The sequence below is a fragment of the Streptomyces sp. NPDC001515 genome (genome assembly GCF_053597115.1).
Genome location: NZ_JBSFHN010000002.1, coordinates 210703 through 268373, shown reverse-complemented (window position 1 = coordinate 268373; position 57671 = coordinate 210703). Strand labels below are relative to the sequence as shown.

Sequence of the window (57671 nt, the reverse complement as noted above, 5' to 3'; positions counted from 1 at the left end):
CGTCTTCGAGGAGCGCTATCGCGCCATGATGCGCGAGCTGCTGAAGACCGACGAGGACGCACCGCGCCGTTTCGCCGTGGTCGCCGTCCGCGACGGCCGTGAGACCGCGCCGACGGGGGCCGGCATGCCGGACGCCGTGACGCTCCCGGCCGAACGCGGCCCGGCCGACGGCTTCGGCCCCGATCCGGTCCAGAGCTTCCACCGGGTCGGCTGCGTCGCCGACGCGGCGAAGATCCGGGAGCGCCCGGACGGCAGCTTCGAGGTGCTCGCGACCGGCACGAGCCGGGTGCGGCTGCTCTCCGTGGACGCGAGCGGCCCGTACCTCACGGCGGAGCTCGAAGAGCTGGAGGAGGACCCGGGCGAAGGCGCGGACACCCTCGCCGACGGCGTCCTGCGGGCCTTCCGCAGCTACCAGAAGCGGCTGGCGGGCGCGAGCGAGCGGTCCCTGACCACGGGGGCGGACCTCCCCGACGAACCGTCCGTCGTCTCGTACCTGGTCGCCGCCGCCGCGGTCCTGGACATCCCCGCGAAGCAGCGGCTCCTCCAGGCCCCGGACACCGCGACCCGGCTCCGCGAGGAGCTGTCCCTGCTGCGCTCCGAGACCGCCGTCATCCGTCATCTTCCGTCGCTGCCCGCGGTGGACCTGACCCGCGCCCCGACCCACCCCAACTGAGCGACCCGGAGCCCCCGTCCCGTGGCGAAGAAGCCGAAGAAGCAGAACCAGTCCGCCGGCACCCCCGCCACGGTCGCGCTGACCGCGGCGGGCACCGCGTTCACCGTGCACGCGTACGACCACGACCCGGCGTCCGCCTCCTACGGCGAGGAGGCCGCCGAGGCCCTCGGCGTCTCCCCCGACCGCGTCTTCAAGACCCTCGTCGCCGACGTCGACGGCCGGCTGACCGTGGCCGTCGTCCCCGTGGCCGGCTCCCTCGACCTCAAGGCCCTCGCCTCAGCCGTCGGAGGCAAGCGCGCCGCCATGGCCGACCCGGCCGCCGCCGAACGCACCACCGGCTACGTCCGCGGCGGCATCTCCCCCCTCGGCCAGCGCAAACGCCTCCCCACCGTCCTCGACGCCTCCGCCCGCACCCACCCCACCATCTGCGTCTCCGCCGGCCGCCGCGGCCTGGAGGTGGAACTCTCCCCCGACGACCTGGCCACCCTGACCGCGGCAACGTTCGCCCCGATCGGCCGCGCCTAGCCCGCTCGCAGCACGGCCCCGGAACCCACCCCGGTCACCACCCAGCCCCACCCGGCAAGCCCGACCCCGTCCGGCACAACCCAGCCCGTCCGGCACAACCCAGCCCGTCCGGCGCTTGAGGACACCCCCACCCGGCACACCCCAGCCCACCCGGTACACCTCCAGCCCGTCCGGCGTTTGAGGACCGGGGGCCCGGGGGCAGCGCCCCCGGTAACGGGAAGGGGCGGGGAGGGGAAAGGCCCCGCGCAGCGGCACCCCCCACACCCCGCCCCCGGCTCACCCCGCGGCGGCCGGCCCAGCGCCCCCGGACGCCCCGTCGCCCCCGGACGCCCCGGGCGCCCCGGACGCCCCGGGCGGCACAGGCGCCCCAGGCGCACCGGGCCCAACAGGCGCACCCGGCCCCCCAACCGGCGCCTCCGGTGCCCCCGGCACCCCGTACACCCCCCACGGCTCCGGATCCCGGGGCCCGAACACCGCCGTCAACCCCAGGTGCACCGCCATCGCCGCCAGCGACCACGCCAGCAGCGCCCCCTTCGCATGCAGCTCCAGCGGCGCGTCGAAGATCACGCCCTTGCCGACCTCCCGCGCGTGCGCGACCACGTCGTCGGTCGGCCCCAGCCGCGTACCGAGCTGCCAGGCGAGCAGCGAGCCGAGCACCCCGCCCACCGCGAGCCCGACGACGAGCGGAATCCCGCCGCGCCGGTGGAACCAGAAGACGAGCCCCGCGGAGACCGCCCCGAACGCCAGGCCCAGCAGCGCGAACGTGCCGTCGGCCCCGATCGCCTCCTCGCCCTCGCTGTCGCTGAGGAAGACCGCGCTGTCGTCGGAGACCAGCGGAACGCGCGGTGCCAGCCAGAGCCAGAGCAGTCCGAGGAGGACACCGGCGACGGTCACGAGGCCCGCGACGACGGCCGCGCGCCGCAGATCCGTACGGAGTGCCCCGTCGTCCTCCGTGGGCGGGGTCCAGGGATGGGACCCCGTACGGCCGTCCCCTTCCGGCGGCTTCTGCCACGGGTCGTGGGGCGAGGGCTGGTGCGGCGGCGTCAGAGGTGCGGTCACCGTGCCATCGTGCCAGGCGCCCCCGCCCGCCGCCTCACCGGACCGACGCCCTGCGGTACGCCCAGGCCGCCACGGCCAGCGAGAGGACGCCGACGGCCGCGCAGACGCCGAGGTCGAGGGCGACGACGGCCCAGTCCGGCCGGGCGTCGAAGGAGTGGGAGAGCGCCTCGACCCCGTACGTGGAGGGCAGCAGGTCCCGCGCCCAGTCCACCGGCCCGGGCAGCCGGTCGGCCGGCAGGACGCCCAGCAGCAGCGCCGCGGACATGCCGAGCTGACCGAGGAGCGTGGCGAGTTCCTGGCGCGGGGCGAGCAGTCCGAGCGCGGCGCCGAGCCCGGAGAGGGCCGCCCCGGAGAGCGGGACGACGGCGACGAGCACCCAGAGATGGGCCATCGGCAGCCCGAACAGCAGACTGCCGGCCACGGCCGTGACCACCGTGCCGGGCACGGTGAAGGAGGCGTACGCGCCGGCCGCGCCGAGCACTACCGCCGCGGGCGGCACCGGCAGCGTCGCGTAGTGGTCGAGCCCGCCCGCCGCCCGCAGCTGCCCGAAGTACTGGGCGAGCAGGTTCAGCGCGACGAAGGCGACGACCAGGACGCTGGATCCGGCCACCACCGCACGGGCCTCGGCACCCCCGTCCACGACCCCGCGCATCAGGACCATGATCCCGACGGACTGGAAGGTCGCCACGAAGAGCAGCGGGATCCGGGCCACCCGGGCCCGGCTCAGCTGCGCCCGGTAGACCGCGGCGAGGGAGGGGAAGAGCCGGGCCCGGGGCGCCAGCGGCGCGGGCCCGGCCCCCGGGGCGCTGCCGCCCCCGTGTGTCCCGGCCGTTTTGTCCGTGCCGGCCGCCCCGGCCACCGCACTGATCGCGTTCACGCCTTCACCAGTCCCTGGGTCGCTCCCCCGCCGAGCGCGAGATAGACATCCTCCAGGCTGGGGGTCGCCAGGGTGAAGTCGTCGAGTGCGGCGAAGGCCGCGCCACCGGTCACCGCGGCGACCGCGGCCCGCGCCTCGTCGGGCCCGAGCCGCAGCACCCAGCGGCGCCCGGACTCCTGGGCCGAGGCCCGCAGAGCGGCCACCTCGGGCACGTCCAGCGGCGCCCGCTCGCGCCACACCAGCTCCACCCGTACCTCCCCGGCGACGCGTTCCTTGAGCCCGGAGGGGGTGTCGCAGGCGATGACCCGGCCGTGTTCGACGACGGCGACCCGGTCGAGCACGGTCTCCGCCTCGATGACGTTGTGGGTGACCAGCACCACCGTCGCTCCGCGTTCCGCGCGCCGCCGGTCGACGGCCGCCCAGACGGCGCGCCGGGCGACGGGATCCATGCCGGTGGTCGGCTCGTCGAGGATCAGCACCGGCCGCTCCCCGACCAGCGCGGCGGCCACGCACGCGAGCCTGCGCTGCCCGCCGGAGAGCTTCTTCAGCGGGCGCGCGGCGAGTTCGGTGAGGCCGAGTTCGGCGAGGACGGCGTCGCGTTCGGCGCGGGCCTCGCGCACTGGCAGGCCCCGGAGCCGGCCGGTGGTCTCGGCGGCGAGCCCGACCGTCAGTTCGTCGAGCGCGGTCGACTCCTGGCCGAGGTAGCCGATGAGCCGGGCCGCCCGGTCGGGGTGGCGCACCAGATCGTGGCCGAGGACGTGGACGGAGCCCGCGTCGGGCCGCATGAGTCCGGTGAGCTGGCGGACGAGGGTGGACTTCCCGGCGCCGTTGGGGCCGAGCAGCCCGAAGATCTCGCCGCGCCGGACGTCCAGGCTGATGCCGTCGGTCGCCCGCACCTCGGGCGTGGCGGGCGCCCCGCGCCGGCCCCGGGCCGCGGGGTAGGTCTTCACCAGATCCCGCACCGCGCACACGGTGCCGTCCGCCGTCTGCGCCTGTGCTGTGCCCGTACTCACGAGGTACGAGGGTACGGGGTCGGGAGAGCCGCACGACGCCCGGGGCCGCACCGAACGGGCACCGACGCGGGGGACGCGGATGGGGTTGAGCGCCCGGGATACCGATGCGGTCTCAGTCGCCGGCGGAGACCGCGCGCTCCGGCTGTCCGGCGCCGGGGTGCCGTTCCGCGGCCAGGGCGTGCTTCTCGCCCGCGGGGGCGTGCTCCGGTTCCGTGGTGACGTCGATCTCGCGCCAGAAGCCCGCCCGGATCGCGTAGCGGTCGTGCTCGTCGATCTGGTCGTCCTTGTGGGCGAGGAGTCCGAAGCGGGCGGCGTAGCGGAGCAGTTCGCCGTCGATGCGGTGCGGGATGCGCGGGTAGAGGGCCGACAGCTTCGTGACGTGGACCGGTTCGGGCAGCCGTGCCATCCAGCGGCGGGCGAAGACCTGGCCCACCTCGAAGGGGTCGCCGCCGACCGTGGTGATGTCCTCCTCGCGGTCCGCCCAGCGCTGCTCGGCGCTGGTGAGCTGCGCGAGCGTGGGCAGGGACGCGGTCTCGGGCGGTTCGCCGACCGGACCGCCGCGCTCCACCCAGCCCCGGTCGGAGGACCACCGCAGGGTGGCCCCGGCCGGAGCGGCGACGGGGTGCGGGGCGGCGGGCTGGTGGCCGGGGCCGCGCAGGGTGCCGGCGAGGTCCTTGGGGGTGGGGACGCCCCGGCCCCCGTGGCCCTGCGGGGCGGGGCCGGGGGCCGTGCCGGACGGGGTGGCGGTCCCGTCCGGGGCGGCGGCCTCGCCCCGCGTCTCGGAGGCCCGTTCGGCGGAGGCCCGTTCGGCGGAGGCGGCGAGGGCGGACTCGGGCAGCGGGGCGGAGAGGATCGCGGCGATCTCGGGGCGCGGCACGGGCGGGGGCGCGCAGCCACCGGTCTCCTTGGCGCGGACGGCCTGGGTGATCCAGGCGCGGTCCAGGACGCGGCGTTCGTCGGCCTCGGCGACCAGGTCCTCGGACTGGTTGTAGTCGCCGTCGGCGGCCTGGACGGCCCAGAGGTGGACGGCCACGCCGTGTTCCTTGGCGGACATCAGTCCGGGCAGAAGGTCGCCGTCGCCGGTGACCAGGACGACGTCGGAGCAGGCACGGTTCCGGGCGAGTTCGGTCAGCTCGGCGTGCATGGCCGCGTCGACGCCCTTCTGCGCCCACCGGCCGTCGCTGCGGGTGAGGGCGCCCAGCCGTACGGTCACGCGGGGCATGACCCGCAGTCTGCGGTGTTCGGGCTGGGGTACGCGGTCGGGGGCGCCGTCGAACCAGTAGATCCGCAGGAGCGGCTGGGCGGTGTCGGCCTCGGCCCGCTCGCGCAGCCCCTGGATCAGGGCGGCGTGGTCGACCGTGATGCGGGACCGGGCGGGCTCCCCGGCCAGCAGGCTCGCGGCCGCGCCCAGCAGATAGCCGGCGTCCACCAGGACGACGCAACGGTCCACGCGTTCCACCCTCTTCCAGGAATTCGGGAACGGCTCCGGCGGATCCGCCTCCTCGGGGGAAGGGGCGGGCCGCTCACTCAGGGTTTCCTTCGAGTCTGCCCGACCACGCGGAGGTTAACGGCCGGAACTGGATCATCGGCGTGGCGGATCGCGAAAAGGGCGCATCATACCCCCTCACTACGCACGGTAATGATCCAACATGCGATGTATATCCGATTATGTGAATCTGACAGCGGTCCTGGCCCCGAGAGTCCCCACAGGAGGAACACCATGGCCAAGAACAAGAACCGCAAGCAGGGCGGACAGCAGGTTCGCGCGTCCGAGTCGGAGCGGGGCGCGCAGGACGCGCGTTCCACCTCCTTCGAGTCGCAGAACCAGTCCCAGGCGCAGGCCCAGGGCAGCCCTGCCGATGTTGCGCGTAAGCATCAGCGGCGCTTCGGCCACAACTGACCGGACTTCTCCGGTACGGCCACAGGCCGGTAGCCGGGAGGGGCGCACCCGCTGTCGCGGGGCGCCCCTCCCGTGCGTACGGACGCGGGCGGCGGCTCAGCCGGCCAGGCAGGACGGGCCGAGGAGCACCTTCAGGTCGCCGAAGAGCGCCGGGTCGGGCTGCACCCGGTGCCGGTCGAGCCGGAGCACGGTGGTCTTGCGGGGGCCCTGGAGCTTGATCCGGACCTCGGTGTTGCCCCGGTGGTTGCTGAGCACCTCGCCGAGCCGGCTGACCATGGGCGGGGTGATCTTGACCGTGGGGATGGTCAGGACGACGGGCGCGTTGGTCCCCGCCGAGGAGAGGTCCGGGACCTGCATCTCCATGGCGACGAGCCGGGGGACGTCCTCGCGCTTGTCGAGCCGCCCCTTGACGAAGACGACGGTGTCCTCGACGAGCTGGGTGGAGACCAGCTGATAGGTGGCGGGGAAGAACATGCACTCGATCGAGCCGGCCAGGTCCTCGACGGTGGCGATGGCCCAGGCGTTGCCCTGCTTGGTCATCTTGCGCTGGAGGCCGGAGATGATGCCGCCGATGGTGACGATCGCGCCGTCGCTGTGCTCCCCGCCGGTGAGCTGGGAGATCGCGGCGTCCGACTTGTCGCTCAGGACGTGCTCGATGCCGAAGAGCGGGTGGTCGGAGACGTAGAGCCCGAGCATCTCGCGCTCCTGGGCCAGCAGATAGGACTTCTCCCACTCGATGTCGGAGAACTCCACGTCGAGCCCGAAGGCCGGCTCGTCGCTGCCCTCGTCGCCGCCGCCGAAGAGGTCGAACTGCCCCTCGGCCTCCTTGCGCTTGACCTGCACCACGTTGTCGATCATGGACTCGTGGTGGGCGACGAGGCCCTTGCGGGTGTGGCCCATCTCGTCGAAGGCGCCGGCCTTGATGAGCGATTCCACCGTGCGCTTGTTGCAGACGACCGCCTCGACCTTGTCCAGGAAGTCCGGGAAGCTACTGTACTTCCCCTTCGCCTTGCGGCACCGGATGATCGAGTCCACGACGTTCTGGCCGACGTTCCGGACGGCCGTCAGACCGAAGAGGATGACGTCGTCGCCCTGGGCGGCGAAGTTGGACTCGGACTCGTTGACGTTCGGCGGGAGCACCTTGATGCCCATGCGGCGGCACTCGTTGAGGTAGACCGCGGACTTGTCCTTGTCGTCCTTGACCGAGGTGAGCAGCGCCGCCATGTACTCGGCGGGGTAGTTCGCCTTGAGGTAGGCGGTCCAGTAGGTGACCAGTCCGTACGCGGAGGAGTGCGCCTTGTTGAAGGCGTAGCCGGCGAACGGCACCAGCACGTCCCAGAGCGCCTTGATCGCCTCGTCCGAGAAGCCGTTCTTCTTGGCGCCCGCCTCGAAGAGGACGAAGTTCTTCGCCAGCTCCTCGGGCTTCTTCTTGCCCATCACGCGGCGCAGGATGTCGGCCTCGCCGAGCGAGTAGCCGGCGACGATCTGGGCGGCCTTCTGCACCTGCTCCTGGTACACGATCAGGCCGTAGGTGAGGCCGAGGACCTCCTTTAGGGGCTCCTCCAGCTCCGGGTGGATCGGGGTGATCTCCTGGCGGCCGTTCTTGCGCTCGGCGTAGTTCGTGTGCGAGTTCATGCCCATCGGGCCCGGCCGGTAGAGGGCCGAGACGGCGGAGATGTCCTCGAAGTTGTCGGGCTGCATCTGGCGGAGCAGGGAGCGCATCGGTCCGCCGTCGAACTGGAACACCCCGAGCGTGTCGCCCCGGCAGAGCAGCTCGTAGGTCTTGGGGTCGTCCAGCGGCAGGGCGAGCATCTCCAGGTCGATGCCCTTGTTGGCCTTCACCATCTTGATGGCGTCGTCCATGATCGTCAGGTTGCGCAGGCCGAGGAAGTCCATCTTCAGCAGGCCGAGCGACTCGCACTGCGGGTAGTCCCACTGCGTGATGGTGACGCCGTCGGTGTGCCGCACCCAGACCGGGGCGTGGTCGACGATCGGTTCGCTGGACATGATCACGCCGGCGGCGTGCACGCCCATCTGCCGGACCAGTCCCTCGACGCCCTTCGCGGTGTCGATGACCTTCTTGACGTCCGGCTCGCTCTCGTACATCCCCCGGATCTCGCCCGCCTCGCTGTAGCGCGGGTGCTTGGGGTCGGTGATGCCGCTGAGGTCGATGCCCTTGCCGAGGACGTCGGCGGGCATGGCCTTGGTGAGCCGGTCACCCATCGCGTACGGGTAGCCGAGGACGCGGGCGGAGTCCTTGATCGCGTTCTTGGCCTTGATCTTGCCGTAGGTGCCGATCATGGCGACCTTGTCGGCGCCGTACTTCTCGGTGACGTACCGGATGACCTCCACGCGCCGGCGTTCGTCGAAGTCGATGTCGACGTCGGGCATGGAGACGCGCTCCGGGTTGAGGAAGCGCTCGAAGATCAGCCCGTGCTGGATCGGGTCGAGGTCGGTGATGCCCATGGCGTACGCCACGATCGAACCGGCCGCGGAGCCTCGGCCGGGGCCCACCGCGATGCCGTTGTTCTTGGCCCACATGATGAAGTCGGCGACGACGAGGAAGTACCCCGGGAACCCCATCTGGATGATGATGTCCATCTCGTACTCGGCCTGCTTCTGCCGGTCCTCGGGGATCCCGCCCGGGTAGCGGCGGGCCATGCCCGCCCGGACCTCCTCCTGGAACCAGGTGACCTCGGTGAAGCCCTCCGGGATCTCGAACTTCGGCATCAGGTCGCGCTTCTCGAACATCCCGGTGGTGTCGATCTGCTCCGCGACCAGCAGGGTGTTGGCGCACCCCTGCTGCCAGGCGTCCGAGGAGTCGACGGCGTACATCTCGTCCGTCGTCTTGAGGTAGTAGCCGGTGCCGTCGAAGCGGAAGCGGTCGGGGTCGGAGAGGTTCTTGCCGGTCTGGATGCAGAGCAGCGCGTCGTGCGCGGTCGCCTCGCTGGCGTAGGTGTAGTGCGAGTCGTTCGTCACCAGGGGCGGGATGTTCAGCTTCTTGCCGATCTCCAGCAGCCCGTCGCGGACCCGGCGCTCGATCTCGATGCCGTGGTCCATCAGCTCCAGGAAGTAGCGGCCCTCGCCGAAGATGTCCTTGTAGTCGGACGCGGCCTGGACGGCCTCGTCGAACTGGCCGAGCCGCAGCCGGGTCTGCACCTCGCCCGAGGGGCAGCCGGTGGAGGCGATCAGGCCCTCGGACCACTGGGCGATGGTCTCCTTGTCCATACGCGGCCACTTCTGGAGCCAGCCCTCGGCGTAGGCGTCGGAGGAGAGCTTGAAGAGGTTGTGCAGTCCGGTGTTGTTCGCCGCCCAGATGGTCTTGTGGGTGTAACCGCCGGAGCCGGAGATGTCGTCGCGCTTCTGGTGCGGCTGGCCCCAGAGGACCTTGCGCTTGTGCTTGCGCGACTCGGGCGCGACGTACGCCTCGATGCCGATGATCGGCGTCACGCCGGCCTTCTTCGCGGAGTGGAAGAAGTCGTACGCCCCGTGCAGGTTGCCGTGGTCCGTCATCGCGATGTGCGACATGCCCATCTCGTTGCACGCCTCGAACATGTCCTTGAGCCGCGCGGCACCGTCCAGGAGCGAGTACTGGGTGTGGACGTGAAGGTGCGTGAAGGGCGGCTTGGTCACGGCGCTGTGCCTCCGGGGAACACGGGATGACGGCTGGGGGGACAGCGTGGAAGTCTACGTCTCCCGGGTCACGAGTGACGGGCACTCCGCGATACGGTCGCGCGTTGGAAGGGCGGGGACACCCGTCCCTTTTGTCATGTACGTCGTCATGCAGGCCCGGTACCAGGAGGCACCCAGAGATGTCGGACACGCAGACCGGCGCGGAGCGGCGCGGGGAGCAGATCCTTGAGGTCTTCGACACGGCGTTCGGCGAGCTGCTGGCGGCCGACCCGGCCGCCTTCCGGGTGAAGTTCCGCAAGATGGCGGGCTCGGCCTTCGCCTTCTACCGGGGCACCGCCTGCCTCTTCTACCACGACCTGGCGCGCGAGCGGCACGGCGGTCCGTACCTCGACGAGCGCACCGGCCGGGTGTGGATCCACGGCGATCTGCACGCGGAGAACTTCGGCACCTACATGGACGCCAACGGCCGGCTGATCTTCAATGTGAACGACTTCGACGAGGCGTACGTCGGCCCCTTCACCTGGGACCTCAAGCGCTTCGCCGCCTCCGTCGCCCTGATCGGGTACGCGAAGGCGCTGGGCGACGACCAGATCAGCGATCTGGTCCGGGTGTACGCGGCGGCCTACCGGGAGCGGATCCACGCGCTGGCGACCGGCGCGAAGAGCACCGAGGTGCCGCCGTTCACGCTGGACACCGCCGAGGGCCCGCTGCTGGGCGCGCTGCGCGCCGCCCGCTCCCTGACCCGGTTCTCCCTGCTGGACTCGATGACCGAGATCCGGGAGTACGAGCGCCGGTTCACGGAGGGCGGCGGCGCGATCGACCTGGACGCGGCCACGCGCTACAAGGTGCTCGCCGCCTTCGACGGCTATCTGGAGACGCTGCCCGAGTCCAGCCTGACCCGCCCGGACTCCTACCGGGTCAAGGACGTCGTGGGGCGGCGCGGGATCGGCATCGGCTCGGCGGGCCTGCCCTCGTACAACATCCTGCTGGAGGGCAACAGCGACGCCCTGGAGAACGATGTGGTGATCTATCTCAAGCAGGCGCAGACCCCTGCCGTCTCGCGCCACATCACGGATCCGGCGGTGCGGGGCTACTTCCAGCACGAGGGGCACCGCACGGTGATCTCGCAGCGCGCCCTCCAGGCGCACGCCGACCCGTGGCTGGGCTGGACCGAGCTGGACGGCGCCGGCCAGCTGGTCGCCGAGGTCTCGCCGTACGCGGTGGACCTCGACTGGTCCGACATCGACGAGCCCGACGAGATCGCGGCGGTCGTCGCCGACCTCGGCCGGGCCACGGCCACGATGCACGCGGCGGCCGACGACGAGAGCGGCCACTCGCTCGTGCCGTATTCGACGGAGCGGGCGATCGACGCGGCCGTCGCCGCCGACGAGGAGGGCTTCGGCGAGCTGCTGGTGGACTTCGCCCACTCCTACGGGGCGCGGGCGCGGGCCGACCACCAGATCTTCGTGGACCTCTTCCGCAACGGGCGCATCCCCGGGCTGTGAGCCCCGGGACGCCCGGCGGCCCCCGCTCCGTGAGCCTTCCCACAGGCCGGGGCCCCCTTTAGCGTTCGCTTACAGGTTCGCATGCGACACTCCTCGACGATGGACATATCCGGGACGCAGCTCAGGGTCGTGCGCGCGGCGCTTTTCACGGCGCTCGTCGTGACGCTCTCGGCTGCCTCCCATGTGCTGCTCTCCCGGGTCCCGCTGCCGCTGACCCTGGTCGCGGTGGCGGCCGGCGCGGTCTTCGTGACCGCGTTCGCGCTGGCCGGCCGGGAGCGCGGCTTCGGGGCGATCGCCGGGCTGCTGGTCCCGCTGGAGCTGGCCGCCGACACCGTGTTCACCACCGGACAGCACGTCTGCTACGGCGCGGCCGGCGGCCCGATAGCGGGACCGCTGCGCTCGGTCGGGGTCGATGTGCTCTGCGGCGGCGGTGATGTCGGCCCGGCCGCGCCGGGTCTCGGCGGCGTCGGTGACATGAGCACCCCGCTGAGCTCGGTGACCGCGGGCGGCCACGGCGCCGCCGCGCTGCTGGCCTCGCCGGGGCCTCTGGTGCCGTGGCTGCTGCTGGCCGCGCATGTGACGGTCGGGCTGCTGGCGGCCGCCTGGCTGCACCGTGGCGAGAAGGCCCTGGCCGGTCTGCTGGGGGCCGCCGCCCTGCTGGCGTTCCGCCCGCTGCTGATCGCGGTGGCCGTCGCCGGGGCGGCCGGCCGTTCCGTAGGCGGCGTGGCCTCGGCCCTCGGCCGGGGCCCGCACCCGCTGCTCCGCGCCCGGCTCCTCGTGCACTCCGTGGGACGGAGGGGACCGCCGCGCTCGGCCTGCGTCACCGCCTGAGCCAGGACCCCTTTCCCGCACCACCCGCACCCACGGAGACCTCACCATGAGCAAGCGCAACAGCCAGGCCAACAAGTCCGCCGCCCGCGAGCGGATGCGCATCGAGCGCGAGCGCCAGGCCAAGAAGGACAAGGCCCGCCGCCAGGTGGTCGTCGGCGTCTCGGTCGTCGCCGCCCTCGCCGTCGCCGGCGGCGTGGCGTACGGCGTCATGGAGATGAACAAGCCGGGCCACTGGGAGGACGCGGCCAAGTCCAGCAGCGTCACCGCCCCGAAGAACACCACGGGCACGAACGGCACCACCGTCGTGATCGGCAAGGACTCCGCGAAGAAGACCCTGGAGCTGTACGAGGACTCCCGCTGCCCGATCTGCGCCTCCTTCGAGCAGACGGTCGGCGAGACCGTGCACAAGGACGTGGACGCCGGCAAGTACAAGGTCAAGTACGTCGGCGCCACGTTCATCGACAACAGCGACAACGGCGAGGGCTCGAAGAACGCGCTGAGCGCCCTGGGCGCGGCGCTCGACGTGAGCCCGCAGGCCTTCCTCGACTACAAGGCCGCGCTCTACTCGGCGAAGTACCACCCGCAGGAGACCGACGACAAGTTCAAGGACGACTCGTACCTGATCGAGGTCGCCGACACGGTGGACGCGCTGAAGGGCAACGCCGCCTTCCGGAAGAACGTCAAGGACGGCACGTACGACGCCTGGGCGATGAAGATGTCCGCCACCTTCGACAAGAGCGGCGTCCAGGGCACCCCGACCCTGAAGATGGACGGCAAGACGCTGACCGGTTCGGACGGGAAGAACGCCCCGATGACCGTGGCGGACTACACCACGGCGATCACCGCCGCGCTGAAGGGCTGACCTCCGCGGAGGCGTACGAAGGGCGGCGCGGACCCCGTGGGGTCCGCGCCGCCCTTTCGCATCCCCGCCCCGAACGGAGCGTCGAATTCCGGCCAGCGCGGCGCGTGTTGACGGGGTATGACGGTCCCGCGTCGGGCGTTTTTCGGTACGGATCCAATGCGGACACACCACCCTCAAGATCGACCCATGAGATGACGTCCGTCTCTCAAACTCCGGGAAGGGCAGAAGATTTTCTTCCTGATGCACCGATTCGCCCCATGAATGATTGGGCCGAATCGATTCTCCCCCGTACGTGACATGCCCACGTAATCTCCCGGCGGCAGGTGAGGAAATCCCTCCCCCACACATCCGCTAGGAGTCCTCGTGCGCACTCTTGCCCGTGTATCCCCGCTCCTGCGCCACCGTGCCCTCGGTACGGCGGTGCTGGCCGGGACCCTGGCCCTGGCCCCCCTCACCGTCTCCTCCGGCGCCTCCGCCGCCTCCGGCACCACGACCGCGGCCTCCGCCGCCGAGGACTGTGCCGGCACCACCGCCCCGGCCGCCGCCCGCGAGGCCCGCCCCTCGGGCACGAAGCACGCCTCGGACCCCAACGAGCTGTCCGCCGCCCAGGCCGCCGCCATGGACCAGCAGATGCGGCAGAGACTCGCCGAGCGGCGCGTCAGCGGCCCCTCGCTGGCCGCCGGCGCGACCATCCCGGTGTACTTCCACGTCATCCACTCCGGCACCACGGGCAAGCTCAGCGCCTCCGCCATCAGCTCCCAGATGAGCGTGCTGAACGCCGCGTACGCCGGCCAGGGCACCGGCAACACCCCCACCGGCTTCCAGTTCACCCTGGCCGGGACCGACTACACGGACAACGCGTCCTGGTACAACCTCTCCGACGGCACCACCGCCGAGCGGTCCATGAAGACGGCCCTGCGCAAGGGCGGCAAGAACGCGCTCAACATCTACACCGCCAACCTCGGCGGCGGACTGCTCGGCTGGGCGACCTTCCCCAGCTCCTACAACTCCAGCCCGTCCATGGACGGCGTGGTGATCCTGGACGCCTCTTTGCCGGGCGGCTCCGCCACCAACTACAACCAGGGCGACACCGCGACGCACGAGGTCGGCCACTGGATGGGCCTTTACCACACCTTCCAGGGCGGCTGCAACGGCAACGGCGACTACGTCTCCGACACCCCGGCCGAGAAGACCCCGGCCTACGAGTGCCCGACCGGGCGGGACTCCTGCACCAACAAGACGGGCGTGGACCCGATCCACAACTTCATGGACTACACGTACGACTCCTGCATGTACCAGTTCACGGCCGGCCAGGTGCAGCGGATGAGCGACAGCTGGACCGCGTACCGCGGCTGACCACCGCACACACAGGGGCCCCGCGCACCGGCGCGGGGCCCCTCTCGCATGTCCTCAGAGTGTGGCGAGGAAGCCGATCGCGACCCTCCAGGCCAGCTCCGCCGCCTCCGGGTCGAAGTCCGGCAGCTCCGGGTCGGTGAACAGGTGCCCCGCGCCCGGGTAGCGGTAGATCTCGACGTCGGCGCCGGTCCGCCCCATCTGGAGATACCAGGAGTTCAGCCAGTCGGCCGTCTCGAACACATCGGGGTCCGCGACGTGCAGCTGCACCGGGAGCTCGTCCACCGAAGCGTTCTCGGCGATGTCCGAGGTGCCGTGGAACAGCAGCAGCCCGCGGGCCTTCGCGTCCCCGAGCGCCAGCGTCTGGGCGACGGACGCGCCGAGCGAGAACCCCGCGTAGACCAGCCCCCGGTCCGAGTAGGGCGCGGCGGCCAGCACGGCACGCTTCAGCAGCTCCTCCTTGCCGGTCTCCTCCTTGAAGGCCAGCCCCTCCTCGACGGATTCGAAGGTGTGTCCCGCGAAGAGATCGGGCACGTGCACCTCATGCCCGACGGCACGCAGCCGGTCGGCCGCCGCGTGCACCGCGGGGCCCAGGCCGTACGTCGAGTGGAAAAGCATGATGTTCATGGGGCCCATGGTGCCAGCCGGGGCCCCGAGCGCCGGACAGGCCCCACGGCCGGAGGAGGGAGAGCGACCGCATGGAGAACGTACTGCGCCCGGTGATCGTCCTCGGCGGAACCGCCGTGATCACCCTGGTCGCGGGCTGGCTGCTGGACCTCCTGCTCAGACGGGCCGACGGCCGGCACCACGAGACCCCGCTCTGGGGGCTGCTGCGGCGCTGCCGGGTCCCGTTCCAGCTGACGCTGGCCACGGCCCTGATCCGGGCGACGTACACCCACACCCGGCTCGGCCTGGTCCTCGACCACCGCACCGGCATCGGCCAGATCCTCACCCTGGTGCTGATCGGCGCCTCGGCCTGGCTGGTGGTGCGGATCGCCGTGGCGATCGTGGACTCGGTGTACGCGCGCTACGCGGCGAACACCCGGGACCCGGCGCGGGTGCGGCGCGTCCGGACCCAGGTGACGCTGATCCAGCGGGTGGTCATCGCGATCGTGACGACCGTCGCCGCCGCCGCGATGCTGCTGACCTTCCCCGCGATGCAGACGGTCGGCACCTCGATGCTGGCCTCGGCCGGGCTGCTGGGCATCGTCGCCGGTGTCGCCGCCCAGTCCACCCTGGGCAATCTCTTCGCGGGTCTGCAGATCGCCTTCGGCGACATGGTGCGGATCGGCGACACCGTCGTGGTGGACGGGGAGTGGGGCACGATCGAGGAGATCACCCTGACCTTCCTCGCGGTGCGGACCTGGGACGAACGGCGGATCACGATGCCGGTCTCGTACTTCACCAGCAACCCCTTCGAGAACTGGTCGCGCGGCGGGGTCCAGATGACCGGTTCGGTCTTCTTCCACCTCGACCACGCGGCACCGGTGGCCTCGATGCGCGAGCGGCTGCGCGACATCCTGGGCGAATGCGCGGCCTGGGACGGCCGCGACTGGTCGCTGGCGGTCACCGACACCACGCCCTCCACGATCGTGGTGCGCGCGGTCGTGACGGCGAAGGACGCGGACGACATCTGGACCGTGCGCTGCGTGGTGCGGGAGCAGTTGATCGGCTGGCTGCGCGACCACCATCCGTACGCCCTGCCGAGGATCGCCACGGCTCCGGCGGTGCTGCCCGACGGCGACACCTGGCCGAGCGTCCAGGGGCCGTCCGAGAAACCCCCGGGCTGGGGCCGCGCCCCGCGCACCGGCCGCGGCTGACGCGCACCGGTCCGGGGGCGACGGCTCAGGGGCGGGCTCCGGCAGACCGGCTCCGGGGCGGGACCGACTCCGAGGACGGGACAGGCTCCGAAAGGCGGGCCCCGTCAGTGCAGGCTGCGGACGTCCAGTTGGCGCAGCACCCGGTCGACGACCTCGGGGTCGACGCCGGCCTCGTTGCGGGCGGAGAGGACCGCGTGCCGGGCGGCCGACATCATCTCGCGCTGGACCCGGCCGACCGCCTTGAACCGCTCCGCGCGCTGGGCGTACGCCTCGCGCCGTTCCTCGTCGACCATGTCCGGGCTGATCCGGGCCCCGACGTCGTAGGCCAGCCGCTGGATCCGCTCCACCATGTCCTCGGGGAAGTCCTCGACCTGCTGGATCTCCTTGAAGCGCTGCCGGGCCGCCGTGGCCGCCCGGATCGCGAGGTCCCGCTCCAGCGCCGCCTCGGCCTCGGTGTCCGCGCGCACGTGGAGCCGGCGCACCAGCCAGGGCAGCGTGAGGCCCTGGAAGACCAGGGTCACCATGATCACGACGAACGCGATGAAGACGATCTCCTCGCGCCCCGGGAAGGGCTTCCCGTCGTCCGTCCGCAGCGGGATCGCCAGGGCCAGGGCGACGGACGCCACCCCGCGCATCCCGGCCCACCACATGACGACGGTCTCCCGCCAGCCGGTGGGGATGTCCTCGCTGACGTCGCGGCGGCGGTGCAGCCGTTTGGCCAGCCAGGTCGCCGGGAGCAGATAGAGCAGCCGTGCGCCGACGACCACCGCGCACACGGCCAGGCCCCAGCCCACCATCTCCCACCGGCGCCCGGCGGCCGTGCCGAAGACGTTGTGCAGTTCGAGGCCGATGAGCCCGAAGGCGACCCCGGTGACGAGGGTGTCGACGATCTCCCAGAAGGAGCGGCCGGTGAGCCGCCCGAGGACGTCGTCGGCGTCGGCGGTGTGCTCGGCGAGGAACAGCGCGGTGGTCAGGACGGCCAGCACGCCGGAGCCCATCAGCTCCTCGGCGAGCACATAGCTGACGAACGGCACGAGCAGGGTGAGCCCGACCTGGAGGGTGGCGTCGGCGAGCAGGCCCATCAGCTTGAGCGTGAGCCAGGCCACGGCGAGGCCCACGGCCACGGCGACGACCGCGGAGAGCGCCAGCAGCCCGAACGCCTCGGGCAGCGAGAAGGTCCCGCTCACCGCCGCGGCGATCGCCACGTGGTAGAGCACGATCGCGGTGACGTCGTTGAAGAGCCCCTCGCCCTCCAGGATCGAGACGAGCCTGCGGGGCAGCCCGACCGAGCCGGCGACCGCGGTGGCGGCGACCGGATCGGGCGGGGCGACCAGCGCGCCGAGCGCCACGGCCCCGGCCAGCGGCAGACCCGGGACGATGGTGTCGGCGACCGCGGCCACCGCCGCCGTGGTGAGGAAGACCAGCGCCACGGCCAGCAGGAAGATCGGCCGTTTGTTGGCCGCGAACTGCCGCCAGGAGGTGCGCTGCACGGAGGCGTAGAGCAGCGGCGGCAGCAGCGCGGGCAGGATGATCTCGGGCGGGACGTCCACGTTGGGCACGAAGCTGAGAAAGGCCATCACGACGCCGACCAGCGTCATCAGCACCGGCGCGGGCAGCCCGAGCCGGTCCCCGAGCGGCACGGTGACCAGGGCTCCGAGCAGCAACAGGAGCAACAGGGTCATCTGTTCCACGAGGGGCCTTCCGCAGCGCGCCGACCCGGCCGCGGTCCGGCCGGACGGGGATCACCCTGCCACGCGGGACCCCGGATCCCGGGTCACACCCCGCTCGCGTCCCGGCTGCACGCCGGTCCGGTCGGCCCCTGCGGACACGGCCGGGGCGTCCAGCGCGCGGCGCATCGCCCGGTGCGGGATGCCCGCGTCCGGGAACTCCGGGCCGTACGCGACGTAGCCGAGCCGTTCGTAGAAGCCGAGCGCGTGCGTCTGGGCGTGCAGGTCGACGGCGGCGAGACCGAGGGCGCGGGCGGCGTCCTCGATGGCCCGCACCAGCGCCGCGCCGACCCCGAGGCCGCGGGCCTCCCGGGTCACCGCGAGCCGGCCCAGCGAGCCGACCGTGAGATCGCCGCCGGTCTTCGACTCGGTGCCGGGGCCGTGCAGCAGCCGCCCGGTGCCGAGCGCCGTGCCGTCGGCCGCGACGGCCAGGACGTGCACCGCGTCCGCGTCGTAGGCGTCGTACTCGATCTCCTCGGGCACGTTCTGCTCACCGACGAAGACGTCCTTGCGGAGCTGGAAGCACGCGGCGCGGTCCCGCTCGTCGGTGACCGTGCGGGTGGTGTACGCGAGGGGGGCGGCGCTCATGCGCTCTCCGCCGCGATCCGGTCCAGCGCCTGCTGGAGGTCCTGCGGGTACTCGCTGGAGAACTCCACCCAGCGGCCGTCGGACGGGTGCTCGAAGCCGAGCCGGACCGCGTGCAGCCACTGCCGGGTCAGCCCGAGGCGCTTGGCCATCGTCGGGTCGGCGCCGTAGGTGAGGTCGCCGACGCAGGGGTGGCGGTGGGCGGACATGTGCACCCGGATCTGGTGGGTGCGGCCGGTCTCCAGCTTGATGTCCAGCAGGCTGGCCGCGCGGTACGCCTCGACGAGGTCGTAGTGGGTGACCGAGGGCTTGCCGTCGGCGACGACCGCCCACTTGTAGTCGTGCTGGGGGTGGCGGCCGATGGGGGCGTCGATGGTGCCGCTCATCGGGTCCGGGTGGCCCTGGACCAGCGCGTGGTACTTCTTCTCGACGACCCGGTCGCGGAACTGGGCCTTCAGCAGGGTGTAGGCGCGCTCGGACTTGGCGACGACCATCAGCCCGGAGGTGCCGACGTCGAGGCGGTGGACGATGCCCTGGCGCTCGGCTGCGCCCGAGGTCGAGATCCGGTAGCCGGCGGCGGCCAGACCGCCGATGACGGTGGTGCCGGTCCAGCCGGGGCTCGGGTGGGCGGCGACGCCGACCGGCTTCACGATCACGACGATGTCGTCGTCGTCGTGGACGATCTCCATGCCCTCGACGGGCTCGGCGACGATCTGCACCGGGGCGGGGGCCTGCGGCATCTCCACCTCCAGCCAGGCACCGCCGTGCACCCGCTCGGACTTGCCGACCACGGACCCGTCCACCTGCACCTTCCCGGCGGCGGCCAGCTCGGCGGCCTTGGTGCGGGAGAAGCCGAACATCCGGGAGATGGCGGCGTCGACGCGCTCGCCCTCCAGACCATCGGGGACGGGCAGGGTGCGGACCTCGGGTTGCGTACTCACCAGTCGAGTATGCCTTGCCCCCGCCGGTCCCCGTTCCCGGAGGTCGTCAGTCCTTGTGGACGGTCCCGTCGGGGTCCAGGCCCTTGAAGGAGAGCAGGACGATCAGGATGCCGCCGCAGACGATGGCGGAGTCCGCGAGGTTGAAGACGGCGAAGTGCGCGGGGGCGATGAAGTCCACGACCGCGCCCCGGAAGACGCCGGGGGCCCGGAAGACACGGTCGGTGAGGTTGCCGAGCGCACCGCCGAGCAGCAGTCCGAGGGCGATGGCCCAGGGCAGGCTGTAGAGCTTGCGGGCCAGCCGGGCGATCACCACGATGACGGTCGCCGCGATGACGGTGAAGACGATGGTGTACGCCTCGCCCATGCCGAAGGCGGCCCCGGAATTGCGGAGCGCGTCCAGCTTGAGCCAGTCGCCGAGCAGTTCGACGGGCTCGTGGTGCTCCAGCTTCGCCACGACGAGGAGCTTGCTGCCGAGGTCGATCAGATAGGCGAGCACGGCGACGCAGAAGAGCAGGATGATCCGCCGCCGGCGCGTGGCCGGCGAGCGGTCGACCGCCGCCTCGCTGTCCTGTCCCTCCGGCTCGGCGGCCTCCGGGGACGCGTGCGGGCCGGTCTGCTCGGGACCGGCTCCTTCGCGTCCCTCGGCCTCGGGGGTGTCCGGCGTACCGATGATGCGCTCCGCCTCTGCCACGTGAATCCCTCAACCTCGTTCCGACTGAGGACGAGGGTACGGCACGGTCGTACGGATCAGCCGCGTCGCTCCTGCTTCTGTTTGTCCTCGACACAGAGCGTGGCGCGGGGGAACGCCTGCATCCGCGCCTTGCCGATCGGCTTGCCGCAGACCTCGCACAGACCGTAGGTGCCCGCTTCGAGCCGGGCCAGCGCCCGCTCGGTCTGCTCCAGCATCTCCTGGGCGTTGGCGGCGAGCTGCATCTCGTGCTCGCGGGTGATGTTCTTGGTGCCGGTGTCCGCCTCGTCGTCGCCCGCGCCGTCCCCGGAGTCCCGCATCAGCCCGGCCAGTGCCAGGCCCGACGCCTCCAGCTCGTTGCGCAGGCGGGTGATCTCGCCGGTCAGCACGGTGCGGGCCTCCTCGACCTCCTCGGGCGTCCAGGGGTCCTCGCCCGGCCGTACGGCCAGCTCCTCCGGGGCCGTCGCGGCCCTGGCCGGGGGCACGGGTGCCGTGCTCCGGTCGGCCGTGCGGGTCCTGGCCGGGCTCTTCTTGGCTACCACCGTGTGGGCTCCCGTCTGCTCGGCGGCCTCGGCCGCCCCCGTGGCCGCCGGTGCGGCCTCCTTCGATGCGCTCCGGGCGGTGCTCCGGCTCGCCGCGGTCTTCTTGCCGGCCGCGGACTTCGTCGCGGCCTTCGCGGTCTTCTTCGTCGTCTTCTTCGCGGTCGTCTTCTTCGCGGTCCCGGTGGCCTCGGCGGTCTCCTGCCGGGTCGGGTCCGCGGTCTCCCCGGGCTCTCCGGCCACGTCCCGCGGCTCGGTCCCCGCCTTCGCGTCGGACGTCTTCTTCGCCACCATGGCCGCGGCCCCTTCACGCAGTGTGATCTTGCTCGCGAGTCGTGCTGGGACGATAAGTCGACCCCAGCCCCGCGGCAACGGGGCACGCCGCCGCATCGCCCCTCCCCGTCCGTGGACCTCCGCGCGCCTGAATGCGTTGTGCCCAGCTCCCCGCCCGGTAATCCGCCTTCCGCCCGCGCGCCGGGCACCGTCCGGACCCGGCCGGGCCGCCCCTGGCCATTCGGGTCACGCGGCGGCCGGGGAAATCCGGTCGGCCCGGTGTCCCCGGGGCCCTTACACTGGGCGCAGCGAGAGGCGTGGATGGGACGAGTAGCGTCGTACGCAGCCAGGAGCGACCCGGGGACGGTGGAAGCCCGGGGGCGAGCGCGTCGTGAAGATCACCCCGGAGCCGCCGGAAGAACGCCCGGGACCGTGGGACTCCCCCACCGGCCCCGGAGCCAGTAGAGCCGGCTTCGCACCCCAATGAGGGGGTCCCGGGCGCACAGCCCGTGGCCAAGGAGGGTGGTACCGCGGGTTCCGGCGACGGTTCTCGTCCCTCCGACGGAAGGTGAAGACGTCCGCCGGAGGAAGCCCGCCCATGACATCGCCGCAGTACCGCCAGGTACCCGCCCAGGTAGACCTGCCCGCGCTCGAACACGCCGTGCTGGACTTCTGGCGCGAGAACAAGATCTTCGCGCGGAGCCTCGAACAGTCCGAGGGCCGCCCCGAGTGGGTGTTCTACGAGGGCCCGCCCACGGCCAACGGCATGCCGGGCGCCCACCACATCGAGGCCCGCGTCTTCAAGGACGTCTTCCCCCGCTTCCGCACCATGCAGGGCTACCACGTGGGCCGCAAGGCCGGCTGGGACTGCCACGGGCTGCCGGTCGAGCTGGCGGTCGAGAAGGAGCTGGGCTTCAACGGCAAGAAGGACATCGAGGCGTACGGCATCGCCGAGTTCAACGCCAAGTGCCGCGAGTCCGTGACCCGGCACACCGACGCCTTCGCCGAGCTGACGACCCGGATGGGCTACTGGGTCGACCTCGACGACGCGTACCGCACGATGGACCCCGAGTACGTCGAGTCCGTGTGGTGGTCGCTGAAGGAGATCTTCGCCAAGGGCCTGCTGGTCCAGGACCACCGGGTCGCCCCCTGGTGCCCGCGCTGCGGCACGGGCCTGTCCGACCACGAGCTGGCCCAGGGCTACGAGACGGTCGTCGACCCCTCGGTCTTCGTCCGCTTCCCGCTGACCTCCGGTCCGCTGGCAGGCGAGGCCGCGCTGCTGGTCTGGACGACGACCCCGTGGACCCTGGTCTCCAACACCGCCGTCGCCGCGCACCCCGACGTCCGTTACGTCGTCGCGACGAACGGCGAGGAGAGGCTCGTCGTCGCGCAGCCGCTGGTCGAGAAGGCGCTCGGCGAGGGCTGGGAGCTCACCGGTCAGTCGTTCACCGGCCGCGAGATGGAGCGCTGGACGTACGAGCGCCCGTTCACCCTGGTGGACTTCCCGAGCACCGGCGAGGGCAGCGAGGGGCACCCGGCCGCGGCGCACTACGTCGTCAACGCCGAGTACGTGACGACCGACGACGGTACGGGTCTGGTCCACCAGTCCCCCGCCTTCGGCGCCGACGACCTCCTGGTCTGCAAGGCGTACGGCCTGCCCGTGGTCAACCCGGTCCGCCCCGACGGCACCTTCGAGGAGGACGTGCCGCTGGTCGGCGGGGTCTTCTTCAAGAAGGCCGACGAGGCCCTCACCGAGGACCTGGCCGCCCGCGGTCTGCTCTTCCGCCACGTGCCGTACGAGCACAGCTACCCGCACTGCTGGCGCTGCCACACCGCGCTGCTCTACTACGCGCAGCCGTCCTGGTACATCCGTACGACCGCGATCAAGGACCGTCTCCTCCAGGAGAACGAGAAGACCAACTGGTTCCCCGACTCGGTCAAGAACGGCCGCTACGGCGACTGGCTGAACAACAACATCGACTGGGCGCTGTCCCGCAACCGCTACTGGGGCACCCCGCTGCCCATCTGGCGCTGCGAGGACGACCACCTCACCTGCGTCGGCTCGCGCGCCGAGCTGTCGGAGCTGACCGGCACCGACCTCTCCGCCCTGGACCCGCACCGCCCGTTCATCGACGAGATCACGTTCACCTGCTCGCACGAGAACTGCCAGCTGGAGGCGTACCGCGTCCCGGAGGTCATCGACGCCTGGTACGACTCGGGCTCGATGCCGTTCGCGCAGTGGGGCTACCCGTACAAGAACAAGGAGATCTTCGAGAGCCGCTATCCGGCGCAGTTCATCTCGGAGGCCATCGACCAGACCCGCGGCTGGTTCTACACGCTGATGGCGGTCGGCACCCTGGTCTTCGACAAGTCGTCCTACGAGAACGTGGTCTGCCTGGGCCACATCCTCGCCGAGGACGGCCGGAAGATGTCCAAGCACCTGGGCAACATCCTCCAGCCCATCCCGCTCATGGACCAGCACGGCGCCGACGCGGTCCGCTGGTTCATGGCGGCCGGCGGCTCCCCCTGGGCGGCGCGCCGCGTCGGCCACGGCACGATCCAGGAGGTCGTCCGCAAGACGCTCCTCACGTACTGGAACACGGTCGCCTTCCAGGCGCTCTACGCCCGTACGTCGAACTGGGCGCCCTCGGCCGCCGACCCGGCCCCGGCCGACCGCACGGTCCTGGACCGCTGGCTGCTCAGCGAGCTGAACGCGCTGGTCGACCAGGTCACCGAGGCGCTGGAGGGCTACGACACCCAGCGCGCCGGCAAGCTGCTGTCCGCGTTCGTCGACGATCTGTCCAACTGGTACGTCCGCCGCTCGCGCCGCCGCTTCTGGCAGGGCGACAAGGCGGCGCTGCGCACGCTGCACGAGGCCGTCGAGACGGTGACCCGGCTGATGGCCCCGCTGACCCCGTTCCTCACCGAGCGGGTCTGGCAGGACCTCGTGGTGCCGGTCGTCCCCGACGCGCCGGCCTCCGTCCACCTCTCCTCCTGGCCGAAGGCGGACCCGGCGGCCATCGACCCGGCGCTGTCCACGCAGATGGCGCTGGTGCGCCGGCTGGTCGAGCTGGGGCGGGCCACGCGCGCCGAGTCGGGCGTCAAGACCCGCCAGCCGCTCTCCCGCGCCCTGGTCGCGGTCTCGGGCTTCGAGACCCTCTCCCCCGAGCTGCACGCCCAGATCACCGAGGAGCTGAACGTCTCCTCGCTGGCCTCGCTCTCCGAGGTCGGGGGTTCGCTGGTCGACACCACGGCCAAGGCGAACTTCCGGGCGCTCGGCAAGCGCTTCGGCAAGGGCGTCCAGGCCGTGGCCAAGGCCGTGGCGGAGGCGGACGCGGCGGCGCTGTCCCTCGCCCTGCGCGAGGGCACGGCGGCGGTCGAGGTCGACGGGGAGCGCGTCACCCTCGCCCCGGACGAGGTCATCATCACGGAGACCCCGCGCGAGGGCTGGTCCGTCGCCTCCGACTCCGGCGCCACCGTCGCCCTCGACCTGGAGATCACCCCGGAGCTGCGCCGCGCCGGGCTGGCCCGTGACGCGATCCGGCTGATCCAGGAGGCCCGCAAGAACAGCGGCCTGGACGTCGCGGACCGCATCTCCGTCCGCTGGACCTCCACGTCCCCCGCGACGGCGGAGGCCCTGACCGAACACGCGGTCCTCATCGCCGACGAGGTGCTGGCCCTGGACTACGCCGAGGGCGAGGCGGACGACACGTACGGCGCCCCGTTCGAGGACGAGGGCCTGTCGCTGACGTTCCGCCTCCGCAAGACCGAGGCGTAACCCGCACCCCGAGGGGCCCGGCCGGACGCGTTCCGGCCGGGCCCCTCGCCGTTCCCGCCCCGTCTCCTCCCACGACCGGGCACAGCGCCCCCGTACGTACGCAAAAGGGCCGGGCCCCGGGGAAACCCCGGGGCCCGGCCCTCAGCCTGCCGACGGCTACGCGCTGACCGCGCGCCGGCCGATCAGTTGTCGTCCTCGTCGATGAGGAACCCGCGCATCGGCGACGGGGCCTGCTGCATCGGCTGCGGCGCCTGAGGCCGCACCGGCGCCATCGGCTGCGTCATCGCGGGCGTCATCTGCTGCTGACCGCCGTAGGACGGTCCGCCGCCCATGGACGGGTTGCCGCCCATCGGCTGGTTGCCGTGGTTGCCGCCCATGGAGTGGCCCATGGCACCCGCACCGGCCGGAGCCAGCGAGGGCGACGGCGGCAGCGACGCGGCGGCCGGGGTGCGCGGCGGGGCCAGCGAGTCGTCCGCCTGGGTCTCCAGCTGACGCAGCTGGCTCTCCAGGTAGGACTTCAGACGCGTGCGGTACTCGCGCTCGAAGCCGCGCAGGTCCTCGACCTTGCGCTCCAGCGTCGCGCGGGCCGACTCCAGCGAGCCCATCGCCACGCGGTGCTTCTCCTGCGCGTCCCGCTCCAGCGCGTCGGCCTTGGCGCGGGCGTCCCGCTCCAGGCCCTCGGCGCGGCTGCGCGCCTCGCCGACGATCTTGTTGGCCTCGGAACGGGCCTCCGCGATCGCCTGGTCGGCGGTCTGCTGCGCCAGGGAGAGGACACGGGCGGCGCTGTCGCCACCGGGGCCCTGCTGCTGCATCTGCGGCGGCTGCTGCATCTGCTGCATCTGCTGCTGCGGGTTGTGACCGCCCATGGGACCGCCCATCGGGCCGCCCATGGGACCGCCCTGCATCGGGCCGGGGCCGTGCGGGCCCTGCGGGCCGGGACCGTGCGGGCCCTGGGGACCGTGACCACTGGGACCGGCGGGCAGCTGCGGAGCACCACCGGGCAGCTGGGGGGGACCCATCTGCGGGGGCTGCTGCTGGACCGGCGGACCCGATATGGCGGCGGGCACCGGGGCACCGGGACGGTCCTGCGGCTCCGGCTTCCGCATGCCCTGCTGCTGCTGGTTCTGCGCGGCGGCACGCGTGGCGGCGGCCAGCTTGGCGCGCAGGTCCTCGTTCTCACGGAGCAGGCGGGTCAGCTCGGACTCGACCTCGTCGAGAAAGGCGTCGACCTCGTCCTCGTCGTAGCCTTCCCGTAGGCGGACCGTCGTGAACTGCTTGTTCCGCACGTCCTCGGGGGTCAGCGGCATCTCTTCTTCACCTCTACGTAGTCGTCGGCAGTCGGCAGGACCGTATCGCTCACACGCTGGTCACGATGCTGATCAGAATGGAAACGATGATCATCAGAACGAAGAAGGACAGGTCGAGTGCCACGCCCCCTAGACGCAGCGGCGGGATGAACCGCCGCAGGAGCTTGAGCGGTGGATCGGTGACCGTGTACGTGGCCTCCAGCACGACCACCATCGGCTTCCCCGGCTGCCATGAACGTGCGAACTGGAAGACGTAGTCCATGACCAGCCGGAAGATCAGCACGATGAGGAAACACATCAACGCGATGTAGACAACACTTTGTGCGACGCCCATCCTCGCGCTTCCCTCTCCCCTGACTCGTAGCTCCGGCCTCCCGGCCGGTTCGTTCCCGGTGTCGTGTTCTCAGCTCTGGTTGAAGAATCCGCCCTCTGCGATGCGGGCCTTGTCCTCCGCCGTGACATCGACGTTAGCAGGCGACAACAGGAACACCTTCTGCGTCACACGTTCAATGCTGCCATGGAGACCGAAGACGAGTCCCGCGGCAAAGTCGACAAGTCGCTTCGCATCCGTATCGTCCATCTCCGTGAGATTCATGATCACCGGAGTGCCCTCACGGAAGTGTTCCCCGATGGTACGGGCCTCGTTGTACGTCCGGGGGTGCAGCGTGGTGATGCGGTACGGCTCCCGCTCGGACACGACCTTGGGCATGATCACCGGTGCGTTCTTCTCCAGGTTCGGGCGTTCAGGTGTGATGGATGCCACGGGTGCGATCCGGGCGGGTCGCTCTCTCTCCGCGGGGATCTGGACCGGCTCCCGGGGGGCCGGCGGCTGGACCGCGCGGACCGGCTCCTCCCGCTCCCGCTCCGCCTGGTGCGCGGGCTGATGCCGGCGCCGGTCGCGCTCGGGCTCCGGCTCGGGTTCGAATTCGTCGTCGGGGTCGAACCCCGGACCGTCGTACCCATCGTCCTCCACGAGGCCGAGGTAGACCGCCATCTTGCGCATCGCGCCGGCCATGCTCTGAGTCCTCCGCTCTGTGGTGGATCGGCTTCCGTCACCAAGTGCCCGCGATCCACTCCGGCCTGCCCGCCATGGGCGGTAATGACCATATTTTCTGCTGTGGTCCGACCTGCTTGGCGACGTTACCCGAGCCTGGGGCGTACTCCGAGTACCGCAGTACCGACGCGTAGATGTGTCGCTCCGGCCGCCACCGCTTCCTCTAGGTCCGCGCTCATTCCCGCAGAGACCATGTTCGCAGCCGGATGGTTCCCGCGCAGCCGGGATGAGAATTCCATCAGCCGGTCGAAGGCGGCCCGTTGCCGTCCGGCGAACGGCCCGGCGAGCGGCGCGACCGTCATCAGTCCGTCGAGCCGCAGTCCGGGCGCGTCGGCGATCGCGTCGGCCAACTCCTCGATCCCGTCCGGCCCGACCCCGCCGCGCTCACCGCGCTCGCCGCTCTCCGCGTCGAGCGCGACCTGGACGAGGCAGCCGAGTTCGCGCCCGGCACGCACGGCCGCGCCCGAGAGCGCGGTCACCAGCTTCGTACGGTCGACCGACTGCACGACATCGGCATAACCGACCACGGATCGAACCTTGTTGGTCTGCAATTGACCGACAAAGTGCCACGTGAGGGACAGATCCACACATGCGCTGGCCTTGGGCGCCGCGTCCTGGTCACGATTCTCGGCGACATGACGCACACCGAGTTCATGCAGGATTCGCACATCGCTCGCCGGGTAGGTCTTGGTGACCACGATGAGCGTCACCTTTTCCCGTTTGCGACCGGCGGCGGCGCAGGCGGACGCGATGCGTTCCTCCACCTGTGCCAGATTCGCGGCGAGTTGCTGCTTGCGTTCCGTCATGCCCTATCAGTCCAACCAGACATATCCGGCGAGCCGCCCGGTGGTGCGGTCGCGTCGGTACGAGAAGTGGTCACCGGATTCGAGTGTGCACACGGTCGAGGACCGCCGGTCGGTGACGCCGAGATCCGCGAGCTGGGCGAGGACGCCCCCGGTCACGTCCACGGCCGGGGTGCCCCAACTGGTCTCGGACCGGGCGGCGGGGACCTCGGCGGCGACCGCGTCGCGCATCACGGCCGGCACCTCGTAACACCGGCCGCAGACGGCCGGCCCGGTGCGGGCGATGATCCGGCCGGGCTCGGCGCCGAGTCCGATCATGGCCTCGACGGCCGCCGGCACGACTCCGGCGAGCAGTCCCGGACGGCCCGCGTGTGCGGCTGCGACGACTCCGGCGACCGGATCGGCGAGCAGAACCGGGGTGCAGTCGGCGGTGAGCACGGCGAGCGCCAGCCCGCGCCGGGTGGTCACCAGCGCGTCCACCGCGGGGATCTCGCGGTCCTCGCCCCAGGGGCCGTCGACCACCGCGACGTCCCGGCCGTGCACCTGGTTCATCCAGACGACCCGCGCCGGATCGAGTCCGCGCGCCCGTGCGGCCCGCTCCCGGTTGGCGAGAACGGCGGCGGGGTCGTCGCCGACCGCGCCGCCGAGATTGAGCTCCGCGTACGGAGCGGCGCTCACCCCGCCCCACCTGTCGGTGAAGGAGAAGTGAGCGCCGCCTTCCGAAGAAATGGATTCCTTCGCGTTCACAGCGTGGTGCGGACCTATCACTTCAAGAAGTCCGGGACGTCCAGCTCTTCGGCCTGGGAGTCCTGGTAGGGCCGGGCCGGCGGCACGTGCGGCGGGACGACCGGCGCGACGTGCGTCTCGTGGGCCACCGGAACCGGCTCGGGCTGGACCGGCGGCTCCTCGCGCGGCGGCACCGATCCCAGCCCGCCGCTCTGGCGCACCGGCTCCGCGGCCCGGACCGGCGGGGCCGGCTCCTCGCGCTTGGCGGAGGCCGAACCCAGGACGTTGTCCCGGCGGGCCGGCGGCTGTCCGCCGTCGAAGCCGGCCGCGATCACGGTGACCCGGACCTCGTCGCCCAGCGCGTCGTCGATGACCGCGCCGAAGATGATGTTGGCCTCGGGGTGCGCCGCCTCGCTCACCAGCTGGGCGGCCTCGTTGATCTCGAAGAGACCGAGGTCGCTGCCGCCGGAGATGGAGAGCAGGACACCGCGGGCGCCGTCGATGGACGCCTCCAGGAGCGGCGAGGAGATCGCCATCTCCGCGGCGGCCACCGCGCGGTCGTCGCCGCGGGCCGAGCCGATGCCCATGAGCGCCGATCCGGCCTCGGACATGACCGACTTGACGTCGGCGAAGTCGAGGTTGATCAGACCCGGGGTGGTGATGAGGTCGGTGATGCCCTGGACACCCGAGAGCAGGACCTGGTCGGCCGACTTGAACGCGTCGAGCACGCTCACCTGGCGGTCCGAGATGGACAGCAGCCGGTCGTTGGGGATGACGATGAGGGTGTCGACCTCTTCGCGGAGTTCGGCGATGCCGTCCTCCGCCTGGTTGGCGCGGCGCCGGCCCTCGAAGGTGAACGGGCGGGTGACCACGCCGATCGTCAGGGCGCCGAGCGAGCGCGCGATGTTCGCGACGACGGGTGCGCCACCGGTACCGGTGCCGCCTCCCTCGCCCGCGGTGACAAAGACCATGTCGGCCCCCTTGAGGACCTCCTCGATCTCCTCACGGTGGTCCTCTGCCGCCTTGCGACCGACGGCCGGGTTCGCCCCGGCGCCCAGGCCCCGGGTGAGTTCACGGCCGACGTCGAGCTTGACGTCGGCGTCGCTCATCAACAGCGCCTGTGCGTCCGTGTTGATCGCGATGAACTCGACGCCCTTGAGGCCGACCTCGATCATTCGGTTGATGGCATTGACACCACCGCCGCCGACACCGATGACCTTGATGACTGCGAGGTAGTTCTGCGGTGCTGCCACGTCGAAGGCCTCTCGCCTCGAGTTACGTGTCGTCGCTTCGCGGTGGTCCCGCCGCGACGACGGATGCCGATTGGGACGGTCCGAATGCCGACCCGAACCCTAACCTTGAAGTTTAGGGTTACCAGTGTGTCTGCTTCATGGACTCTTCCGAACAGGACACTAAGTCGACAAGTGGCGCCCGTTCAACGAACACGCCGAACCTCCCGTTTTTCTTTTCACCCTATGTGATCACCCGTAGCGCTGACCAACCAGGGTGCTGGCCAGGACGAATACGCGTCAACTGCTTGACACCGCGGGAGCGGTGGGCGCACTCACGTCGAAGTGTCCCGCTTTGGGAGAGGCTTTCATGAGCGCGGTGAGGACCTTCGCCTTCACCACACCTTCTTCACCGCTCCCCCAGAACACCGTGCGGTCCCCGGAGAGTTCCAGGGAGATCGCGTCGTACGAGGCGACCCGCACGACCCGGGTGTCCTCGGCGACCCCGTCGGGGAGATCGCCGGCGACCCGGACCGCCTCCCGCACCAGCCGGTCGCTGCCGAAGCGGCGCAGGCTCGCGGACTGATCGGGGATCAGCTCCAGCAGGGGTACGCGCCCGGGGGCCTTGTCCACCGTCGCGAAACGCACACCTTCGGCGTCCACTTCGACGAACTTCGCCCCTTTTTTCACCAACAGGACCGGCTGTCGTTCGGTCACCTTAAGTCCGATGCCGTGCGGCCATGACCGCACGACATCCACCGAATCGATACGAGGCACCTTCTGGCGCAACCGCTCGGCGACGGCACCGGTGTCCACGGAGAGGAGCGGGGCGCCCATCGGCACCGCGGCCGCGGCCTCCACCTCGTCCGGCGCGAGGACGTCGAGCCCGGTGATCCTGACCTCTTCGGTGCGGAACCAGGAGGAGCCGTAGAGCGCCCAGACCGTGCCCGCACCGAGCAGCAGCACGGCGGCCGCGCTCACGATCAGCAGGGTGCGCCGGGACATCCGGCGCCCCCGGAGCCCCGGGCCCGGCGGGCCGTCCGGGGTCTCCTGCTGCTGCCCTGCACCGCGCTGGGCGGTCGTCGGTCCGGCCACGCTCGCTCCTTACGCGGGGTCCGGGGGCCTCGGCGCCCCCGGACCCGTCCGCCTCACGCGCCTCGGCGTGAGGCAATCGCCTCGTACACCATGCCGACCAGAAGGTCGTCGGCGTCCCGGCGGCCGAACTCGGCGGCGGCGCGGGACATTTCGTACAACCGGTGCGGATCTGCCAGGACCGGGAGGACGTTGCCCTGCACCCACTCGGGGGTGAGCGCCGCGTCGTCCACCAGCAGGCCACCGCCGGCGTTGACCACCGGCTGGGCGTTGAGCCGCTGTTCGCCGTTGCCGATGGGCAACGGGACATAGGCGGCGGGCAGCCCGACGGCGGAGAGTTCGGCGACGGTCATCGCGCCCGCGCGGCAGAGCATCATGTCGGCCGCGGCGTACGCGAGGTCCATCCGGTCCACGTACGGTACCGGGATGTAGGGCGGCATCCCGGGCATGTTGTCGGCGCGCGGCAATTCGTTCTTCGGGCCGACCACGTGCAGGATCTGGATGCCCGAGCGCTGGAGCAGCGGAGCGACCCGCTGGACCACCTCGTTGAGGTGGCGGGCGCCCTGCGAACCGCCGGAGACCAGCAGCGTGGGCAGGTTGGGGTCGAGGCCGAAGGCCGCGCGGGCCTCGGGGCGGACCCGGGCCCGGTCCAGGGTGGCGATGGTGCGGCGCAGCGGGATGCCGATGTAGCGGGCGCCGCGCAGCTTGCTGTCCGGGGTGGACACGGCGACACCGTGCGCGTACCGCGAACCGATCTTGTTGGCCAGTCCGGGCCGGGCGTTGGCCTCGTGGACCACGATCGGCACTCCGGCGCGCTTGGCCGCGAGATAGCCGGGCAGCGCCACGTAGCCGCCGAAGCCGACGACGCAGTCCGCCCTGGTGCGCTCCAGGACCTGCTCGGCGGCCTTGATGGTGCCGCGCAGCCGGCCCGGGACGGTGATGAGCTCGGGCGTGGGTTTACGGGGCAGCGGTACGGCCGGGATCAGGGCGAGTTCGTACCCCCGCTCGGGTACGAGCCTGGTCTCCAGTCCGCGCTCCGTGCCGAGGGCGGTGATGCCCACGCTCGGGTCCTGCCTGCGCAGGGCGTCCGCGAGGGCCAGCGCGGGCTCGATGTGGCCGGCGGTCCCCCCACCGGCGAGTACGACATGCACCGAAATTCACCGCTCTCCGGACGGACGCTTCTTGACGCGCCGTCTCATCGTCTTCCATCTCACCCCGGGCCTCCGCGTGGCCAGGGCCGCCTTGGCGGCGGGATCCGCTCGCGCGAACGCGATCAGCAGCCCGACTGCGAACATGGTCGGCAGCAGGGCCGACCCCCCGTACGAGAACAGCGGGAGCGGGACACCGGCGATCGGCAGCAGACCGAGCACCGCACCGATGTTGATCACGGCCTGGGCCGTGATCCAGGTGGTCACACCTCCCGCCGCGTACCTCACGAAGGGGTCCTCCGTGCGTCCGGCCACGCGGATACCCGCATAGCCTAGAGCCGCGAAGAGGGCGAGCACCGACAGCGTCCCCGCCAACCCCAGTTCCTCCCCGGTGATGGCGAAGATGAAGTCGGTGTGCGGTTCGGGAAGTTGGCCCCATTTTTCCACACTCGCACCGAGTCCGGAACCGAACCATCCGCCCGATGCCAGAGCGTAGATGCCGTGCACGGCCTGCCAGCAGGAGCCCCCCGGGCCGGGCTCGCTGGCCCCCATGCAGTCGAGCCGGGACATCCGGTTCGGACTGGTCTTGATCAGCAGGAACGCGACCGCTCCGGCGACGGCGAGGACCCCCGCGAACAGCCGGGTGGGCGCCCCGGCCAGCCAGAGCAGGCCGAACAGCACGGCCGTGAGAATGATCGCAGTGCCCATGTCACCGCCGAGCATGATCAGCCCGAGCAGCATGAAGGCGACCGGGACCAGCGGCACCAGCAGGTGCTTCCACTGGGTCAGCAGTCTCCTGTCCTGTTTGCGGGCCAGCAGATCGGCCCCCCACAGCACCAGCGCGAGCTTGCCGAACTCGCTGGGCTGGAGCTGGAAGGGCCCGCCCAGGTAGAGCCAGTTCCGGTTGCCGTTGACCGACATCCCTATCCCCGGCACCTGGACCAGGACCATCAGGAAGACGGCGCCCATCAGCAGCGGATAGGACAGGGCCCGGTGCAGCTTGACCGGCATCCGGGCCGCCATCGCCATCAGTCCGGCGCCGATGACGGCGGCGAGGAACTGCTTGCGGAAGAAGTACGTGCCCGGTTTGTCGAGTTCCAGCGCCTTGATCATCGAGGCGGAGTAGACCATCACGAGCCCGAGCACGGTGATCAGCAGCCCGGCGCCCAGGATGAGGTAGTACGCCGTCAGCGGGCGGTCCCAGGCCCGCCTCAGCCGCTCGTACAGCCGTCGCACCCCGCCGCCCCGGGGCGAGCGGGAGCCGCCGGAGGTCCTGGAGCGGGCCGCCGGGGGCCGCCGGGTCCCGGCGGCGGCCGCGCGGACGCGCCGCGCGGCCCCGGCCGGGAGGGGGGCTCCCGCGGTCGCGAGAAGGGGCGGTCGGAGCGTCCGGCTGGACGCCGGACGGCTCCGCGAGCGGTCTGCGCCGGGTGCGGCGGAGCTCTCGTCGGCCGGCATGGTCCCTGTCCCCTCCACTGCTCGTGCCCGGGGCTCCGGTGCCGAGACCCCGGACCCCGCGCAGCCGTACGCGTCCCGGTCGCTCCGGGACGGTACGGCGTGGAGGCCGGGTCCGTCAGGCGTTCTCGGCGGCCAGCGCGCGGACGGCGTCCGCGAAGGCCTCGCCCCGCTTGTTGTAGTTGACGAACATGTCCATCGAGGCGCAGGCCGGGGCCATCAGTACGGTGTCTCCCGGCCGGGCGAGCCGTGCCGCCTCGCGGACCGCCTCGGACATCGCCCCAGTGTCGGTCCGGTCGAGGTCGGTCACCGGGACCTCGGGCGCGTGTCGCGCGAGGGCTTCGCGGATCAGCGCGCGGTCGGCGCCCATCAGGACGACGCCCCGCAGCCGGTCCGCGCAGCCCTTGACCAGTTCGTCGAAGGTGGCGCCCTTGGCGAGGCCGCCGGCGATCCACACGATCGGGTCGTAGGCCGCGAGGGACGCCTCGGCGGCGTGGGTGTTGGTGGCCTTGGAGTCGTCGATGTACGCGACCCCGGCGACGTCCGCGACGTGCTCGATGCGGTGCGGGTCGGGCCGGAAGGCGCGCAGTCCGTCGCGCACGGCGGTCGGCGGTACGCCGAAGGCGCGGGCCAGCGCGGCGGCGGCGAGCGCGTTGGCGATGTTGTGCGGGGCGGGCGGGTTCACGTCCGCGACCTCGGCCAGCTCCTGGGCCTGCTTCTGCCGGTTGGCCACGAAGGCCCGGTCGACGAGGATGCCGTCGACCACGCCGAGCTGGGAGGGGCCGGGGGTGGCGAGGGTGAAGCCGATCGCCCGGCAGCCCTCCTCGACGTCCGCCTCGCGCACCAGGTCCTCGGTGGCCCGGTCCGCCGCATTGTAGACGCAGGCGACCCTGTTGCCCTCGTAGATCCGGCCCTTGTCGGCGGCGTACGCCTCCATGGAACCGTGCCAGTCGAGGTGGTCGGGGGCCAGGTTGAGCACGGCCCCGGAGTGGGCGCGCAGCGAGGGCGCCCAGTGCAGCTGGTAGCTGGAGAGCTCGACGGCCAGGACGTCGTACGTCTCCTCGCCGAGCACGGCGTCCAGCAGCGAGACGCCGATGTTGCCGACGGCGGCGGTGCGCAGCCCGGCGGCCTCCAGGATGGAGGCGAGCATCCGTACGGTCGTGGTCTTGCCGTTGGTGCCGGTGACCGCGAGCCAGGGCGCGGGCTCGCGGCCGTCCTGTCCGCGCAGCCGCCAGGCGAGTTCGACGTCGCCCCAGACCGGGACGCCCGCCTCGGCGGCCGCGGCGAACAGCGGTTTGTCGGGCCGCCAGCCGGGGGCGGTGACGACGAGGTCGGTGGACTCCGGCAGGGCGTCGCCGTCGCCGAGGCGCACGGCGATGCCCTGCGCCTCCAGCTCCGCCGCCTGCTCGCGGGAGCGTTCGTCGTCGCCGTCGTTGACCACGGTCACGACGGCGCCGAGGCCGTGCAGCACCCGGGCCGCAGGAATCCCGGAGACCCCGAGTCCGGCGACCGTGACGCGCTTGCCCCGCCAGTCCGCGTTGCTCACTTCTTGGCTGCCCATCCTGCGTAGAAGAGGCCGAGGCCGACGATGACGCACATGCCCTGGATGATCCAGAAGCGGACCACCACAAGGACCTCGGACCACCCCTTGAGTTCGAAGTGGTGCTGGAGCGGGGCCATCCGGAAGACCCGCTTGCCGGTCATCTTGAACGAGCCGACCTGGATGACGACGGACATCGTGATCATCACGAAGAGGCCGCCGAGGATCGCCATCAGGAATTCGGTGCGGGAGCAGATCGCGAGGCCGGCGAGCGCGCCGCCGAGCGCCAGCGAACCGGTGTCCCCCATGAAGATCTTGGCGGGCGAGGTGTTCCACCACAGGAAGCCGAAGCAGGCACCCATCAGCGCGGAGGCCACGACCGCCAGGTCGAGCGGATCCCTCACCTCGAAGCAGGCGCTCGGGTTGGTGAGGGTGGCGGCGTTGGCGCAGGACTCCTGGAACTGCCAGAGCCCGATGAAGGTGTACGCGCCGAAGACCATCACCGAGGCGCCGGTGGCCAGGCCGTCCAGACCGTCCGTCAGGTTCACGCCGTTGGACATGGCGAGGATCATGAACAGCGCCCAGACGACGAAGAGCACCGGGCCGATCGACCAGCCGAAGTCCTCGACGAACGAGAGCTTGTCGGAAGCCGGGGTGTTGCCGCGGGCGTCGGCGAACTGGAGCGAGAGCACCGCGAAGGCGATGCCCACGATCAGCTGGCCGGCCATCTTGGCCTTGGCGCGCAGACCCAGCGACCGCTGCTTGACGATCTTGATGTAGTCGTCGAGGAAGCCGACCAGGCCCATGCCGGTCATCAGGAAGAGGACCAGCACACCGGAGAAGCGCATCTCCTCGCCGGTGATGACCTTGGCCAGGACGTAGGCCATGAGCGTCGCCAGGATGAAGGCGATGCCGCCCATGGTGGGCGTGCCCTTCTTCGATCCGTGGGTGCGCGGGCCGTCGTCCCGGATGAACTGCCCGTATCCCTTGCGGGCCAGGAGCTTGATCAGCAGCGGGGTGCCGACCAGGGTCAGGAAGAGCCCGATGGCTCCCGCGAAGAGGATCTGCCTCATCGGCCCGCGACCTCGCCCTCGGTCGCGCTCTCCAGCAGTGCCGTTACCACCTGCTCCAGGCCGACCGACCGGGACGCCTTCACCAGCACGACGTCTCCCGGGCGCAGTTCCCTGCGCAACAGGTCGACGGCAGCCTGTGCGTCGGACACAAGCACCGACTCCTCACCCCACGAACCCTCGTTGTATGCGCCCAGTTGCAGCCAGGATGCCTCTCGGCCCCCGACCGCGACGAGCTTGCTGACGTTGAGCCGGACGGCGAGCCGTCCGACCGCGTCGTGCTCGGCGAGCGAGGCGTCGCCGAGCTCGGCCATCTGGCCGAGCACCGCCCACGTACGACGCCCCTTCCCCATGGCGACCAGCGCACGCAGTGCGGCCTTCATGGATTCGGGGTTGGCGTTGTAGGCGTCATTGACGAACGTCACGCCGTCCGGACGCTCGGTGACCTCCATGCGCCAGCGGGAGAGGGTGCCCGCCTCGGAGAGCGCCACGGCGATCTCGTCTGCGGACAGGCCCAACTCATGGGCGACGGCGGCCGCGGCGAGCGCGTTCGACACGTGGTGCTCACCGTACAGGCGCATGGTCACATCGCTGCACCCGGTGGGTGTGTGGAGCCGGAACGCGGGGCGTCCGTCCGCGGTGAGGCGCACGTCTTCGCCCCGTACGTCCGCATCCGCGGCCTCGCCGAAGAGGACCACGCGGGCCTTGGTGCGGGAGGACATGGCGCGGACGAGGGGGTCGTCGGCGTTGAGGACCGCGACACCGTCCTCGGGGAGGGACTCGACCATCTCGCCCTTGGCCTGGGCGATCTGCTCCTTGCCGCCGAACTCCCCGATGTGCGCGCTGCCGACGTTGAGGACGAGGCCGACGCGCGGGGGGACGAGTCCGGTGAGGTAGCGGATGTCCCCGATGTAGCGGGCGCCCATCTCCAGCACCAGGTGCTGGGTCTCGGCGGTCGCGCGCAGGGCGGTGAGCGGCAGGCCGATCTCGTTGTTGAGGTTGCCGGCCGGGTAGACGGTGGGGCCCTTGCGCTCCAGGAGCTGGGCGATGAGGTCCTTGGTGGAGGTCTTGCCGGCGGAGCCGGTGAGCGCGACGACGGTGCTGCCGAGGCGCTCGACGACGGACCGGGCGAGCGCGCCGAGCGCCGCCACCACGTCGTCCACGACGATCGCGGGGACGCCGACCGGGCGGGTGGCCAGGACGGCCGCCGCGCCCGCCTCGACGGCGCGCGCCGCGTAGTCGTGGCCGTCGACGCGTTCGCCGGCGAACGCGGCGAAGAGGCTGCCTTGCTTCACCTCCCGGGAGTCGATGACGACGGGTCCGCTGACGGTGACGGCCGGATCCGGTATGTCGTGCGGCTGCCCGCCGACGATGTCCGCGATCTCGGCGAGGGAAAGGGCGATCACTTGGTCATCCCTGACTGTTGTTCTCGTGGGTGGCGTTCTCGTGGCCCCGGGACCGTTCGATGGCCTCGCGCAGGACCAGCCGGTCGTCGAAGGGGCGGACCACTCCGTGGATGTCCTGGCCCTGTTCGTGGCCCTTGCCGGCGATCAGCACGGTGTCGTCCGGTCCGGCGCGGCGGACGGCGGCGGCGATGGCGGCGGCCCGGTCGGCGTCGACCAGGACGTCGCCGCGTTCGTGCACGGGGACCTCGGCGGCGCCGGCGAGCATGGCGGCGAGGATGCCCAGCGGGTCCTCGGAGCGCGGGTTGTCGGAGGTGAGCACGGCGGTGTCGGCGAGCCGGGCCGCCGCCGCGCCCATCGGGCCGCGCTTGGTGGTGTCGCGGTCGCCGCCGCAGCCGAGGACGATGTGCAGCCGGCCCTTGGTGACCTTGCGCAGCGAGCGCAGCACCGATTCGACGGCGTCCGTCTTGTGCGCGTAGTCGACCAGGGCCAGGTACGGCTGTCCGGCGTCGACCCGCTCCAGCCGGCCCGGCACCCCGGGGACGGCGGCGATGCCGTCGGCGGCGGTCTGCGGGTCGACGCCCGCGACGGCCAGCGCGACGATCGCGGCGAGGGTGTTGGCGACGTTGAAGGGGCCGGGCAGCGGGGAGGCGGCGGCGATCCGCTCGCCCTTGGGCCCGACGGCGGTGAAGGTGGAGCCGAGCTGTCCGACGCGGACGTCGTCGGCGCGCCAGTCGGCGTCCGGGTGGCCCTCGGCGGAGAAGGTGGTGACCGGGACGGTCGCCTCGGTGACCAGCCGGCGGCCGTACGCGTCGTCGTGGTTGACGACGGCCCGCCGGCTGCGCCGCGGGGTGAACAGCCGCGCCTTGGCCTGGAAGTAGTCCTCCATGTCGGAGTGGAACTCCATGTGCTCCGGGCTGAGGTTGTTGAAGACCGCGACGTCGAAGACGCAGCCGTCGACCCGGCCGAGCACCAGGGCGTGGCTGGAGACCTCCATCGTCACCGCGTCCACACCGCGTTCGCGCATCACCGCGAACAGGGCCTGGAGGTCGGTGGCTTCGGGCGTGGTGCGCTCGGACTTGATGCGCTCGTCGCCGATGCGGGTCTCCACCGTGCCGATGAGGCCGGTGGCGCGGCCGGCGCCGCGGAAGCCGCCCTCGATCAGATACGCGGTGGTGGTCTTTCCGGAGGTGCCGGTGATGCCGATGCGGAGCAGGTCCGCGCCGGGATGGCCGTAGATCTCGGCGGCGAGTTCGCCCATCCGGCCGCGCGGGTCCTCGACGACGAGTGCCGGGAGTCCGGCGGCGGCGGCGCGTTCGGCGCCGGCCGGGTCGGTGAGGACCGCGGCGGCTCCGAGACCGGCGGCCTGGCCGGCGAAGTCGGCGCCGTGCAGCCGGGCGCCGGGCAGGGCCGCGTAGACGTCCCCGGGGCGTACCGCACGGGAGTCGTGGGTGATGCCGGTGACGTCTCCGGTGCCCGGTGGTTCTACTCCCAGCAGCTTCGCCAGCGTGACCAGGGAGGTCGGCCGCAGCCGTTCCGGGCGGGGCGCTCCCGGGTAGTTCACAGGGGCGTCCTTCGGGGTGGTTCGGGACTGTTCAGCGTGGGGCACGGCGGTGAGCGTACCGGGCGCACCCGGCCTCTCGCGAAGTGAGGGGGCCGGGGGGTGGGGGTTCCCGTTCCGGTTCCCGGGATCGGGGGTGATGGTTGTCACTGGTGGTCTCCGCGCGTTACTCGCCGGGTTTGAAGGACACCGGCAGCCGGGCCGGTTCGCTCCCCGAGGGGGCTGTCTGGAGCGTTTTCAGCGCGAACTCCATGACCTGCTTGTAGATGGGTCCGCAGATCTGGCCGCCGAAGTGGCCGCCGCTGGTGGGGTTCTGGATCGCGCAGTACACGGTGATCTGGGGGTCGTCGGCGGGGGCGAATCCGGCGAACGAGGCGGTGTAGCCGTGGTAGCCGCCGCGCACCGGGTCGACCCGGTTGGCCGTACCGGTCTTGCCGGCGACCCGGTAGCCGGGGATCTTCGCCTTGGTACCGGTGCCCTCCTCGTCGCCGACCACCGACTCCAGCATGGTGGCGAGGGTCTTGGCGGTCTTCTCGCTGACGACCCGGGTCTGCTCGGGCGCCTCGGCGGGGGTGAACCGGCCGTCGGGTCCCTTGGTGCCGCGGACGAGGGTCGGCTCGATCCGCACCCCGCCGTTGGCGATGGTCGAGTAGATCGACGCGGCCTGCATGGCGTTGAGCGAGAGTCCCTGGCCGAAGGGGATGGTGTACTGCTGCGAGATCGACCAGTCCTGCGGTTTGGCGAGGATGCCGGGGGTCTCGCCGGGGTAGTCCAGGCCGGTCGGTGAGCCGAGGCCGAACTTGCGCAGGTAGGAGTAGAGCACCTTGTTGGCCTCGGGCTGGGTCTTCCCGAGCTGTCCGGTAGCGAGGATGGTGCCGATGTTGCTGGACTTGGCCAGGACGCCGTTGAGCGTGAGGTACCAGGTGATGTGGTCGACGTCGTCCTTGAAGAGCCGGTCGCCGCGCTGCAGCCGGTTGGGCACCGTGACATGGGTGAGGGGGGTGGCGACGCCCTCCTCCAAGACGGCGGCCATGGACATGACCTTGCTGGTGGAGCCGGGTTCGTAGGCGTCCTGGAGGGCCGCGTTGCCCAGGGAGGCGCTGTCGGCGCCGGAGAGGTCGTTGGGGTCGAAGCCGGGGGCGTTGGCCATGGCGAGAACCTCGCCGGTGCGGCTGTTCTGGACAACGACGTAGCCCCGGTCGGCCTTCGACTTCTTCACCTGGTCGGAGATGGCCTTCTGGGCGGCCCACTGGATGTCGCGGTCGATGGTCAGCTCGATGTCGGAACCGGGCACGGCCGGGACCTCCTTGGTGCCCGCGGTGGGCACGCGGCGGCCGCCGGACTGGGCGTACTTGATGGTGCCGTCCTGGCCCGCGAGCTCCTTGTCCAGCTGCGACTCCAGGCCGCCGGCGCCCTTGCCCTCGGCGTTGACGTAGCCCAGTATCCCGGCGGCGAGTCCCCCGTTGGGGTAGACGCGTCTGGTGGTGGACTCCTGGAAGACGCCGGCCAGCACATTGGCGCCGGGGCCGCCGGCCGCCTTGTCCTTGTCGGCCTTCTCGGCGAAGACGGACTTGAGGTCCTTGATCTGCTTCCAGACCTGCGGGGTCTGCCGGCGGGCCAGCACGACGTACCGGCTCTTCGGCTTGGAGAGCTTCTCGGCCAGCCCGGCCGCGTCCGTCCCGAGGATCGGCGCGAGCAGCGCGGCGGCCTGCTGGGGCGCGTCGGGGGCCTTGCTGTCCTCGGGCGTGAACATCTTGGGGTCGGCGGTGATGTCGTACGCGTCGACGCTGGTGGCCAGCGCGATGCCGCTGCGGTCGGTGATCTCGCCGCGCTCGGCCGCCACCGTGTAGCTCAGATAGCGGTTCTTCTCGGCCTTGGCGGCGTACGCCCCGGCGTCCACGGCCTGGACCTGGAGGAGCCGGACGACGAAGGCGATCATGACGAGCGTCAGGGCGAGGCTGACCAGCCGCAGCCGGGGCCGCGGGCTGCCGAGCCGCAGCGGGCGGGAGGAGCGGGGGGCCTGTCCGGCGCGGCCGCGCGGGGCCGGTGCGGGCCGCCTGCGCGGGTCGGGCCGTCCGGAGCGGGCGGCCACGCCGCGCGGACGGGCCGGGCCGGGGACCCTGCGGCGCGGTGGTTCCTTGGAGGGCACTGCGTCACCTGCCGGGGCTCGGGGAGGTCGGTACCGCCGTGGTACGCGGGGTGGCGGAGGCTCCGGGCACGGCCGGGGCACCGCTCGCGGGGGCCGTGGCGGAGGCCGACGGGGCGGGGGTGGGCCGGGGCTGTCCGGAGGCCGTCGGGGCGGCCTGGGACACCGGTTCGGAGGGGGACGGCTTGGGCTCGGCCGGGGTGGGCTCGGCACTGGCGGTGGAGGGCACGCCTCGGACCGTGCCGTCCGGGCCGAGGAAGACGGGGCTGCCGCCGGGAACCATGCCCAGCTCCCGGGCGCGCCGGGCGAGCGCGTCGGGCTCGGACGCCCGGTCGACGTCGCGCTGGAGGGCCTGCTGGTCGTCGGTCAGCTCGGTGGTGCGCTTGCGCAGTTCGCTGAGCCGGAAGGAGCCCTCGTTGAGCGCGGAGTTCAGCAGGAGCAGGCTGATCAGGCCGCCGCCGAGGAGCACCACGACCAGCAGCACGAACGGGGTCCGGGCCGCTTTGCTCGGCCCAGCGGGCATCAGCCTGCCGAGCCGTGCCGCGCGCCCCTTCAGCCGGCCCGCCGGGGTGCTCACCGCGCCGCTCCCGTACCGGCCCGGGTCCGTGCGAGCGGGCCGCTCATCGCTCGTCCTCACGGATGCGCTGGGCGCCGCGCAGCCGGGCGGGGGCGGCGCGCCGGTTCTCGGCGACCTCTTCCTCGGTGGGCAGTTCGGCGCCCCGGGTGAGCAGCTTGAGCCGGGGCTGGTAGCGCTCGGGGACGACCGGCAGACCGGGCGGGGCCGTGTTCGCGGCGCCCGCCGCGAACACCTGCTTGACGAGCCGGTCCTCCAGCGAGTGGTACGAGAGGACGGCGATGCGCCCGCCGACGGCGAGGCTGCGCACGGCGGCCGGGATCGCCCGCTCCAGGACGGCCAGTTCGCCGTTGACCTCGATGCGCAGGGCCTGGAAGGTGCGCTTGGCGGGGTTGCCACCGGTGCGCTTGGCGGCCTGCGGCAGGGAGTCGCGGATCAGCTCGACCAGCCGGGCGCTGTTGGTGAACGGCTCCTTCTCGCGTTCGCGGACGACGGCGGAGACGATCCGTTTCGCCTGCTTCTCCTCGCCGTACGCGCGCAGGATCCTGACCAGTTCGCCCGGCGGGTAGGTGTTCAGCACCTCGGCCGCCCCGATGCCGGTCGTCTGGTCCATGCGCATGTCGAGGGGCGCGTCCTGGGCGTACGCGAAGCCGCGGTCGGCCTCGTCGAGCTGCATGGAGGAGACGCCGAGGTCGAACAGCACGCCCTGGACCCGGGGAACGCCGAGCCGCTCCAGGACCTCGGGGAGTTCGTCGTAGACGGCGTGCACCAGGGTGGCGCGGTCGCCGTAGGGGGCGAGCCGCTCGCCGGAGAGGCGCAGCGCCTCCTTGTCCCGGTCGAGCGCGATCAGCCGGGCGGTGGGGAAGGCGGAGAGCAGGGCCTCGCTGTGGCCGCCGAGCCCGAGGGTGCAGTCGACGACGACGGGTGACGGCGCGGCCGGTGCCTCCAGAGCCGGGGCCAACAGGTCCAGGCACCGCTGGAGCATCACCGGGACGTGTCGGGTCTGGCTCATGCGCCCTCTCAGGCTCAGGTCCCGGGGGCGCTGCACGTACGGCCTGGTCCCCGCCCGCTCGCGAAGGGGAGGTCCGCCGGCGCCGGGGAAGGGGCGTCAGCCGACCGGCGAGCGGGAGAGGGCCGGGCCGTACGTACGCCGCGCACACGGGGAAAACATCGGAATGTGCAGGGTGTCGGTAACTTCCCGTCACTTTAGTCCACCCTGCCATTCGATCGATTCCCGATCAATCAACCCGGCAGCGCGTCGGGCCCCGGGTCGCTCACCCGGGCGGGTGACGGGGCGTGAGGCTTGTGGGTTACCTCACAACAAGTGTCGTTGACGTTCTTTGTCCGCTTCCCCACCACGCCGACGGGGCCACCGGGCACTAACGTCTAGAGCATGTCGACTTCTGCGCACTCCCCTGCAGCGGGCCAGACCCGCACCGGCGGTACCGTCACCGACCAGCTGGTCGAGGCGAACGTCCAGTACGCCGCCGACTTCACCGACCCCGGCATGGACGCCAAGCCCGTGCTCCGCGTCGCCGTCGTCGCCTGCATGGACGCCCGTCTCGACCTCCACAAGGCGCTCGGTCTGGCGCTCGGCGACTGCCACACCATCCGCAACGCCGGCGGTGTGGTGACCGACGACGTGATCCGCTCGCTGTCGATCAGCCAGCGCGCGCTCGGCACCCGCAGCGTGATCCTGATCCACCACACCAACTGCGGCATGGAGTCGATCACCGAGGAGTTCCGCCACGAGCTGGAGATGGAGGTCGGCCAGCGGCCGGCCTGGGCGGTGGAGGCCTACAGCGACGCGGACCAGGACGTCCGCCAGTCGATGCAGCGGGTCCGCACCTCGCCGTTCCTGCTGCACACGGACGACGTGCGCGGTTTCGTCTTCGACGTGACGACCGGACTGCTGCGCGAGATCCTTCCGGTTTCTTGACGGAACCCCGCCGGCGCCCACGCGTCCGGCGGGGAAAATCCCTCCCGATCCGACATTTCGACCCCGGTTGTCCACAGGCGAGTGACACGAAGCGGTAACGGCAACAAGAATGCGGGAGAGACACCCCGCCGGACCCGTCCGGCGCGGTGTCCGCGTTTCGGGGTGGGCCGGGCCGTACGAGGGCGCCGGCCCGTGACTGGGGAACCCGTGCTCCTGGCGAGCGTGGGGCAGGGGCCGAGGAGGGCCGGGTGACGACCTATGACGATCGAGCGAGCCTCACAGATCTGACCACCACAGCGGAGCGGGTGCGCAGGTCGGTGGAGGGTGTGATCGAGGGCAAGCCGGAGGTCGTGAGCCTGGCGCTGACCGTGCTGCTCGCCGAGGGCCATCTGCTGATAGAGGACGTCCCGGGCGTCGGCAAGACCATGCTCGCCAAGGCGCTGGCCCGGTCCATCGACTGCTCGGTGCGGCGCATCCAGTTCACGCCGGACCTGCTGCCCTCGGACATCACGGGGGTGTCCGTCTTCGACCAGCAGCGCCGCGAGTTCGAGTTCAAGCCGGGTGCGATCTTCGCGCAGATCGTGATCGGCGACGAGATCAACCGCGCCTCGCCGAAGACCCAGTCCGCGCTGCTGGAGTCGATGGAGGAGCGTCAGGTCACCGTCGACGGCCACTCCTACGAGCTGCCCGACCCCTTCATGGTGGTCGCCACGCAGAACCCGGTGGAGATGGAGGGCACCTACCCGCTGCCCGAGGCGCAGCGCGACCGGTTCATGGCCCGGGTGTCGATCGGCTATCCCAGCGCGGAGGCCGAGCTGCGGATGCTCGACGTGCACGGCGGCGTCTCCCCGCTCGACGACCTCCAGCCGGTGGCGCACGCGCACGAGATCGCCAAGCTGATCGAGGCGGTGCGCACGGTCCACGTGGCCGAGGCCGTCCGGCGGTACGCGGTGCAGCTGGTCGGGGCCACCCGTGGCCACGCCGACCTGCGGCTGGGCGCCTCGCCGCGCGCCACCCTGCACCTGCTGCGCGCCGCCAAGGCCTCCGCCGCGCTGAACGGCCGGGACTACTGCCTGCCGGACGATGTGCAGGCGCTGGCCGGCGCGGTGCTCTCGCACCGGCTGCTGCCCACCGCCCAGGCCCAGCTGAACCGGCGTACGGCCGAACAGGTGGTCCGGGAGATCCTCCAGCAGACCCCCGTGCCCACGGCCCCGGGCGGCGCCGCCGTTCCCCCGCACCAGCAGGGCGCGGGGTACGGCGGCCGGCCGCAGCCCGGCGCGCGGCGGCTCTGATGTCCTTTGCCGGGGGGCCGCCCGGGACGGACGAGAGCGACGACAAGGGGGGTCTGCGGGCCGCCCTGGGCGGTCTGACCACCCGGGGCCGGTCGTTCCTCGCGGCCGGTGTGGCCGCCGCGGTCTGCGCGTATGTGCTGGGCCAGGCCGACCTGCTGCGGGTCGGGCTGCTGCTCGCGGTGCTGCCGCTGGTCTGCGCGACGGTGCTCTACCGCACGCGCTACCGGGTGGCGGGCACCCGCAGGCTCTCCCCGTCCCGGGTCCCCGCGGGCTCCGAGGCGCGGGTCCACCTGCGGATGGACAACGTCTCGCGGCTGCCCACCGGACTGCTGATGCTCCAGGACCGGGTGCCCTACGTGCTCGGTCCCCGGCCCCGCTTCGTGCTGGACCGGGTGGAGGCGGGCGGACGCCGCGAGGTCTCGTACCGGGTGCGGTCGGATCTGCGCGGGCGCTATCCGCTGGGACCGCTCCAGCTGCGGCTGAGCGATCCGTTCGGGATGTGCGAGCTGACCCGCTCCTTCAGCGCGTACGACACCTTGGTGGTCGTGCCGCGCACCGAGCCGCTGCCACCGGTGCGGCTGGCCGGCGAGTCGTCCGGCTACGGCGAGGGGCGGCAGCGCACGCTGGCGCTGGCCGGTGAGGACGACGTCATCCCGCGCGGCTACCGGCACGGCGACGATCTGCGCCGCGTCCACTGGCGTTCCACCGCGCGCTACGGCGAGCTGATGGTGCGCCGCGAGGAGCAGCCGCAGCGGGCCCGGTGCACGGTGCTGCTGGACACCCGGCGGATCGCCTTCCGGGGCGCGGGTCCCGACTCGGCCTTCGAGTGGGCGGTCTCCGGCGCGGCCTCCGCGCTGGTGCACATGCTGGAGCGGGGCTTCGCGGTCCGGCTGCTGACGGACGACGGCACCTCGGTGCCGGGCACGGGCGAGAGCGGATTCGCCGGCTCCACCCAGGACTCCGCGGAGTCGGCCGGTCTGATGATGGACGCCCTGGCCGTCGTCGACCACTCCGAGGGCGGCGGCCTCTCCCGGGCGTACGACGTGCTGCGCGGGGGCGACGAGGGTCTGCTGATCGCGTTCCTCGGGGATCTGGACGAGGAGCAGGCGGCGGTGGCGGCCCGGATGCGCCAGCGCAGCGGCGGGGCGGTCGCGTTCGTCCTGGACAGCGCCGCCTGGGCGCACGAGGAGGGGCCCGCGACGGACACGGCGGCCGGGGAGCGGCTGCGCCGGCTGCGCGAGGCGGGGTGGACGGCCGTGCCGGTCCCGCCGGGCGCGGAGCTGGCCGGGCTGTGGCAGCAGGCGGGCCGGCACGGCGCCCTCACCCAGTCCGGCGCGGCGGGCGGGACGACGGGTTTCACGGATGGTTGGTCATGAGGGGACGTTCATGAGCGGTCGTGGTCGGCTGGCGCTCTGCGCCTTCGCGGCGACGCTGATGGCGGCGTGTTCGATGCTGCCGCTGGTCGACCCGGTCACCTGGATCCTGCAGGCGGCCCTCCTGCTGGCCGTGCAGGTCGGCGTGGGGGCGCTCGGACGGCGGATCCCCCTGCCCAGGCTGCTGATCGTGGCCGGGCAGGCGGTGGTGACGGTGCTCCTGCTGACCGCCGCGTTCGCCCGGGAGCAGGCGCCGGCGGGGTTCCTGCCCGGCCCGCTGTCGGTGCAGCGGCTGGCGGATCTGCTCAACGCGGGTGCGGACGACGTCGGGCGGTACGCGATCCCGGCACCGGCCACCGAGGGCATCCGGCTGATGCTGGTGGGCGGGGTGCTGGTGGTCGGGCTGCTGGTGGACGCGCTGGCGGTCACCTTCCGCAGCGCGGCGCCGGCCGGCCTGCCGCTGCTCGCGCTGTACTCCGTGGCCGCCGGGCTCTCCGACGGCGGCGCGGACTGGCTGTGGTTCCTGCTGGCCGCCTCCGGATATCTGCTCCTGCTGCTGGCCGAGGGCCGGGACCGGCTCTCCCAGTGGGGGCGGGTCTTCGCGGGGGCGGCCCGGCCCCGGGGCACCTCGTCGGCCGGGCTGGAGAGCGGACGGGCGCTCGCCCCGGTGCGCACGGGCCGGCGCATCGGCGCCCTGGCCCTGGGCATCGCCCTGGTCGTGCCGGCCGCCCTGCCCGCACTCGACAACGGGATGCTGCTGGGCGCGGGGGCCGGGAACGGCAAGGGCGGCGGTGGCGGCACCATCTCGGCGGTCAACCCGCTGGTCTCGCTGCAGAACAACCTCAACCAGCCGGAGAACCGGGAGGTGATGTCGTACCGCACCAACGCGACCGGTGTGCAGGACTTCTACCTCCGCATCCTGGCGCTGGACCAGTTCAACGGGAACGAGTGGCGGGCCTCCACCCGCCGGCTGAAGGACGTCCCGGATCGGCTCCCGCAGCCGGCCGGACTGGCCTCCGACGTCGCCGTGACGGAGATCCGCACCAATATCTCCGCCGCGGGCTCCTATCGGCAGACCTATCTGCCGCTCCCCTATCCGGCGACCGAGGTGCGGGTCGGCGGCAAGTGGCGGTACGAGCCGGAGGGCCGCACCCTCGTCGGGGACGACGGGGAGACGACCGGCGGGGCCCGCTACGAGGTCTCCAGCCTGCTGGTGCAGCCGACGGCCCAGCAGCTCGCGAACGCGGGCCCGCCGCCGGAGGCCCTGCTCCGGGAGTACACCCGGGTGCCGGACACGCTGCCCCTGGTGGTCAGGCAGACCGCCGAGGAGGTGACGAAGGGGGCGTCCAACGCCTACGAGCGGGCGGTGAAGATCCAGAACTACTTCGCCTCGGACGGCGGGTTCACCTACGACACCTCGGTGAGCTCGGGGACGGGCAGCGCCGCGATCGGCCGCTTCCTGCGGGACCGGCGGGGCTTCTGCGTCCACTTCTCGTTCACGATGGCCGCGATGGCCCGGACGCTGGGCATCCCGGCCCGGGTCGCGGTGGGCTTCACCCCCGGCGCGCCCACGTCCGACGGGGCGATGTCCGTCGGGCTGCGCGACGCGCACGCCTGGCCCGAGCTGTACTTCGAGGGCGTGGGCTGGACCCGCTTCGAGCCGACCCCGACCCGTGGTTCGACCCCGTCGTACACCCTGCCGGACGCCCCGACGGGAGACACCGCGGATCCGGCGCAGCCGGACACGGATCCCTCGGCGGCAGCGGCGGCCACGCCGTCCGCCTCGGAGAGCTGCCCGGCGCAGATGCGCCGCCAGGGCGAGTGCGGCGGCTCGGCCGCGCCGGGGATCGTGGCTCCGCAGGACCCGGGGACCCCGGTGGGCACCGTGCTCGGCACGGTCCTGCTGGTCCTGCTCGTCCTGCTGCTGCCGGTGCTGCCGATGCTCTGGCGCACCCGCGTCCGGGCCCGCCGGCTCGGTGCCTCCACCGGCCGGACCCCGGCGGACACCGCCGCGAGAACGCTGGCGGCCTGGCGGGAGATCACCGACACCGCGTGGGACCACGGCATCGCGCCGGACGATTCGCTGACCCCGCGCAGAGCCGCCGAACGGGTGGCGCGGGAGGGCCGGCTGGACACCGAGGCGACCGCCGCAGTGCACCGGGTCGCCGGCTCGGTCGAGCAGGTGCTCTACGCACCGGAGCCGCGTCCGATGCCGGGGCTGGCGCAGGACGCGCGGACGGTCCGGGCGGGGCTGCGGCTCTCGGCCGACCGCCTCACCCGGCTCCGGGCGACGCTCGCCCCGCGCTCGGCCGTACGGGTGGTGTGGGCCCTCTCCGAACGCCGCGCGGCCCTGAGCGGACGGTGGCGGCTGCCGCGCCGGCCGGTCTGGTCCCGCCGCCCGTCCCGCCAGCAGGGCTGATCCCCGGCCCCGGGCCGATCGCCCCGCCGGGCGGGCGGCCCGGGGCCGCACCGGGTCTGCGAGCCGGCACCTCCGCCGGACCCGGCAGGGGGGCGCACGGACCGCACCGCGGGGACAGCGGGAACGGTCGGAAACGGCGGGGGCCGGCAGGCGCGTCAGGAGCGGGCGGGCACGCGTCGGAAGCGGGCTGGCGACGGCGAGGCCGTCCGGGCCCTCAGGACAGCGGGGCGCCCCGTCCCCGGGCACGGGTGAGGGGCGGCCGCGCGAACGCGACCGCCCCTCACCCGAATGTGTGCGGAGCGCCTACTGGCCCTGCTCGTCGCGGCGGCGCTGCCACCGCTGCTCGATGCGGTTCATGACGGAGCGGCGCTGCCGGCTCTGACGGCGTTCACCGGCACCGCCGGCACGCACCGTCTGTTGCTCACCCGGCTTCGGTGCCTTGCGCCAGCCGGTGACGGCCAGCACGGCACAGCCCAGCATGACGAGGAACCCGACCACGCCGAGTGCCACACTGACCCACATCTGCTGAGCGACCATTCCGGCCATGAGGAGCGCGATTCCCACCAGGAAGCCAGCAACTGCCTGGTAGACCCGTCGCCGGGTGTATGTACGCAGCCCACTTCCCTCGAGCGCTGTCGCGAACTTGGGATCTTCGGCGTACAGCGCTCGCTCCATTTGCTCGAGCATGCGCTGCTCGTGCTCCGAGAGCGGCACGGAGTCCTCCTCGTCGTCGGCCGCGGGGACGGCCGGTATGCGGCCCTTCCAGGATAGGCAGGGAATCGCCCCCGTGAAACCCGCCCTCATTGCCAATCAGCCAGTCCGGGCCGCCACGACGGCTCAGCTGCTGAGGCGTTGATTCCCCAACCTCCGATCCGTCATGCCGGATGGTGTCCCTCGATCATACGGGGCCAGGGCTCCGATCGGGGCTGCTGGGACGTACTCCGTCTGCGGCTGCGTCGCTGATCAGCCACGCTGCCGCGGAGTGCGCACCGGGTCCGGACGGTCCGCGCTCAGGGCCTGCGGGTGCCCAGGACGTGGAGCTGGGTGGCCACCGAGTGGAAGGCCGGCAGCTCGGCCGCCGCCGCCTCCAGCCTGAGCAGGGCTTCCACCGCCCCGGGCTCGGTGTCCACGAGGACCCCGGGCACGAGGTCGGCGAAGACGCGGACGCCGTGGACCGCGCCGACCTCGATCCCCGCGGCCTCGACCAGCCCGGTGAGGTGGTCGGCCGTGTAGCGCCGGGGCATGGGGTCGCCCTCGCCCCAGCGGCCGTCCGGATCGCCGAGCGCCTGCCGGGCCTCGGTGAAGTGGCCGGCGAGCGCGCGGGCGAGCACCGCCCCGCCGAGCCCGGCGGCGAGCAGGCTGAGCGCGCCGGAGGGCCGGAGCGCCTCCACCGCGTGCCGCACGCCCTCGGCGGGGTCGTCCACGAATTCCAGGACGCCGTGGCAGAGCACCGCGTCGTAGCCTCCGCGCTCGACCACGTCGAAGAGGCCGAGGATGTCGCCCTGCACGCCGTGGACGCGCTCGGCGACCCCGGCCTCGGCGGCCCGGCGCTCCAGCGCGAAGAGCGCGTTGGGGCTGGGGTCGACGACGGTGACCCGGTGGCCCAGGCGGGCGACGGGCACGGCGAAGTTGCCCGTGCCGCCGCCGGTGTCCAGCACGTCCAGGACGTCCCTGCCGGTCGCCTCGGCCCGGCGGTCGAGGGCGTCCTTGAGGACGTCCCACACCACAGCGGTACGAAGGGAGGCGCGGGGGCGCAGCTGGTCCGACACGGCTTTTGTCTCCTCGGCACGGCGCCGCCGCCGGGGGCGGGGCGTGAACAGCGCAGGTAACAGGTCACCGCCACCCTATTGCCTCGCGCCTCCGGCGCCGTCATCCCGCGTCGTACCGCTCCGCGCGGGGCTGCGGCAGGACCGGCTGGAGCACCAGCAGGCGCTCCACCAGGCGCAGGAACATCGCCGCGTCGCGCAGGAGGTCGTCCGCGTCCCGCCGGCCGGCCGCCCCCGGTATGCCGGCCTCCGCGCGGGCCCGGCGCGCGGCGCCGGAGGCGAAGAGCGCGCTCCATTCGGTGAGCTCGGGTGCCACCTCCGGCAGGACCTGCCAGGCGCTGCGGATCCGTTCGCGGCGGCGCGGGCGGGTCTCGGGGCGGCCCCGGACGGCGAGCACGGCGGCGGCCGTGCGCAGGGCGGCGAGGTGGGCGGTGGCGTACCGCTCGTTCGGCACGTCGAGAACAGCTGCCTCCTCCAGGCCGGCACGGGCCTGGGCGAGGAGATCGAGGGCGGCGGGCGGTGCGGTGGTGCGCCGCAGTACGGGATGGACGTCGTGCGCCGGGCCGGTCGGTGAGGGGGCAGGGCCGTCTGCGCGGCGTCGCGGAGCGGCTGCTGCGGACGAGTGGGCCATGACGAAACCTCCTGTCTCGTAACGGCTCGGTGGCCGTCGGTATCCATCGTGACGGCCCCCACTGACAATCGGCCCGAATCCCCCTCCGACCTGCGCTTTTGCTTCGCTCGCACGTTCAGGCTACCTTTTTGAACTGACCAGTCAGTTCAAAAAGGAGTGCGGACGGCCCGGAACAGCCGTCCGCACTCGGGGGGAGGGTCCGTGGACAGTCCGCACGGGGCAGCCGTCACCGCAGACGGCCTCGGCGTCAGGGGAGCACGCGGCTGGGCGTTCCGGGACGTGGCGTTCGATGCCGCGCCCGGCTCGCTGGTGGCGGTCGAGGGCCCCTCCGGTTCGGGGCGCACCTGTCTGCTGCTCACCCTCACCGGCCGGATGCGCCCCAGCGCGGGCGCGGCGGCGACCGCCGGACTCCCGCTGCCGCGCCGGGCCGCCGCCGTTCGCCGGATCGCCGCCCTCGGCCCGGTCCCCGGCGTCAGCGAACTCGACCCGGCGTTCACGGTCGGCGAGCACCTGCACGAGCGGGCCCTGCTCCAGCACCGCTACGGCGGCTCGCCCCGCGCGCTGCTGCGTCCGCGCGGCGAGCGGGCCGCCGCCCGCCGCGCCCGGGTGGACGCGGCTCTGGAGGCGGCCGGACTCGACCTCGCCGCGCTGCCGAAGGCCGAGCGGACCTCGGTGCGGGACCTGGAACGCCTGGAGGCGCTGCGGCTCTCCGTCGCCCTGGCGCTGATCGGCCGGCCCCGGCTGCTCGCGGTGGACGACACCGACCTCAAGCTCTCCGACGCCGAGCGCGCCGAGGCGTGGGCGCTGCTGCGGGCGCTCGCCGACGGGGGCACGACCGTCCTGGCCGTGTGCAGCGAGGCCCCCGAGGACGCGGTCGCGGTCCGCACCGGTCCCCCTCCGGTCCCGGTCGGCCGCCCCGGACACGCCGAGCAGCCCGGACACACCGACAGCCACCACGACGAAGGGACGGCCGATGCGTGCGCCGCGACTGGCCGCTCTTGAGCTGAGGCGCTTCGGCCGGGGCAGGCTGCCCCGTGCCGCGCTCGCCGCCCTCCTGCTGCTGCCGCTGCTCTACGGAGCCCTGTACCTCTGGTCGTTCTGGGACCCCTACGGACGCCTGGACCGGATCCCGGTCGCCCTGGTCAACGACGACAAGGGCGCCACCGCGGACGGCGAACGCCTCACGGCGGGCGACGAGATCACCGCGAAGCTGCTCGGCTCCGAGGTCTTCGACTGGCACGAGGTGAGCGGGGCCGAGGCGGCCCGGGGCGTCGAGGACGGGACGTACTACCTCTCGCTGACCATGCCGGCCGACTTCAGCCGCCGCATCGCCTCCAGCGCGGGCGACTCCCCCGAGACGGGCGCGCTCCAGGTCCGTACGAACGACGCGAACAACTACATCGTCGGCCAGATCTCCCGGACCGTGTTCTCCGAGGTGCGCACCGCCGCCTCCACGAACGCCTCCCGGAACTTCCTGGACCGGATCTTCATCAACTTCTCCGACCTGCACGACGCGACGGCGAAGGCGGCCAGGGGCGCGGCCGATCTCGAAGGCGGCATCGGCCGGGCCAAGAAGGGGTCGAAGGACCTCGCCGACGGCCTCAAGGACGCCAAGGCGGGCAGCGGCCGGCTGGCCACCGGGATCGTCACGCTCGACAAGGGCGCCGCAGATCTGGAGACCGGCTCCCGCGAGGTCGCCGCCGGCACCCAGGTGCTCGCCGACAAGGTCAACGGGGTGGCCGCCGACGTGCGCCCCTTCCTGAAGGACAACGGCAAGGCCATCGGGGACACGGCCCGGCTGGTCGCGGACTCCGCCAAGACCGTCCGGGACAACCTCGGCCTGCTGGTGGAGGCGGCGCCCGCCGCCGCCACCGCCGCGCACACCGCCGCCGACGACCTCACCGCCGTCCACCGCACCCGCTGCGAGGAGCAGCCGCTGCCCGACGCGGAGGTCTGCGCCCCGCTGGGTCGCGCCGTGACGGCCGCAGCCGATGTCGCCGCCGTCGCGGACGACGTCGCCGTGCTCGTCGAGGACCAGGACGGCGACCTCACGAAGCTGCGCGCCCAGCTCACCACGCTCCGGACCCAGGCCGACGCCCTCGCGAAACGGGCACCGCACCTGGACGAGGACCTGGCGGGAGCCGTCAAGAAGATCAACGCGCTGAACACCGGGGCCCACAAGGTCGCGAAGGGCGCGGGCAGCCTCCACACCGGCCTCGGCACGGCGAAGACCGGTTCCGCCGACCTGAACACCGGCGTCGGCGACCTCAGGAAGGGCGCGACGAGCCTGGACAGCGGTCTGATCCGGCTGGGCGACGGCTCGGCGACCCTCGCGCAGGGGCTCGGCGACGGCGTCGGCCGGATCCCCGACTACGACAAGAACGACCGCGACGCCCGTACGGAGGTCATGGCCGACCCCGTACGGCTGGCCTCGCAGTCGCTGCACCAGGCACCCAACTACGGCACCGGATTCGCCCCCTACTTCATCCCGCTCTCCCTCTGGGTCGGCGCGATGGTGGCGTACATGCTGATCCAGCCGCTCGGCCGGCGGGCCCTGGCGGCCGGGGCGCCCGCCCGGCGGATCGCGCTGGCGGGCTGGCTGCCGGTGGCGGCGCTCGGGCTGCTCCAGGTGGCCGCGCTGATGTCCGTCCTGCACTGGGGGCTCGGCCTGCAGATGGCCCGCCCCGCCGGGACGCTCGGCTTCCTCGCGCTGGTCACCTGCTGCTTCGCCGCGATCGTGCAGTGGCTGAACGCCCGCTTCGGGGCGGCCGGGCGGATCCTGGTGCTGGCGGTGCTGATGCTCCAGCTCACCTCGGCGGGCGGGACCTATCCCGTCCAGACCAGTCCGGGCTTCTTCAACGCCATCCACCCGTATCTGCCGATGAGCTACGTCGTGGAGGGGCTGCGCCGGCTGATCACGGGAGGCGGGCTCGGCCCGGTCTGGCAGGGGTGCGCGGTCCTGGCGGCCTTCACCGCCGGAGCGCTGGCGCTGACGGCCCTGTCCGCCCGGCGCCGGCAGGTGTGGACCCTGGAACGGCTCCATCCCGAACTGACCCTGTGAGGCCCCCGGGACCTGTGAGAATCGACGCCATGGAAAGCAGCAGCACCACGCGCCGCCGGGCCACCCGGCAGAAGCTCTACGAAGCGGCCGTGACCCTCATCGCCGAGAAGGGCTTCTCGGCCACCACGGTGGACGAGATCGCCGAGCGCGCCGGGGTCGCCAAGGGGACGGTCTACTACAACTTCAAGAGCAAGACGGAGCTCTTCGAGGAGCTGCTGCGCCACGGCGTCGGCCTGCTCACCGCGTCGCTGCGCGCGGCGGCCGAGGAGACCGCCGCGCGCGACGGCAGCCGGGTCGAGGCCCTGGACGCGATGATCCGGGCGGGTCTGGTCTTCATCGACCGCTATCCGGCCTTCACCCAGCTGTACGTGGCCGAGCTGTGGCGCACCAACCGCGCCTGGCAGTCGACCCTGCTGGTGGTGCGTCAGGAGGCCGTCGCCGTGGTCGAGGGTGTGCTGCGGGAGGGCGTGGCGGGCGGCGAGCTGAGTGAGGAGATCGACATCCCGCTGACGGCGGCCGCGCTGGTGGGCATGGTGCTGGTGGCGGCGCTGGACTGGCAGGCGTTCCAGCCGGAGCGCTCCATCGACGATGTGCACTCGGCGCTGTCCCTGCTGCTGCGCGGGCGGGTCAGCGGGCGCTGACGCCCCGGAAACGTACGAGAGCGCCGGCCGCGCGGAGCCCGATCCCCCCGGGCCCCGTACGACCGGCGCTTCGTTTGCTTCCGGAGGGCCCTCCCCCGTGACCCCGTGTCCCCCGTGGTCCCGGAGCCCTCCGTCGCGCACCCCCGTGCGGAAGGGCCGCCGCACCCCGCTCCGCCGCCCCGTGCCGGCGGTGGTGGCGCGACGCCCCGTCCGTGCGCCCCACTCTGCCGTCCGCACGGGCGGGAACCCATCCGCGCGCCTACTCATCTCGCCGCATGGGTACGGATACTCAGGGCTGTGCACCCGTTCCCTCCCCCACGGGCACGCCGCCTGGTTACGATCGCGTCCGTGTCCGTACTCCCTCTGGTGTTCACGAGTGGCTGGGCGAGCGGGATCAACGCCTACGCCGTGGTCCTCCTGCTCGGCCTCTTCGGCGCGACCGGCGTCTCCGACGAGGTACCGGCGGCGCTCCAGCGCACCGATGTGCTCGTCGTCGTCGGCGTGCTCTTCCTGTGCGAGGTCGTGGCGGACAAGATCCCGTACGTCGACACCGTGTGGGACTCGGTGCACACGGTCCTCAGGCCGCTCACCGGGGCCGTCGTGGCGGCGCTGCTGGCGGGCGAGAGCGGTTCGCTGCCGGAGGTGGCGGCCGGGGCCATCGGCGGTTCCACCGCGCTGGTGAGCCATCTGGTGAAGGCGGGCACGCGCATGGCCGTCAACACCACCCCGGAGCCCTTCAGCAACATCGCGCTGAGCCTGGTGGAGGACCTCGGGGTCGCCGCCGTCATCACCTTCGCGATATTCCACCCCTGGATCGCGGCCGGTCTCGCGCTGACGATGCTGCTCACCGGTGTGGTGATCACGCTCTTCCTGGTCTCCCGGATCCGCCGGTTCCTGCGGCGCAGGGCCGAGCGGCGTGCGGAGAGGCGGCTGGCGCGGGCGCCCTTGCAGCAGCCTGACGGCTGAGCTGTCGGTGGCGGCCGTTAAGGTCGCTGGCATGGCACGTATTGCGGTGATCGGCGCCGGGATGGGCGCGATGTCGGCGGCGGCGCGGCTGGCCGTGGCCGGGCACCGGGTGACGGTGTACGAACGCGCGGAGACGTACGGCGGTGCGCTGGGCAGCCATGCCCACGAGGGCTTCGTCTTCGACACCGGGCCCGGACTGCTCCATCTGCCGGCGGTCTACCGCGACCTGTTCGTGAAGACGGGCAAGGAGCCGCTGGAGCGCTGCGTCACCCTGACCCAGGTCGATCCGGCGAGCCGTCATGTCTTCGCGGACGGCACGGACGTGTCCCTGCCCAACGCCTCGCGCGCCGGGGTCGTCTCCGCGCTGGACGCGGCGCTCGGCGCGGGTGCCGGCCGGAGCTGGGGGGACTTCCTCGACCGGGCCAGGGACGCCTGGGACCGCTCGCGGCGGCCGCTGCTGGAGGAGCCGCTGCGGAGCGACTGGCAGGTGCTGGGCCGCGATCCGTATCCGGCCCCGGCGCGGCGTCGGCTGCTGCGCCCGGCCCTTCGGGCGGGCACCGTGGCGGAGGTCGGCGCCTGGGAGCTGTCCGACCCCCGGCTGGCCGCCCTGCTCGACGGGTACGCGCTGTCCTACGGACTGGACCCGGCGCACGCCCCGGCGGGCGCGGCGCTGCTGCCGTACATGGAGGAGACCTTCGGCAGCTGGTACGTGGCGGGCGGGCTGCGCGCGCTGGCGCGTGCCGTGTACGAGCGGTGCCTGGCCCGGAAGGTGGAGTTCGTCTTCGGGGCGGAGGTGGCCCGGATCGTCGAGAAGGACGGCCGGGCGGCCGGGGTGGAGCTGGCGGACGGCACCGTGGCCGAGGCGGCGCACGTGGTGCTGGGCGCCCGCCCGCATCCGGGGCTGACGCCCCCGCAGGAGCTGTGGCGGGACGGCGAGGTGACGGTGCAGCCCCGGCCCGGCGGCCCGGCGCCCACCGGCCGGTTCCTGGTGCTGCTGTCGCTGCGCGGCGCCCGTCCCTCGGACGCCGCGCACCGGACGGTGGTGCACCCGGCGGACGGGGCGGCCGAGCGCGAGGCGGTCTTCGGCGGCCGGCTCGCCGCGCACCCCACGGTGACGGTGCTGCGCCCCGACGATCCCTCGACCCGCCCCGACGAGGCGCACGAGGCCGTGACGCTGACGGCGACGGTCGCCCCGCACGGCCCGGTGGACTGGACGGACGCGGCGCTGCGGGCGCGGTACGCGGACACCCTGATCGACGCGGCGTCCGCCGCGGTGCCCGGTCTGCGGGGGCGCCTGCTGCACCGGGAGGTGCGGACCCCGGCGGAGACGGCCGCCGCGACAGGCGCCGAGGGCGGCGCCGTCCCCGCGCCCTCGCTGGCGGGCGCCGCCGGCGGCTTCCTCCACCCGGGCAATCCCACCCGGCTGCCCGGACTCCTCCTGGCGGGCGGCTGGTCGCACCCGGGCGGCGGACTCGCCCACGCCGGCATGTCCGGGGCGCTGGTGGCGGGCCTGGTCGTGGAAGGCGAGGACTTCCGCGGCTCGCGGTGAGCGGCGGGGCTCACCAGGGGGGTAGGTCCTAGTAGCGGTACGGCTCGTTGTTGCCGTAGCCGGACTCGTAGCCGTTCGGGTACGGCGCCTGCTGGGCGGGCTGGTGCGGGGGGTACTGCTCGCCCTCGCGCTGCTGGGGGACCCAGACGCCGCCGGGCGGGGTGTCGGGGGCGTAGCCCTCGGCGGCGTACGGATCGGCGAACTGCTGGCCGGTGCCGTAGGCGTCGTACTGCTGCGGGGTCCCGTAGTCCTGGTACGTGCCGTAGTCGGGGGTGCCGGTGGTGGTGCCGATGTACGGGTCGGAGTACGCGGCGTACTGCTGGCGGTCCGTGCCGTAGTCGTAGGAG

48 protein-coding genes and 1 pseudogene (2 of these 49 only partly in view) are annotated in these 57671 nt (G+C 72.4%); 18 read left to right on the top strand and 31 right to left on the bottom strand.

Features of this window, described 5'->3' with window-relative positions; translation table 11 throughout:
• Both ACWCXC_RS04800 and ybaK read left to right on the top strand, forming a co-directional pair.
• Positions 1-673, top strand: partial view of an LON peptidase substrate-binding domain-containing protein gene (locus tag ACWCXC_RS04800; RefSeq protein ID WP_450680971.1) — the 3' portion only. 71 nt of this gene lie to the left of the window's left edge; the window shows 673 of its 744 coding nt (coding positions 72-744); its start codon lies beyond the left edge, outside the window; its stop codon occupies positions 671-673.
• A 21-nt stretch (positions 674-694) separates the two neighbouring features.
• On the top strand, positions 695-1198 hold the full coding sequence (gene ybaK, locus ACWCXC_RS04795) for a Cys-tRNA(Pro) deacylase (RefSeq protein ID WP_450680970.1): 504 nt from the start codon (positions 695-697) through the stop codon (positions 1196-1198).
• A 276-nt stretch (positions 1199-1474) separates the two neighbouring features.
• Here the strand turns inward: ybaK and ACWCXC_RS04790 are convergent, their stop codons facing one another.
• The 4 genes from ACWCXC_RS04790 to ACWCXC_RS04775 all read right to left on the bottom strand — a co-directional run bounded on the left by ACWCXC_RS04790 (position 1475) and on the right by ACWCXC_RS04775 (position 5606).
• Positions 1475-2257: an ABC transporter permease gene (locus ACWCXC_RS04790; protein WP_450680969.1), complete on the bottom strand. Its 783-nt coding sequence runs from the start codon at positions 2255-2257 to the stop codon at positions 1475-1477.
• 34 nt (positions 2258-2291) lie between these two features.
• Positions 2292-3038, bottom strand: coding sequence for an ABC transporter permease (locus tag ACWCXC_RS04785; protein ID WP_450681076.1), 747 nt, complete (start codon positions 3036-3038; stop codon positions 2292-2294).
• A gap of 92 nt (positions 3039-3130) precedes the next feature.
• Positions 3131-4105, bottom strand: coding sequence for an ABC transporter ATP-binding protein (locus ACWCXC_RS04780; RefSeq protein ID WP_450681075.1), 975 nt, complete (start codon positions 4103-4105; stop codon positions 3131-3133).
• A gap of 154 nt (positions 4106-4259) precedes the next feature.
• Positions 4260-5606 (bottom strand): NYN domain-containing protein, encoded by a 1347-nt coding sequence (locus ACWCXC_RS04775; protein ID WP_450886630.1) that lies wholly within the window; start codon positions 5604-5606, stop codon positions 4260-4262.
• A 261-nt stretch (positions 5607-5867) separates the two neighbouring features.
• Between ACWCXC_RS04775 and ACWCXC_RS04770 the strand changes: the two genes are divergently transcribed.
• The gene (locus ACWCXC_RS04770) at positions 5868-6047 is read left to right on the top strand and encodes a hypothetical protein (protein ID WP_450680967.1); all 180 of its coding nucleotides are present in this window, start codon (positions 5868-5870) and stop codon (positions 6045-6047) included.
• A 96-nt stretch (positions 6048-6143) separates the two neighbouring features.
• On the opposite strand, the gene dnaE is transcribed toward ACWCXC_RS04770, so the two are convergent.
• Positions 6144-9680 carry a DNA polymerase III subunit alpha gene (gene dnaE, locus ACWCXC_RS04765; protein WP_450680966.1) on the bottom strand — a complete coding sequence of 1179 codons (3537 nt, stop codon included), beginning with the start codon at positions 9678-9680 and terminating at the stop codon, positions 6144-6146.
• A 179-nt stretch (positions 9681-9859) separates the two neighbouring features.
• Here dnaE and ACWCXC_RS04760 point away from each other — a divergent pair, with 179 nt between their 5' ends.
• From ACWCXC_RS04760 to ACWCXC_RS04745, 4 genes are all read left to right on the top strand, one after another.
• Entirely contained in the window at positions 9860-11185 is a 1326-nt protein-coding gene (locus tag ACWCXC_RS04760) for a DUF2252 domain-containing protein (RefSeq protein ID WP_450680965.1), read from the top strand.
• A 99-nt stretch (positions 11186-11284) separates the two neighbouring features.
• Entirely contained in the window at positions 11285-12016 is a 732-nt protein-coding gene (locus ACWCXC_RS04755) for a hypothetical protein (protein ID WP_450680964.1), read from the top strand.
• Between the two features lie 46 nt (positions 12017-12062).
• Positions 12063-12878 (top strand): DsbA family protein, encoded by an 816-nt coding sequence (locus tag ACWCXC_RS04750; RefSeq protein ID WP_450680963.1) that lies wholly within the window; start codon positions 12063-12065, stop codon positions 12876-12878.
• 363 nt (positions 12879-13241) lie between these two features.
• Positions 13242-14234 (top strand): zinc metalloprotease, encoded by a 993-nt coding sequence (locus tag ACWCXC_RS04745; RefSeq protein WP_450886627.1) that lies wholly within the window; start codon positions 13242-13244, stop codon positions 14232-14234.
• Positions 14235-14288: 54 nt separating this feature from the next.
• On the opposite strand, the gene ACWCXC_RS04740 is transcribed toward ACWCXC_RS04745, so the two are convergent.
• Positions 14289-14867, bottom strand: a complete 579-nt coding sequence (locus ACWCXC_RS04740; RefSeq protein ID WP_450680961.1) for a dienelactone hydrolase family protein — start codon at positions 14865-14867, stop codon at positions 14289-14291.
• Positions 14868-14929: 62 nt separating this feature from the next.
• On the opposite strand from ACWCXC_RS04740, the gene ACWCXC_RS04735 reads away from it, so the two are divergent.
• Positions 14930-16051, top strand: coding sequence for a mechanosensitive ion channel family protein (locus ACWCXC_RS04735; protein ID WP_450680960.1), 1122 nt, complete (start codon positions 14930-14932; stop codon positions 16049-16051).
• 104 nt (positions 16052-16155) lie between these two features.
• Here ACWCXC_RS04735 and ACWCXC_RS04730 read toward each other — a convergent pair whose 3' ends face one another.
• From ACWCXC_RS04730 to ACWCXC_RS04710, 5 genes and pseudogenes are all read right to left on the bottom strand, one after another.
• On the bottom strand, positions 16156-17742 hold the full coding sequence (locus ACWCXC_RS04730) for a Na+/H+ antiporter (RefSeq protein WP_450680959.1): 1587 nt from the start codon (positions 17740-17742) through the stop codon (positions 16156-16158).
• Positions 17743-17892: 150 nt separating this feature from the next.
• Positions 17893-18366, bottom strand: a pseudogene (locus ACWCXC_RS04725) (GNAT family N-acetyltransferase); the annotation flags it as partial.
• Positions 18363-19304 (bottom strand): RluA family pseudouridine synthase, encoded by a 942-nt coding sequence (locus tag ACWCXC_RS04720; RefSeq protein ID WP_450680958.1) that lies wholly within the window; start codon positions 19302-19304, stop codon positions 18363-18365. The pseudogene ACWCXC_RS04725 and the gene ACWCXC_RS04720, both read right to left, overlap by 4 nt.
• Before the next feature lie 46 nt (positions 19305-19350).
• Positions 19351-19995: a signal peptidase II gene (gene lspA / locus ACWCXC_RS04715; RefSeq protein ID WP_450680957.1), complete on the bottom strand. Its 645-nt coding sequence runs from the start codon at positions 19993-19995 to the stop codon at positions 19351-19353.
• Positions 19996-20051: 56 nt separating this feature from the next.
• Complete coding sequence (locus ACWCXC_RS04710) at positions 20052-20825, bottom strand: TraR/DksA family transcriptional regulator (RefSeq protein WP_450886623.1); 774 nt, start codon at positions 20823-20825, stop codon at positions 20052-20054.
• Between the two features lie 577 nt (positions 20826-21402).
• On the opposite strand from ACWCXC_RS04710, the gene ileS reads away from it, so the two are divergent.
• A complete protein-coding gene (gene ileS, locus ACWCXC_RS04705) occupies positions 21403-24582 on the top strand; it encodes an isoleucine--tRNA ligase (protein WP_450886621.1) in 3180 nt (1059 codons plus the stop codon).
• Between the two features lie 182 nt (positions 24583-24764).
• Here the strand turns inward: ileS and ACWCXC_RS04700 are convergent, their stop codons facing one another.
• From ACWCXC_RS04700 to rsmH, 16 genes are all read right to left on the bottom strand, one after another.
• Positions 24765-25889: a DivIVA domain-containing protein gene (locus ACWCXC_RS04700; protein WP_450680954.1), complete on the bottom strand. Its 1125-nt coding sequence runs from the start codon at positions 25887-25889 to the stop codon at positions 24765-24767.
• 49 nt (positions 25890-25938) lie between these two features.
• Positions 25939-26223, bottom strand: a complete 285-nt coding sequence (locus ACWCXC_RS04695; RefSeq protein ID WP_450680953.1) for a YggT family protein — start codon at positions 26221-26223, stop codon at positions 25939-25941.
• Positions 26224-26292: 69 nt separating this feature from the next.
• A complete protein-coding gene (locus ACWCXC_RS04690) occupies positions 26293-26904 on the bottom strand; it encodes a cell division protein SepF (protein ID WP_450680952.1) in 612 nt (203 codons plus the stop codon).
• Between the two features lie 125 nt (positions 26905-27029).
• The gene (locus tag ACWCXC_RS04685; RefSeq protein ID WP_450886618.1) at positions 27030-27749 is read right to left on the bottom strand and encodes a YggS family pyridoxal phosphate-dependent enzyme; all 720 of its coding nucleotides are present in this window, start codon (positions 27747-27749) and stop codon (positions 27030-27032) included.
• A 6-nt stretch (positions 27750-27755) separates the two neighbouring features.
• Positions 27756-28514, bottom strand: a complete 759-nt coding sequence (pgeF, locus tag ACWCXC_RS04680) for a peptidoglycan editing factor PgeF (protein WP_450680950.1) — start codon at positions 28512-28514, stop codon at positions 27756-27758.
• Positions 28511-29725, bottom strand: a complete 1215-nt coding sequence (gene ftsZ / locus ACWCXC_RS04675) for a cell division protein FtsZ (RefSeq protein WP_450680949.1) — start codon at positions 29723-29725, stop codon at positions 28511-28513. The genes pgeF and ftsZ overlap by 4 nt, the downstream gene beginning before the upstream one ends.
• A 276-nt stretch (positions 29726-30001) precedes the next feature.
• Positions 30002-30796 (bottom strand): cell division protein FtsQ/DivIB, encoded by a 795-nt coding sequence (locus tag ACWCXC_RS04670; protein WP_450886615.1) that lies wholly within the window; start codon positions 30794-30796, stop codon positions 30002-30004.
• 53 nt (positions 30797-30849) lie between these two features.
• On the bottom strand, positions 30850-31944 hold the full coding sequence (gene murG / locus ACWCXC_RS04665) for an undecaprenyldiphospho-muramoylpentapeptide beta-N-acetylglucosaminyltransferase (RefSeq protein WP_450680947.1): 1095 nt from the start codon (positions 31942-31944) through the stop codon (positions 30850-30852).
• Positions 31945-31950: 6 nt separating this feature from the next.
• Positions 31951-33396, bottom strand: a complete 1446-nt coding sequence (gene ftsW / locus ACWCXC_RS04660; protein ID WP_450886613.1) for a putative lipid II flippase FtsW — start codon at positions 33394-33396, stop codon at positions 31951-31953.
• A 115-nt stretch (positions 33397-33511) separates the two neighbouring features.
• Positions 33512-34939, bottom strand: a complete 1428-nt coding sequence (murD, locus tag ACWCXC_RS04655; protein ID WP_450886678.1) for a UDP-N-acetylmuramoyl-L-alanine--D-glutamate ligase — start codon at positions 34937-34939, stop codon at positions 33512-33514.
• On the bottom strand, positions 34936-36006 hold the full coding sequence (gene mraY / locus ACWCXC_RS04650; protein ID WP_450685354.1) for a phospho-N-acetylmuramoyl-pentapeptide-transferase: 1071 nt from the start codon (positions 36004-36006) through the stop codon (positions 34936-34938). Before mraY ends, murD begins: the two co-directional genes overlap by 4 nt.
• Complete coding sequence (locus ACWCXC_RS04645) at positions 36003-37409, bottom strand: UDP-N-acetylmuramoyl-tripeptide--D-alanyl-D-alanine ligase (protein WP_450685355.1); 1407 nt, start codon at positions 37407-37409, stop codon at positions 36003-36005. Before ACWCXC_RS04645 ends, mraY begins: the two co-directional genes overlap by 4 nt.
• Positions 37410-37413: 4 nt before the next feature.
• Positions 37414-39117, bottom strand: a complete 1704-nt coding sequence (locus ACWCXC_RS04640; RefSeq protein ID WP_450685356.1) for a UDP-N-acetylmuramoyl-L-alanyl-D-glutamate--2,6-diaminopimelate ligase — start codon at positions 39115-39117, stop codon at positions 37414-37416.
• 16 nt (positions 39118-39133) lie between these two features.
• The gene (locus ACWCXC_RS04635; protein ID WP_450886610.1) at positions 39134-41116 is read right to left on the bottom strand and encodes a peptidoglycan D,D-transpeptidase FtsI family protein; all 1983 of its coding nucleotides are present in this window, start codon (positions 41114-41116) and stop codon (positions 39134-39136) included.
• Positions 41117-41120: 4 nt separating this feature from the next.
• On the bottom strand, positions 41121-41690 hold the full coding sequence (locus ACWCXC_RS04630; protein ID WP_450685358.1) for an FtsB family cell division protein: 570 nt from the start codon (positions 41688-41690) through the stop codon (positions 41121-41123).
• Between the two features lie 43 nt (positions 41691-41733).
• Positions 41734-42699: a 16S rRNA (cytosine(1402)-N(4))-methyltransferase RsmH gene (gene rsmH, locus ACWCXC_RS04625; protein WP_450886608.1), complete on the bottom strand. Its 966-nt coding sequence runs from the start codon at positions 42697-42699 to the stop codon at positions 41734-41736.
• A gap of 381 nt (positions 42700-43080) precedes the next feature.
• Between rsmH and ACWCXC_RS04620 the strand changes: the two genes are divergently transcribed.
• From ACWCXC_RS04620 to ACWCXC_RS04605, 4 genes are all read left to right on the top strand, one after another.
• On the top strand, positions 43081-43626 hold the full coding sequence (locus tag ACWCXC_RS04620) for a beta-class carbonic anhydrase (protein ID WP_450685360.1): 546 nt from the start codon (positions 43081-43083) through the stop codon (positions 43624-43626).
• Positions 43627-43874: 248 nt separating this feature from the next.
• Positions 43875-44918 (top strand): AAA family ATPase, encoded by a 1044-nt coding sequence (locus ACWCXC_RS04615; RefSeq protein ID WP_450886605.1) that lies wholly within the window; start codon positions 43875-43877, stop codon positions 44916-44918.
• A complete protein-coding gene (locus ACWCXC_RS04610; RefSeq protein ID WP_450886603.1) occupies positions 44918-46294 on the top strand; it encodes a DUF58 domain-containing protein in 1377 nt (458 codons plus the stop codon). The genes ACWCXC_RS04615 and ACWCXC_RS04610 overlap by 1 nt, the downstream gene beginning before the upstream one ends.
• Before the next feature lie 10 nt (positions 46295-46304).
• The gene (locus ACWCXC_RS04605) at positions 46305-48710 is read left to right on the top strand and encodes a transglutaminase TgpA family protein (RefSeq protein ID WP_450886601.1); all 2406 of its coding nucleotides are present in this window, start codon (positions 46305-46307) and stop codon (positions 48708-48710) included.
• Between the two features lie 303 nt (positions 48711-49013).
• Here the strand turns inward: ACWCXC_RS04605 and ACWCXC_RS04600 are convergent, their stop codons facing one another.
• From ACWCXC_RS04600 to ACWCXC_RS04590, 3 genes are all read right to left on the bottom strand, one after another.
• On the bottom strand, positions 49014-49424 hold the full coding sequence (locus ACWCXC_RS04600; RefSeq protein WP_450685364.1) for a DUF3040 domain-containing protein: 411 nt from the start codon (positions 49422-49424) through the stop codon (positions 49014-49016).
• Between the two features lie 296 nt (positions 49425-49720).
• On the bottom strand, positions 49721-50479 hold the full coding sequence (locus ACWCXC_RS04595) for a class I SAM-dependent methyltransferase (RefSeq protein ID WP_450685365.1): 759 nt from the start codon (positions 50477-50479) through the stop codon (positions 49721-49723).
• 100 nt (positions 50480-50579) lie between these two features.
• The gene (locus ACWCXC_RS04590; RefSeq protein ID WP_450886598.1) at positions 50580-51107 is read right to left on the bottom strand and encodes an SAV_6107 family HEPN domain-containing protein; all 528 of its coding nucleotides are present in this window, start codon (positions 51105-51107) and stop codon (positions 50580-50582) included.
• A 201-nt stretch (positions 51108-51308) separates the two neighbouring features.
• On the opposite strand from ACWCXC_RS04590, the gene ACWCXC_RS04585 reads away from it, so the two are divergent.
• The 5 genes from ACWCXC_RS04585 (at position 51309) to ACWCXC_RS04565 (ending at position 57324) form a co-directional block, all read left to right on the top strand.
• Positions 51309-52109 carry an ATP-binding cassette domain-containing protein gene (locus ACWCXC_RS04585; protein ID WP_450886596.1) on the top strand — a complete coding sequence of 267 codons (801 nt, stop codon included), beginning with the start codon at positions 51309-51311 and terminating at the stop codon, positions 52107-52109.
• Positions 52081-54168 (top strand): YhgE/Pip family protein, encoded by a 2088-nt coding sequence (locus ACWCXC_RS04580; protein ID WP_450886594.1) that lies wholly within the window; start codon positions 52081-52083, stop codon positions 54166-54168. Before ACWCXC_RS04585 ends, ACWCXC_RS04580 begins: the two co-directional genes overlap by 29 nt.
• 29 nt (positions 54169-54197) lie before the next feature.
• Positions 54198-54809, top strand: a complete 612-nt coding sequence (locus ACWCXC_RS04575; RefSeq protein WP_450685369.1) for a TetR/AcrR family transcriptional regulator — start codon at positions 54198-54200, stop codon at positions 54807-54809.
• A gap of 348 nt (positions 54810-55157) precedes the next feature.
• Positions 55158-55775: a DUF4126 domain-containing protein gene (locus tag ACWCXC_RS04570; protein ID WP_450886592.1), complete on the top strand. Its 618-nt coding sequence runs from the start codon at positions 55158-55160 to the stop codon at positions 55773-55775.
• Positions 55776-55806: 31 nt separating this feature from the next.
• Positions 55807-57324 carry a phytoene desaturase family protein gene (locus ACWCXC_RS04565; RefSeq protein WP_450886590.1) on the top strand — a complete coding sequence of 506 codons (1518 nt, stop codon included), beginning with the start codon at positions 55807-55809 and terminating at the stop codon, positions 57322-57324.
• A 28-nt stretch (positions 57325-57352) separates the two neighbouring features.
• On the opposite strand, the gene ACWCXC_RS04560 is transcribed toward ACWCXC_RS04565, so the two are convergent.
• On the bottom strand, positions 57353-57671 hold the 3' portion of the coding sequence (locus ACWCXC_RS04560) for a hypothetical protein (RefSeq protein WP_450886588.1). 608 nt of this gene lie beyond the right edge of the window; 319 of the gene's 927 nt are visible here — the last part of the coding sequence; its start codon lies beyond the right edge, outside the window; the stop codon is at positions 57353-57355.

Coding starts and splice junctions, on each gene's coding strand:
- ACWCXC_RS04580 (WP_450886594.1), top strand. CDS start 52,081: ATGCGTGCGCCGCGACTGGCCGCTCTTGAGCTGAGGCGCTTCGGCCGG.
- ACWCXC_RS04575 (WP_450685369.1), top strand. CDS start 54,198: ATGGAAAGCAGCAGCACCACGCGCCGCCGGGCCACCCGGCAGAAGCTC.
- ACWCXC_RS04690 (WP_450680952.1), bottom strand. CDS start 26,904: ATGGCCGGCGCGATGCGCAAGATGGCGGTCTACCTCGGCCTCGTGGAG.
- ACWCXC_RS04605 (WP_450886601.1), top strand. CDS start 46,305: ATGAGCGGTCGTGGTCGGCTGGCGCTCTGCGCCTTCGCGGCGACGCTG.
- ACWCXC_RS04755 (WP_450680964.1), top strand. CDS start 11,285: ATGGACATATCCGGGACGCAGCTCAGGGTCGTGCGCGCGGCGCTTTTC.
- ACWCXC_RS04710 (WP_450886623.1), bottom strand. CDS start 20,825: ATGGTGGCGAAGAAGACGTCCGACGCGAAGGCGGGGACCGAGCCGCGG.
- ACWCXC_RS04685 (WP_450886618.1), bottom strand. CDS start 27,749: ATGACGGAACGCAAGCAGCAACTCGCCGCGAATCTGGCACAGGTGGAG.
- ACWCXC_RS04750 (WP_450680963.1), top strand. CDS start 12,063: ATGAGCAAGCGCAACAGCCAGGCCAACAAGTCCGCCGCCCGCGAGCGG.
- ACWCXC_RS04590 (WP_450886598.1), bottom strand. CDS start 51,107: ATGGCCCACTCGTCCGCAGCAGCCGCTCCGCGACGCCGCGCAGACGGC.
- ACWCXC_RS04760 (WP_450680965.1), top strand. CDS start 9,860: ATGTCGGACACGCAGACCGGCGCGGAGCGGCGCGGGGAGCAGATCCTT.
- ACWCXC_RS04695 (WP_450680953.1), bottom strand. CDS start 26,223: ATGGGCGTCGCACAAAGTGTTGTCTACATCGCGTTGATGTGTTTCCTC.
- mraY (WP_450685354.1), bottom strand. CDS start 36,006: ATGAGGCAGATCCTCTTCGCGGGAGCCATCGGGCTCTTCCTGACCCTG.
- ACWCXC_RS04740 (WP_450680961.1), bottom strand. CDS start 14,867: ATGGGCCCCATGAACATCATGCTTTTCCACTCGACGTACGGCCTGGGC.
- ACWCXC_RS04770 (WP_450680967.1), top strand. CDS start 5,868: ATGGCCAAGAACAAGAACCGCAAGCAGGGCGGACAGCAGGTTCGCGCG.
- ACWCXC_RS04735 (WP_450680960.1), top strand. CDS start 14,930: ATGGAGAACGTACTGCGCCCGGTGATCGTCCTCGGCGGAACCGCCGTG.
- ftsW (WP_450886613.1), bottom strand. CDS start 33,396: ATGCCGGCCGACGAGAGCTCCGCCGCACCCGGCGCAGACCGCTCGCGG.
- ACWCXC_RS04620 (WP_450685360.1), top strand. CDS start 43,081: ATGTCGACTTCTGCGCACTCCCCTGCAGCGGGCCAGACCCGCACCGGC.
- ACWCXC_RS04610 (WP_450886603.1), top strand. CDS start 44,918: ATGTCCTTTGCCGGGGGGCCGCCCGGGACGGACGAGAGCGACGACAAG.
- ACWCXC_RS04565 (WP_450886590.1), top strand. CDS start 55,807: ATGGCACGTATTGCGGTGATCGGCGCCGGGATGGGCGCGATGTCGGCG.
- rsmH (WP_450886608.1), bottom strand. CDS start 42,699: ATGAGCCAGACCCGACACGTCCCGGTGATGCTCCAGCGGTGCCTGGAC.
- ileS (WP_450886621.1), top strand. CDS start 21,403: ATGACATCGCCGCAGTACCGCCAGGTACCCGCCCAGGTAGACCTGCCC.
- ACWCXC_RS04700 (WP_450680954.1), bottom strand. CDS start 25,889: ATGCCGCTGACCCCCGAGGACGTGCGGAACAAGCAGTTCACGACGGTC.